The following is a 57,277-nucleotide window of genomic DNA, read 5'->3' as shown; positions in this document are numbered from 1 at the left end:
GCTTTGAAGTCGAGCGCAAGCTGCGCCAGCGCATGAGCATTCCTGTTTTTCATGACGATCAGCATGGCACGGCCATTTGCGTCACCGCTGCCTTTCTGAACGGCTTGAGCGTGGTTGAAAAAGACATCAAGCAAGCCAAGGTGGTGACGTCCGGTGCGGGTGCGGCGGCCCTGGCCTGCCTGGACCTGATGATTGATATGGGGCTGCCACTGGAAAATATCTGGGTTACGGATATTGATGGCGTGCTCTACGAAGGTCGCCCCGGCAATCCTGTGCCCGAACTGGCCCGTTTTGCCAAGCAGACCGATGCCCGTACCCTCAGTGAGGTGATCGAGGGGGCCGATGTATTCCTGGGGCTGTCCGCCGGTGGCGTACTCAAGCCCCAGATGCTGGAGAAGATGGCGGCCCGACCGTTGATTCTGGCTCTGGCCAATCCCAATCCCGAGATCCTGCCGGAAGACGCCCACGCCGTGCGTGATGATGTGGTCATGGCAACCGGCCGGTCGGACTATCCGAATCAGGTCAACAATGTATTGTGCTTCCCCTACATCTTCCGTGGGGCGCTGGACGTGGGGGCCACCACCATTACGCGGGGCATGGAAAAAGCCGCTGTGCAGGCCATTTGCCAGTTGGCACGCGAAGAGCAGGATGAGGGCGTTGCGGCTGCCTATGGGCTGGAAGAGGTCTCTTTCGGTCCGTCCTTCTTCATTCCTCGTCCCTTTGATTCGCGTCTGATTGTGCGTATTGCTCCGGCCGTGGCCAAAGCGGCGATGGAAGAGGGCGTGGCGACCCGTCCCATAGCGGACTTGAACAACTACATTTATCAGCTACGCCAGTTTGTTTATAAATCCGGCTCCTTCATGAAGCCAATTTATTCACTGGCTCGGGGGCTGGTGCAAGATGGTGCCAAATCCCGTGTGGTCTTTAGTGAAGGCGAGGACGAACGCGTCCTGCGCGCCGTACAGATTATTGTGGATGAGGGGTTGGCCAGTCCCATCTTGGTGGGCCGTCCCGCTGTCTTGCAACAGCGCATCGAACGTTATGGTCTGCGTCTGCGTCTGGGCATTGACGTGGAGGTGACCAACCCCGAACAGGACGATCGCTTCCACCGTTACTGGACCAGTTACTGGGAAATCATGTCGCGTCGCGGTATCAGCAAAGAGATGGCTCGCGTGGAAATGCGGCGTCGCCCGACCCTGATCGGGGCCATGATGCTGCATCTGGGCGATGCCGATGGCATGATCTGTGGCACAGTGGGACGTTACGAAAATCACCTGGAACTGGTGGACCAGGTCATTGGCAAAGCACCGGGTGTCAAAACCTATGCTGCCATGAATATTTTATTGCTCAGTGAGCGCAGTGTGGCCCTGACCGATACGCACATTAACCACGATCCCGATTCGGACCAGGTGGCCGAGATCACCCTGGCGGCAGCGCGTAAAATGCGCCAGTTCAATATCGAACCCAAGGTGGCTTTGCTGTCCAGTTCCAATTTCGGGACCAATAATTCGCCCGCAGCGGTCACCATGCGCGGTGCGCTGGAGCGCGTGCGCCAGCTCGACCCCAGCCTGGAAGTGGATGGTGAAATGCACGGCGACTGCGCGCTGGATGAAAAGGCCCGTCATCAGATCCTGCCGACCTCGGCCCTGAGCGGCGAGGCCAATCTGCTGGTCTGCCCGAACGTGGAAGCGGGCAATATTGCCTACAACCTGCTCAAGACGGCTGCGGGTGGTAACGTGGCAATTGGCCCTTTCCTGCTGGGAGCCCGGGCACCGGTTCATATCATGACCTCGACCTCGTCAGTGCGCCGTATCGTCAATATGACGGCCGTCACGGTGGTGGATGCCAACGTCGCTACTGAAGGCTGATACGGATCATGATTCAGCGCTCACCCGCCCCGCTGGCCTTGATCCTGAACGGGGGCGGGGCGCGCGGCGCGTATCAGGCCGGGGTGCTGGCCGGCCTGCTGGAGCTGCTGGACCCGGAGCGCAACCCCCAGTTCAGCAATCCTTTCGATATTATTTGCGGCTCGTCGGCCGGTTCCATCAATGCGGCCGGTCTGGCCTGCCGCGCAGATAAACCGCACGAAGCTGTCGACCATATACAACAGCTGTGGGGGTCCTTGCGCACCAATGACATCTTTCATGCCGACCCCTTGCAGTTGCTGGCCACCAGTGCGCATTGGGTAGCCACGCTAGCCCTGGGCTGGCTGGCCCCCCGTCTACGCGATCATGTGCCGCACTCCATGCTGGACAACTCACCCTTGCGCGAGTTGCTGGAACAGAGCCTGGACTTTGAGCGCCTGCAACGCAATCTGGCCCAGCAGCATGTGGGGGCGCTGGCCATTACCGCTGCCGCCTACACCACGGGCGAGCACCTGACTTTTTACCAGTCGGACGAGCGCATTCGCCCCTGGACACGCAATCTGCGTCGCGCCATTCCCGGCGTCATCGGAGTGGACCATCTGATGGCTTCCAGCGCCATTCCCTTCATGTTTCCGGCGCAGTCCCTGCAAGTGGGCAAGCAAACCCAATGGTGTGGTGACGGCACTATGCGTCAGTTGGCCCCCATCAGTCCGGCCATACATCTGGGCGCCCATAAAGTCTTGATTGTGGGGACGGGATATGCGGACAACACGTACCACGAGCAAGAATGTGCAGACCCGCCATACCCCTCTTTGGCGCAGATCAGTGGCTATGCCTTGTCCAACATATTCCTCGATAGTGTGTCAACGGATATTGAACGTATGGAGCGGATCAATACATTGCTTGCCTATATGCCTGCAAATGTATTACAAAGCCAATCGCTGCGTCCTGTCAGCACGTTTGCCATCACCCCCAGCCGCTCGCTGGATGAAATTGCCACCCGGCATATTCATCAGATGCCAACTGCTGCACGTACCCTATTTCGAGTACTTGGTGTATCTTCAAAGTCCGGTCCGACCACAGGCGGTGCATTAATTTCATATTTGTTATTCGAGTCCGGCTACACCCAAGAGCTGATCGAGTTAGGAAAGACCGATACCATGAGTCGTCGTGAAGAAGTATTAGCGTTTTTTAAGGAAGCGTCCTGATGAGCCAATCCCTGACTTTGCAAGAGGCTTTGCAACAAGGCGGCGTGCTCGACGCAACGGGCCTGACGGCTGCTGATTTTCTGAAGCAGGCACAGGACCAGGGGCTCACTGCCCTGGAAGTAAGTTGCGATCGTGCGCGCAATCGCTCCGCTGTGCTGCGAGCAGTCGCCAAAGCTGTTGATTACCCTGAATTTTTTGGTGGCAATCTGGATGCGCTCTACGATTGCCTGTGCGACACCGTACTGGATCAAAAGGCTGGTTTGGCCTTGTGGCTGGACAACCTGCACAGTGGCGATCCCGCATTGGAAAAAGACGCCCAGGCTATCTTGGGCGTGTGTGAGGATGTGCATGCCTGGGCCTCGAACAACGAGCGCCGTTTTGTCTGTGTTGTTTTACATGCCGGCAAGCATCCTGATCCGGAACCAGGCGAGACCCCTGCCTCCTACTCCAGCCAGGACGAGGAATAAGCCTTATTCCCAGCCTTGCAAGGCGCTGATCGCTGCCGTCAGCGCCAAGGCAGCGGTCTCGGTTCGCAGTACGCGGTGCCCGAAGCGAATGGCCTGCGCCTGGGCAGCCAGCGCCACTTTTTGTTCTTCGGGCGACCAGCCGCCTTCGGGGCCAATCAAAATGGTGACGGCCTGATCCTGCGGCTTTATGGCTTGTGCCAGTTGCTGAGGCGCATCAGGGTCACAAAACAGATGCAGGCCCGTTCGGGCATCCCGAAAGTAGTCGGACAAGCTCAGCGGCGCCGCCAGTTCCATCAGACGATTGCGGCCACACTGCTCGCTGGCTGACTCGATGACCCGCTGCCAGTGGACCATGCGTTTGGCCTGCCGTTCCGCGCTCAGTTGCAGCACGCTGCGTTGCGCGCGAATCGGCACCAGGCAGCTCACTCCCATTTCCACCGCTTTTTCGATAATCCAGTCCATTTTGTCGCTGGAGGCAATGCCTTGCAGGACGGTAATGCGGCCAGCCAGTTCGCGTACGGGTGTTTCGGCCGCCCCCAGGTTGGCAAACCCTTTTTTGCCCTCGATGCGCAAGGTAGCGGGAAATTGGGTGCCCAGTCCGTCAAACAGGACGATGTCCTGCCCATCTTTTAAACGCAGTACCCGGATGGCGTGATGCGCCAGGGCGTCGGGCAGGGCGATCTCGGTGTGGGCCGTCAGGGCAAAGGGATGATAAAAACGGGGAGCTGCCATATCAGGACACCATCAAGGGTAAAAAAACCGCACAAGCATACCGTACCTGGGCTGGGGGAAGAAAGCGCAAGGCCGCAGCGCAAGTGAGGGCGATTTAGCGCCAGCAATGCTAAAATAGCGCGTTTTATAAACTAATCAGGGCCGTGAGCCGTCCGCTAGCCGGAATTGTCGCGCCGCCGCCCCAATGAGCTTCTAATGGATATTGCGTCAGCCTCTGATAAAACCCTAGCCAATGCCATCCGTGCCTTGGCTATGGATGCCGTGCAACAAGCTAATTCGGGCCACCCCGGTGCGCCTATGGGCATGGCCGATATCGCCCAGGTTCTCTGGTCCCGGCACCTGAAACACAACCCCGCCGACCCCGCCTGGTTTGATCGTGATCGTTTTGTGTTGTCAAACGGCCACGGTTCCATGCTGATCTACGCTTTGTTGCACCTCAGCGGTTACGACCTGTCTCTGGACGAGTTGCGCAACTTCCGCCAGATGCATTCGCGTACCCCCGGCCACCCAGAAGTGGGTATTACGGCTGGCGTGGAAACCACGACCGGCCCTTTGGGCCAGGGTCTGGGCAATGCGGTTGGCTTTGCGCTGGCCGAAGCCTTGTTGGCCCGCGAGTTCAACCGTGACGGCCACGAGGTGGTAGATCACCTGACTTGGGTTTTTGCAGGCGATGGCTGTTTGATGGAAGGGATCTCGCACGAGGCCTGCTCCTTGGCCGGCACCTGGAAGCTGTCCAAGCTGGTCGTGCTGTACGACGACAACGGCATCTCTATTGATGGCAAGGTCGAGAACTGGTTCGGTGACGATACGCCCGCCCGCTTTGAAAGCTATGGCTGGAACGTCATCCGTGCTGTTGACGGTCATGACGCCGCCTCGATTCACAACGCGATTGAACAGGCCCGCCGCAACGCCAAAGAAGGCACCGGCCCCACTTTGATTTGCTGTCGCACCGTGATCGGCAAGGGCGCGCCTAACGCGGCCGGCTCCGAGAAGGTCCACGGCGCTCCGCTGGGTGCTGAGGAAATCGCCGCCACCCGTGCTGCGCTGGGCTGGAACCACGGCCCGTTTGAAATTCCTCAAGAAGTCTACCAGGGCTGGGATTGCCGCGAAAAAGGGGGCGTCCAGCAAGCGGAATGGCAAGCGCGTTTTGACGCCTACAGCCAGGCCTATCCTGAACTGGCCGCGGAACTGGCCCGTCGTCTGAAAGGCGAACTGCCTGCCGATTACAGCGCTAAAGTACAGGCCTTTATTGAGGAAACCGCTCAGAAAGCTGAAACCATTGCCTCGCGCAAGGCCTCGCAACTGGCAATCAGCGCGCTGGTCAATGTGCTGCCAGAAATGTTGGGCGGCTCGGCTGATCTGACCGGCTCCAACTTTACCGACTGGAAGGGCGCCGAGGCAGTGCGCGCTCACGCCGACGGTGTACATTTTGGTCGTCACATCAACTACGGTGTGCGGGAATTCGGTATGGCTGCCATCATGAATGGCGTGGCCCTGCATGGGGGCTACCTGCCGTTTGGTGGTACCTTCCTGACTTTCTCGGATTACTCGCGCAACGCCATTCGCATGGCAGCGCTGATGAAGCAGCGCGTGGTGCATGTCTTTACCCACGATTCCATCGGTCTGGGCGAGGATGGCCCGACGCACCAGTCCATTGAACACGCCAATAGTCTGCGACTGATCCCCAACCTGCATGTCTGGCGTCCTTGCGACACCACGGAAACGGCCGTAGCCTGGGCCTGCTCGATCGAGCGTCCCGCCAGCATCGGCATGAATGTGCAGGACGGCGGCCCCAGTGCCTTGCTGTTGTCGCGCCAGAATCTGCCATTCGTGGAGCGCGATGCACAAACCATCCAGAACATCCGCCGTGGTGGCTATGTGCTGCGCGATGCGCCAGATGCGCGCGCCATCATCATGGCAACCGGTTCGGAAGTCGGTCTGGCCTTGCAGGCGCAGGAGCAGTTGGCTCAGCAAGGAATTGCGACCCGCGTGGTATCCATGCCATGTACCAACCTGTTTGATGCCCAGGACAAGCAATGGCGCGATCAGGTTCTGACCCCGGGCATCCCGCGTGTGGCGGTGGAAGCGGGTACGACGGGTCTGTGGTTCAAGTACGTGGGTCTGGAAGGCGCGGTGGTGGGGATTGATACCTACGGCGAATCGGCTCCGGCTGGCGTCCTGTTCAAGCATTTTGGTCTGACAGCAGAGAAAGTCGCTGCGGCCGTTCAAGAAATTTTGTAATTGGAGTCTGACATGACGATTCGCGTCGCAATCAATGGTTATGGTCGTATCGGCCGCATGATCTTGCGTGCCCACTACGAGTACGGCAAAAAACACGATATCGAGATCGTGGCCATCAACGCCTCGGGCGGTGCCGAGATCAATGAACACCTGACTCGCTATGACTCCGTGCATGGCCGCTTTAACGCCGATGTGTCGCTCGACGGCGACTATCTGGTGGTCAATGGTGATCGCATCCGCCTGCTGAGCCAGCGCGATGCCCTGACCTTGCCTTGGGCCGAGCTGGGTGTGGACGTGGTACTGGAATGTACCGGTGCTTTCACCAGCAAAGAAAAGGCCAGCGAGCACATCCAGGCCGGCGCCAAGAAAGTCATTATTTCCGCCCCCGGCGGCAAGGATGTGGACGCCACGATTGTCTATGGCGTGAACCACGATATTTTGAAGAGCACCGACACGGTGATCTCCAACGCCTCGTGTACGACCAACTGTCTGGCTCCTCTGGTTGCCCCCCTGCACAAGGAACTGGGCGTGGTCAGCGGTCTGATGACTACCATCCACGCTTATACCAACGACCAGGTCCTGACGGACGTGCGTCACAAGGACATGCGCCGTGCCCGTTCGGCCACCAGCAGCATGATCCCCACCAAGACCGGCGCAGCCGCTGCCGTAGGTTTGGTGTTGCCAGAACTGAATGGCAAGCTGGACGGTTACGCTGTGCGCGTTCCAACCATCAACGTGTCCATGGTTGACCTGACTTTTGTGGCTAGCCGCAACACGACGGTTGAAGAAGTGAACGGCATTTTGAAGGCTGCTTCCGAAGGCGCCATGAAAGGCATTCTGGACTACTGCACCGAGCCCTTGGTGTCCATCGACTTTAACCACACCACCGCTTCCAGCACGGTTGACTCCCTGCTGACCAAAGTGACCGGTGGCAATATGGTGAAAGTGGCTGCCTGGTACGACAACGAGTGGGCTTTCTCCATTCGCATGCTCGACAGCACCATCGCACTGATGTCGGCCAAATAAGATCTGAATAGCAGGGGCGGGATTTCCCGCCCCTGTCACGTTAATTCCCAGAACAAAAAATCATGTCTACAAGCATCAAGACCTTGTCTGCGCTGGCCGAAACGGATGCGCTTCGAGGCAAGCGGGTATTTATCCGCTCTGATCTGAATGTCCCTTTGCAAGACGGGCGTATTACCGAAGACACGCGAGTCCGTGCTTCGGTGCCTGCCATTCGCATGGCGCTGGATGCCGGCGCTGCGGTGATGGTCACTTCGCACCTGGGGCGGCCCAAAGAAGGCGAGTGCCAGCCCGTGGATTCTCTGGAACCCGTGGTGCAACGTCTGTCCGAATTGCTGGGCATGCCGGTTGAGCTGCGGCGCAATTGGCTGGATGGCGTGCAGGTGTCGCCCGGTCAGCTTGTCTTGTTGGAGAATTGCCGCTGCAACGTCGGTGAAAAGAAGAATGATCCTGAGTTGGCCCGCAAAATGGCCGCTTTGTGTGACGTTTACGTAAACGATGCCTTCGGTACGGCTCACCGTGCCGAGGCCACCACGGAAGGGATCGCCCGTTTTGCGCCGGTGGCTTGCGCTGGTCCCTTGCTGGAAGCCGAGCTGAACGCTCTGGGGCGTGCCTTGAACCAGCCTGCGCGGCCCTTGGTAGCCATTGTGGGGGGGGCCAAGGTCTCCACCAAACTGTCCATCCTGCGCGCTTTGGCTGAAAAAGTTGATCAGCTGGTGGTCGGTGGCGGCATTGCCAACACCTTTATGATGGCTAGCGGCTTGTCCGTGGGCAAGTCACTGGTCGAAGAAAGCCAGTTGGAAGAAGCTCGCGAGGTGATCCGCATCATGAAAGAGCGCGGTGCCGACGTGCCTATCCCCGTCGATGTGGTATGCGCCAAGTCTTTTGCGGCTGATGCTGCCGCTGAAATCAAGGCTGCTGACCAGGTTCAGGATGATGACATGATTCTGGATGTGGGCCCTGAAACGGCGCGCCAGATCGCTGACATCATTGCCAAGGCCGGTACGGTTGTCTGGAATGGCCCTCTGGGCGTGTTCGAATTCCCGGCCTTTGCACAAGGTACGGCAAGCTTGTCGCGCGCGATTGCCGATTCCAAGGCTTTCTCGATTGCCGGGGGGGGCGACACCCTGGCGGCGATTGCCCAATTCAATATTGGTGAAGAGGTGGATTACATCTCCACCGGCGGCGGTGCATTCCTGGAGTTTCTGGAAGGCAAACGTCTGCCCGCTGTGGCTGCCCTGGAAGACAAGGCTTAAGTTTTGCCGCCTATCGCGTGACCCGTCCTCAGACTGGTTCATGCCTCAGAAAGCCAGCCAACGAAAGTTGGCTGGCTTTTGCTTTTGTGTAAAGACCGGACGCGATGGGGTTACGCCCCCTCTTTAATCAGTTGTCCATAGCCCTGCATGGCATCGGGCCATTCCAGCTTGAAGCCGCTATCGAGCAGGCGCTGGTTGCGCAGGCGTTTGCCGCCTTCTGCAGACGGGCGTCGTTCCGGGTGTGGCACACCCAGCAGATCGGCCAGCCCGTCATATAGCTCGGTAATCCGGTAGGGCCGACTGTCGGTGCCGATATAGCACGGGAAGGGCGCAGGAGCGCGTAGCAGATGCCAGCAGGCCGCTGCGGCATCCTCGATATGCAGGCGGTTGGCCCAATGCTCCGGGTCATCCGGTACGGTGGCCCGTCCTTCGCGCAGCCGATCCAGTAGTTGGGTGCGTCCGGGGCCGTACAGACCGCTGGGGCGGATGACCACAGCCTGGGCGGGGATGCGGTGATGAAGCCTTTGCTCGGCTTCCAGCAAGATTTTTCCATTGAACTGGGTGGGCTCCGTGGGGGAGTTTTCGTCCACCCAGTCTGTCGAGGGGCCATATACCGCCGTCGAGGAGACAAAGACAAAACGTTTCAGGGCTTTCAGGTCCAGCTCGTTGAGCAGATTTTCCAGACCTTGTAGAAAAACGCGCTCATAGGCAGCCTGGTTTCGCTGGTCAGGGGAGACCGCGTAAAGGACGTGAGTGATGGGGCGGTGTTTCAGTCGTAATGACGCAGGTTCGCTCAAATCGGCCTGTACCCACTCTATGCCGCTGTGATCGTCCAGGGGGGGGTGACGGCGCAGGCCGATAACCGGCCATTCATGACGACGGGCCAGCATTCCGGTGCGTGTGCCCAGATCGCCAGCGCCCGCCAGGAGCAAAGTACAGTTTTGAGAATCCACAGCAGCAGGTCCTTGAGTAGAATGATCTCGAGCAAAGCTCGATTGGCTGAGACAACAATAGCATTGGAGGCGGTCATGGAGTGTCGCAATTGGATTGACGGACAGCAACTTGGCGCGGAGGGCGGTGGTTTGCTACCGGTGATCGACCCCTCCACAGGCGAAACCTTTGCCCGACTGGCGCAATCATCCGCGGTGGATATTGATTGGGCCGTGCAGGCCGCCAGGCGTGCCAGTCAGGGGACGTGGCGCCGCCTGAGCGCAGCGCAGCGCAGTCAGTTATTGCTGCGTTGTGCCCGAACCCTGTCCGATGCTCGCGAGGAGTTGGCGCGGCTGGAGTCGCGGGATACGGGCAAGCCTTTGCGCCAGGCCCAGTCCGATGCTGACGCCATTGTCCGCTATTTCGAGTTTTATGCGGGTGCGGTGGACAAGCTGCACGGTCAAACCATTCCCTTGGGTTGGGAAATGACGGCCTTTACGTTGCGCGAGCCCTTGGGCGTCACAGCGCATATCATTCCCTGGAATTACCCCCTGCAGATCTTTGGACGCAGTGTGGCGGCCTCCCTGGCCGCAGGTAATACCTGCGTGGTGAAGCCGGCTGAAGATGCCAGTCTTTCTTTGCTGCGCGTGGCGGAGTTGTTGCACGAGGCGGGCTTGCCTGCCGGAGTGCTGAATATTTGTACGGGCCTGGGCAGTGAGGCCGGACAGGCCCTGGCCGCGCATCCTGATATCAACCATATTTCCTTTACGGGCTCTCCTGCCACGGGCCGTCAGGTGGCCTTGCAGGCCGCGCAGAATTTTGTGCCTGTCACGCTGGAGCTGGGCGGCAAATCGCCGCAGATCGTATTTTCAGATGCGGATCTGGACGCGGCCCTGCCGGTTATTGTCAATGCGATTGTGCAGAACGCAGGCCAAACCTGCTCGGCAGGCAGCCGTGTATTGATTCAGCGTGCGATTTATAGTGACTTTACGGAACGTCTGGCTGAAAGCTTCAAGGCCTTGTTGACGGGGGCAGCGAGCGACAATCTGGATTGCGGCCCTCTGATCAGCGCGCAGCAGCAAGCTCGGGTGCGTTCTTATCTGGAGAATCTGGATGAGGATGGCATTGTGGTGCTGGCGAAAGGCAAGCTGGACTCCAAGGCCCCGACGGGTGGTTTCTATCAAGTGCCTGTCTTGCTCGATCACGTGCCTGTCCAACATCGTCTGGCCCAGGAGGAGATTTTCGGACCAGTCCTGATTGCCCAACCTTTCGGTACGGAGCAGGAGGCCATCACCCTGGCCAATGGCACGCCTTACAGCCTGGTGGCGGGGGTCTGGACACGCGATGGTGCGCGTCAGATCCGCATGGCCAGACAACTACGGGCCGGCCAGGTCTTTGTGAACAATTATGGCGCTGCAGGCGGGGTAGAACTGCCGTTTGGCGGTACCGGACAGTCTGGTATTGGCCGAGAGAAGGGGTTTGAAGCGCTGTACGCCCTGACCAGCCTGAAAACGGTTGCGCTACGTCATGCCCCTGCTTGATGCCAGAGAATGTAGGGGTTAGCGCGGCTGTGGTGTTGGGGGTTTTCTGGCAGCATGGCATTTGAACGCTAAAACAGCATTTCTTTAGGGCGGCATCGAGCCGCCCTTTTTATGGAAATAAAAATAACAGAAGGAGACAAACATGCGATTGCAAGACAAGGTGGCCATCGTGACCGGTGGCGCATCGGGCTTTGGCCTGGGTATCGCACAGCGCTTTGCACGTGAAGGTGCGCGCGTGCTGATTGCCGACTTGAATGTGGAGCAGGGGCGGGCGGCAGCGGCCCAGATTCAGGCGACGGGCGGGCAAGTCATTTTTGCCGCTTGCGATGTGTCACAAGGGGACGAGGTTCAGGCCTTGCTCGATATTGCGCTGCGCGAGTGCGGCGGGCTGCATATCGTGGTGAACAATGCGGGCACCACGCATCGCAACAAGCCTTTGCTGGAAGTGAGCGAAAGTGAGTTCGATCTGGTGTATGCCGTCAATGTGAAAAGCATTTACTGGACAGCGAAACATTTTGTGCCCTATCTGCGGGCTCAGGGTTCAGGTTCCTTCATTAATATCGCTTCGACGGCGGCCTTGCGTCCGCGCCCCGGACTGGTCTGGTACAACGGCACCAAAGGCGCGGTGGTTACCATCAGCAAAGGCATGGCGGCCGAGTTGGGGCCAGACAATATCCGCGTGAATTGTGTCAATCCGGTGATTGGGGACACCGCCTTGCTGGAACAGTTCATGGGCATGCCCGATACGCCGGAAAATCGCAGCCGTTTTCTGGCGGGAATTCCACTGGGGCGTTTTTGCACACCCAAGGATGTGGCGGCGGCGGCTCTGTATCTCGCCTCCGACGAGGCTGAGTTCATTACCGGCACCTGCATCGAGGTAGACGGCGGCCGTTGTATTTAAGCCCCACTGTGATTCGTTACAATCGTGCTGTTGGCAGGCCCGTTCAGGGCCTGTAGTTTATTTCGCTTCCAAGGAAAAGCATGACATTCAATCGACAGTCTCCCCGCGAGCATCCGGATCAGTTGCGTATCGGCTTGGTGTCGGTGTCGGACCGCGCCTCCAGCGGACAGTACCAGGATGAAGGCATTCCCGCGCTGCGTCGCTGGCTTGACAGCGCCTTGACGGTAGCGCCGGCCTATCTGGAGCGACTGATTCCCGATGAGCGAGCCCTGATTACCGCTACCTTGGTCGAGCTGGTGGAAGCCGGTTGCGATCTGGTTTTGACTACGGGTGGCACCGGCCCGGCTCGTCGCGACGTGACCCCGGAGGCGACTCTGGATGCAGGAACACGCGAAATGCCCGGATTCGGTGAACAGATGCGCCAAATCAGTTTAAAATTCGTACCAACAGCGATTTTGTCGCGGCAAGTTGCGGTGATCCGAGAAATTCAGGACCACGCTGCTCTGATTATCAATCTGCCTGGGCAGCCCAAAGCCATTCAGGAAACACTGGAAGGATTACGGGATTCAGAAACCGGTCACGTATTGGTTCCCGGTATTTTTGCAGCCGTCCCGTATTGCATCGACCTGATTGGCGGACCTTACGCACAAACGCATGAGCAGGTGGTGCAAGCGTTCCGCCCCAAGTCGGCGCGTCGGAGCGCCCGTTAACAGGCTCAACCAACAATGGGCTGGACACAGACTGTGTCCAGTCAAGTTTTTCACTTATTTTAGTCTTCAGGAGGTCTTCTCATGGCCCTAGTTTCCATGCGCCAGCTGCTCGATCATGCGGCCGAGCACGGTTATGGTATTCCAGCGTTCAACGTCAATAACCTGGAGCAGGTCCAGGCCATTATGGAAGCCGCCTCGGAGACGGATAGCCCCGTCATCATGCAAGCCTCGGCGGGCGCCCGCAAATATGCCGGCGAGGCTTTTTTGCGTCACCTGATCGAAGCGGCTGTCGAGTCCTACCCCCACATCCCCGTGGTGATGCACCAGGACCACGGTCAGTCGCCCGAAATCTGCAAGGGCGCCATTGAACTGGGTTTCTCCAGCGTGATGATGGACGGCTCCTTGCTGCCTGACGGCAAAACCATTGCCGACTTTGAATACAACGTGGAAGTGACCCGCAAAGTGGTCGATATGGCTCACAAGCTGGGCGTGACCGTAGAAGGCGAACTGGGCTGCCTGGGCTCTCTGGAAACCATGCAAGGTGACAAGGAAGACGGTCACGGTGCAGATGGTGTCCTGACCCTGGATCAGTTGCTGACGGACCCCGAGCAGGCGGCTGAGTTTGTGAGCCGCACGCAACTGGACGCGCTGGCGATTGCCATTGGTACCAGCCACGGCGCTTACAAGTTCACCCGCAAGCCTACCGGCGATATTCTGTCCATCGAGCGTGTGAAAGAAATCCACCGTCGTCTGCCCAACACCCACCTGGTGATGCATGGCAGCTCCAGTGTGCCTCAGGAACTGCTGGCTGAAATCCGCCAGTTCGGAGGCAACATGAAAGAGACGTACGGCGTGCCCGTTGAGGAAATTCAGGAAGCCATCAAGTACGGCGTGCGCAAGGTCAATATCGACACCGATATCCGTCTGGCGATGACGGCTGCCATCCGTCGCTTCCTGTTTGAAAACCCAGAAAAATTCGACCCGCGCGAATATCTGAAACCTGCTCGTGAAGCGGCCAAAAAAGTGTGTGTGGCCCGTTACCAGCAGTTCGGCGCCGCGGGTCAGGCATCCAAGATCAAGGCCATTCCTTTGCAGGAAATTGCCCGCCAGTACAGCACCGGCGAGCTGTCTCAGATCGTTCAGTAATTATGTCAGGCGAAGCCGGCGTGGGCAGCACGACTGCCTGCCCCGTTCTTCGCGTCTTTGCCCGGTGCCGCAGGCGCCGGGATTGTCGTCCCGCCTGCATCCATAGTCAGCGGGATGTTTTCGTTTTAAGGATGAAATCGTGCAAGAGCCCTTACATCAATCCAGCCTGAGCTCCCTGCCCTTGCTGGCGCGTGGCAAAGTTCGGGACATGTATGCGGTGGGTGAGGACAAGTTGTTGATTGTGGCCAGTGATCGCATTTCGGCATTCGATGTGATTCTGGACGACCCCATTCCTGGCAAGGGCGCTGTCTTGACGCAGATGACCGAGTTCTGGCTGAACAAGCTGGCACACATCATCCCCAACCATACGACTGGCGTTAACCCGGTCGATGTCGTGGCGCCTGAAGAGCGCGCGCAGGTCGAAGGTCGCTCCATGGTGGTCAAGCGCCTCAAACCCATCATGGTGGAAGCCGTGGCCCGTGGTTATCTGATCGGTTCGGGCTGGAAGGATTACCAGGCAACCGGCGCTGTGTGCGGCATTACCTTGCCTGCTGGCCTGAAGCAGGCCGCCAAGCTGCCTCATGTGCTGTTCACCCCGGCCGCCAAAGCAGAAATGGGCTCGCACGACGAGAACGTGGATTTCGCTCACGTGGTCAAGGAAGTCGGACAGGAGTTGGCCGAGCAAATCCGCGATGTGACCCTGCGTTTGTACACGGAAGCCGCCGATTACGCGGCCAGCCGTGGCATCTTGATTGCCGATACCAAGTTCGAGTTTGGCCTGGACGAGCAGGGCCAGCTGCATTTGATGGACGAAGTGCTGACCCCCGATTCCTCGCGATTCTGGCCTGCTGACAGCTATGCCGAAGGCATCAGCCCCCCATCCTACGACAAGCAATTCGTGCGTGACTGGCTGGAAACCCAGGTTTGGGACAAGACGCCACCCGCTCCTCGTTTGCCTGCTGAAGTAGCCCAGCGTACCGCTGAGAAATACCGCGAAGCACTGGAGCGCCTGACAGCGTGAACGGTGTGCAGCCCGGACAGGTGCTCGCCGTCAGCGAGCCGCCTCATCGTCATCAGCAGGGTGGTGAACGACGACAGCTCGTTGGACGACGCTGCGATGAGGAGCCGGGCTCTGGGGACGGGCCAGGGGCACCGTACAGCCTGCCCCGTCTGAAAACCCATCATTGGATGGGCCCTGCTGTTTTTCCATTTACCAAGGCGCCTGGCAGCATGGCGCCTTCTTCCTTTTAGGGCGTATCTCTGATGAGCGTACAAACTCCTGTAGCCCCTGTGGTGGGCATTGTGATGGGCTCCTCCAGCGACTGGGAGGTCATGAGCCAGGCCGTCGCCATTCTGGACGAATTTGGCGTGTCTCATGAATGCCGCGTGGTCTCTGCCCACCGCATGCCCATCGATATGGTGGATTACGGTGCCCAGGCGCCCGCCCGTGGCCTGAAAGCCATTATTGCGGGTGCTGGTGGCGCGGCCCACTTGCCTGGCATGTTGGCTGCCCTGACACACCTGCCTGTCTTTGGGGTTCCCGTGCCGTCGCGTTACTTGCGCGGCGAGGATTCCCTCTTGTCGATTGTGCAAATGCCCAAAGGCGTGCCGGTTGCCACCTTTGCGATTGGCGAGGCCGGTGCCGCCAATGCCGCCTTGCATGTGATTGCCAATCTGGCCGTCAACGATGCGGTGCTGACTGAAAAACTGATTGCGTACCGTGCCCGCCAGACCGAGGCTGCCCGCGCTATGCGTGTCCCTCCTGTTACTGCCTGATTTTATTTTGTGATGATGACCCCCATGAATGATGCTGCCCTTCTGGTTCCTGGCTCCTGGCTGGGCATGATTGGAGGCGGCCAACTAGGCCGCATGTTCTGCCATAGCGCCCAAAGCCTCGGTTACAAGGTGGCCGTGCTCGACCCGGACACCCATAGCCCGGCCGGTGCGGTCGCGGATCTGCATATTTGCGCAGCCTACGATGATGCGCAAGCATTGGTTCAACTGGGGGAGCTGTGTCAGGCCGTCAGTACCGAATTTGAAAACGTGCCTGCACAGTCCCTGCTGACCCTGGCTCAACATACACGGGTCACGCCTTCGGGTGATGCCGTGGGCATTGTGCAGGATCGCATTCGTGAAAAGGCCTTTATTTCGCAGGCCGGTGTGCCGGTGGCCCCCTATGCCGCCATTGAAAGCCTGGATGATTTGCACGTCGCTGACAGCGCCTTGTTCCCCGGCATTCTGAAGACGGCGCGCTTTGGTTACGACGGCAAGGGGCAGGCACGGGTGGCAGACCGCGATCAGGCCTTGGCCGCCTTCCAGGAATTTGGCTCTCAGGCCTGTGTGCTGGAGGCCCTGCAGCCCCTGAAGTCTGAGATTTCGGTGGTGCTCGCCCGTGGTCTGGACGATCAGGTCAAAACCTTTCCGTGTGCCCGCAATGAGCATCGCGATGGCATTTTGGCCGTGTCCACGATCAGCGCCCAGTTCCAGGACGATGCTCTGTCCGAACAGGCTCGTCAGGCGGCCGCCGCGATTGCCCGCACGCTCAATTACGTGGGCGTGTTGTGCGTGGAGTTCTTTATTCTGGAAGATGGCCGCTTGCTGGCCAATGAAGTGGCCCCTCGTCCGCACAATAGCGGCCACTACACCATGAATGCCTGCGTCACCAGCCAGTTTGAACAGCAGGCCAGGGTGATGGCGGCTCTGCCCCTGGGTGACACGAGCGCCTTGTGTCCGTCCATGATGCTCAATATCCTGGGCGATATCTGGTTTGATGAACACAGTCAGATGCGTGAGCCGGATTGGGCCGCCTTGCTGGCGGTGCCGGGTGTGTCCTTGCACTTGTACGGCAAAGCTGAGGCGCGTGTTGGCCGCAAGATGGGGCACGTCAATATTGTGGGGGCATCGGATGAGCAAGTGCGCGAGCGCACTGCCCGTGCCGCTGCCGCGTTGCGCATTGCATTTGATCATGACTGATACCACCACCCCTGGCCCTTCCGAGCAGCAGATAGAGCAAGCCGCCCATGTACTGGCACAAGGGGGGCTGGTGGCCTTTCCGACCGAGACGGTGTATGGCTTGGGCGCGGACGCGGAGAACCCGGCCGCCGTGCAATTGATCTACAAGGCCAAGGGCCGTCCTGCCAATCATCCTCTGATTGTGCATGTGGCCCCTGGCGCCGATCTGCGTTATTGGGTGAAAGATATCCCCGCGGTTGCGCAACAATTGATCGACGCCTTCTGGCCCGGTCCTTTGACGCTGATCTTGCCGCGTAATCCGGCTATTCCGGATACGGTCAGTGGCGGTCAAAGCAGCATTGGTATTCGTTGTCCTTCCCATCCGGTGGCTCAGGCTCTGCTCAAGCGCATGGCGGAACTCAAGCCCAGCGGTCAGGCCGGTGTGGCGGCGCCTTCGGCCAACAAGTTTGGACAGGTATCGCCCACAGCGGCCAGCCATGTACGCGATGAGTTCGTGGATATGGGGCCAGATCAGTTGCTGATTGTGGAAGCGGGCCCTTCAGAAGTGGGGATTGAATCCACCATCGTGGATGTGTCGCGAACCCACCAAGGCGTAGGTGCCGTGCTGTTGCGTCCAGGTCATATTACCGCCGCCATGATTGCCGAGGTCATTGGCTACGAACCGGCCAGCCCCGATCAACAGGCTCCACAGGTGTCGGGCAGCTTGAAAGCGCATTATGCGCCGCGTACCCCTTTGTCTTTATTTGATGAAGACAGTGTGCCTGCGGTGCAGGCTGCTTTGGTTCAAGGAGGCAAGCAGGCCATTGTGGCTTTTGCCGCTATGCCTCCTTTTCTGGCTGATGTACATGACTGGTATGTCTGCAGTTCGGATGCCCAGGCTTATGCCCAGGACCTCTATGCCATGCTGCGTCGTCTGGACCAAGGCCAGTACCAGCATATCTGGGTGCAGCGTTGCCCGGATACGCCAGACTGGCAGGCAGTCAATGACCGCCTGGGTCGAGCAGCCGCGGCCTTTGAGTAAATCAGCCGCGGATGACTGCAGAGGGTTGTGAGTTCCTCAGGAACTGGGAGAGTCTGCTGTTGAGCGGGCTGTTTGCTGCAAAAACTCCGCAATCGCCTGGTTGACCTGCGTTTCCTTGTCCCGGTAGGGCAGGTGGCCACATTGCTCCAGCTCCAGCAGCTCGGTGTGAGGCACCAGCTGCTTGATGCGCCGGATTTGCTCCAGCGTGCCATATTCATCATCGACCCCCTGAATCGCCAGGACCGGACACGGAATCCGGCTGACCTCCTGTTCAATGTTCCAGTCGCGGAACTCGGGCTCCGTCCAGGTTGCGTTCCAGCCCCAGAAGGCAGATTCCACGTCATCGTGATAGCGTGCCAGACGTTCACGCAAAAATCCTTGTTCATAGGCTTCACGGGCCACCAAAATGCCACGCAAGGAAATATCTTCCACAAACAGGTGGGGGGCCATCACGACGATACCTTGCAGTTTCTCGCCAAAACCACTGGCTGCCAACAGGGCAATTGAGCCTCCGTCACTGTGACCCACCAGTACAATCGGCCGTTTCTGGCCGTCCTCGCCCAGGTGCTGGAGCAGTTGAGGCAGGACATCCAGGGCCTGCTCATGCAGGTAGTCGGGGCTTTTGGGGCGGTTGTCGGGGCGCGGAGTGCTGCGGCCATAGCCATAGCGTGAGTACATCAGGCCACTACAGCCAGTATGCTCACACAACTGCGCTGGCCAGTTCTTCCACATGGCAATGGAGCCCAGCCCTTCATGCAGGAATACCAGTAGCGGGGCAGTTTCCCGTTCTGGGTAAATGCGTTGATATTCCAGTTCAATGGCTTGTGTGCCTTGAGTCAGACTCGCAAATTGCAAAGATGAATCCAGTGTTGTCATAGCCGTGTGATCTTCAGATGCCCTGAACCGACCGGGCGCAAAGGTAATCGGAAAACCCTCTTTATGCCATAGATTGAGGTCGGGCGCACAGGCAGGCCAATGCGGGTCCTTGATGTGGACATTTTGCCGCTGTTTATGGCTGCTTCGGCTGCGATGCTGCAAATTCTGGCAGAGATGGTAGAGTGGCGATCTCGATCTTTTTTTTGTTGCGCCACAACATGAAATTTGCTGAATTTGAAGTGGGCATGCTGATTAAGCATCCACTCGTACCGGTAACGCGCGAAGAGATGCTGGATTTTGCCCGCAAGTACGATCCGCAGTCTTTTCACATTGATGAAAATCAGGCTGAACAAGGCCATTGGGGCGGCCTGATTGCCAGCGGCTGGCTGACCTGTGCTAAAGCCATGCGTATGGCAGTGGATACGAGCCTGCATGACTCTGAATCCTTTGGGTCGCCCGGGGTGGAGCGTCTGCGTTGGGTCTTGCCCGTGCGGGCGGGAGACTCCATTCGTCTGGAAGCCACGGTTGCATCCAAACGGGTGTCCAGCAGCCGTTCGGATCTGGGCATCATCCGCTGGAACTGGAATGTATTTAACCAGCGCGATGAACTGGTGCTGGAGCTGGATGCGACCAGCATGTTTGAACTGAAGCCTTCACAAGAATAATAAATAGCGTCACGGCGGTGACGCGACTCTCTCGCGAGACAAATCTTCACACCTTGTTAGGGATGGACAGCCCCTTGTTGGGGATGCTTTTTGCAGCTGGGCCCCTTGTTCGTCCGTGCAGCGGCGGTTTGTAATGGGGTATGAAATCGCCCGCGCCCAACCTCCCAAAGAGGCAGGGGCAAGCCGTCTTGCCCCTGTTGGCTTCGGTTTAAAAGAAAGCCTGAATTCCGGTTTGTGCGCGACCCAGTATCAGGGCGTGCACGTCGTGCGTGCCTTCGTAGGTATTGACGACCTCCAGATTGACCAGATGGCGGGCGATGCCGAACTCGTCGGAGATGCCGTTGCCGCCCAGCATGTCGCGTGCCAGACGAGCGATGTCCAGCGCCTTGCCGCAGGAGTTGCGCTTCATGATGGAGGTGATCTCGACTGCTGCCGTGCCTTCGTCTTTCATTCGACCCAGACGCAGGCAGCCTTGCAGTGCGAGAGTGATCTCGGTTTGCATATCGGCCAGCTTTTTCTGTATCAGTTGATTGGCAGCCAGTGGACGGCCAAACTGCTTGCGGTCCAAGGTGTACTGACGAGCGGTATGCCAGCAGGATTCGGCGGCGCCCAGAGCGCCCCAGGCAATTCCGTAGCGCGCCGAGTTCAGGCAGGTGAAGGGACCGCGCAAGCCTGAAACATGAGGCAGCATCTGGCTGTCGGAGATTTCCACATCGGCCATGACAATCTCGCCGGTCAGTGAAGCGCGTAAACCTACCTTGCCGTGAATGGCGGGCGTGGACAGGCCTTTCATGCCTTTTTCCAGAATGAAGCCGCGGATCTTGCCGTCGTCTTCACCGCCCACGACTTTGGCCCAGACCACCAGCACATCGGCAATCGGGGAGTTGGTAATCCAGGTTTTGCTGCCGCTCAGGCGATAGCCGCCGTCCACTTTGAGGGCGCGACTTTCCATGGCTCCAGGGTCCGAGCCATGATTGGGCTCGGTCAGCCCAAAGCAACCGATCCATTCACCGCTGGCCAGTCTGGGCAGATATTTCTGTTTCTGCTCCTCGCTGCCAAATTCAAAAATCGGCACCATGACCAAGGAGGACTGCACGCTCATCATGGATCGGTAGCCCGAGTCCACCCGCTCTACTTCGCGGGCAATCAGGCCATAGCTGACATAGTTCAGCCCCGCGCCACCATAGGTATCCGGAATGGTGGCGCCCAGCAGGCCCAGCGACCCCATCTCGGCAAAGATGGCCGGGTCAGTCTGCTCATGGCGGAAGGCCTCCAACACGCGCGGCAGCAGTTTCTCCTGTGCGTAAGCATGGGCCGCATCGCGCACCATACGTTCTTCATCGCTCAACTGCTGGTTCAGCAGCAGGGGGTCGTCCCAATGGAAAGAGGGGTTGGCAGACATAGAGGTACTCCGGGAAAAGCAAATTGGGTCAATCAGGTGGTGCCAGAAAGGCCGCCATCGGTCTGAGAAACAAAAAGAGCGGTTTGAACATCGCTGACCGCAGCCACGAGGAGTCGTGGTGTGCACATTGTTGTGCTCTCAGAAGGCAAGGGGCCGACGATATTCCTGTAAAGTCTCAGCATAGTGTGCATAAAGCGCACAAGGCAATTGATAAAATTGCACAATGTCGTGTGCTGGCGTAACGATGTCGCCGCAGGATAGGTAGCCAGTCAGGAAAAGAGGGGGAGCAAATGAGACAAGGTGTGCCCAGCTTGGGTGCCTTACAGGCCTTTGAGGCCACTGCACGCCTGGGAACCTTTTCCCGTGCCGCGGAAGAACTGTCCTTGACGCATAGCGCTGTGTATCGGCAGGTGAGCGGCCTGGAGCAGCGTCTGGGTGTCACCTTGTTGACGCGGGTGCGGCGGCGTTTGGTCTTGACGGCGGCAGGGCGCGATTATGCGGCGCGCATTCGCCATCATCTGGAGCAGATCGGTAAAGACACATTCAGTCTGATTGCGCGGGCCGGTGTAGGCCGCAACATTCATCTGGCTGTGCTGCCGACCTTGTCCACCGTCTGGCTGATGCCGCGTCTGGCCCGTTTCGCCCAGTGCTACCCCGATATCACGGTCAGCCTGTCGGTTCGTACCACACCGTTTCAGTTCGGGGACCACCCCTTTGATGCTGCTATCTATCATGGGCGGCAGCTCTGGCCGCAAACTGAAGGCATCAAACTGTTTGATGAAGGCGAGCTCGTGCCGGTCTGCTCACCTCATCTTGCAGTCGACGGGAGCTGGCAAAAGTTGGTCCACCTGCATATGTCGACGCGTCCGGATAGCTGGTTACACTGGTATCGGTCTGCGGGTCTGGAGCCTGATCTGCGTGTCAGTTCGGGACCGCGCTACGAGCTGTTCAGCCTGCTTCTGGCTGCCGTGCAGGCTGGGATGGGGATGGCGCTGATGCCACGCTTTCTGATCCAGACCGCGCTGGAGCAGGGCGAATTGCTCATGCCATTCCCCCATGCCATGCCCGTGAGCGAGGCATATTTTTTTAGTTATCCGACCGCCAATCAACCCAGTGAAGCGGTGCTGTTGCTGGAGCAATGGTTGCTGGATCAGGAAAAGGAGAATCCATGAGCGTGTATTGGAAGCCGGCACTGCTGTCGGCGCTTGTAGCTTTGTCGCTGGCCTTGCCCGCGCAGGCCAGTCAAACCGCGAGCCAGCATGCGAACCCGGAAGCCGCCAGCAATGTCATGCAACGTGACAGGCTGGTCACTCAGAAAAGCATGGTGGTGACGGCGCATCCTTTGGCAAGCCGGGCTGGTTTACGTATGCTGGATCAGGGAGGCAGTGCGGTGGATGCGGCTATTGCCGCTCAACTGGTCTTGGGGTTGGTGGAACCCCAGTCGTCCGGTATTGGTGGAGGTGGCTTTGTTTTGCTATTTCAGCCAGAGTCGGGTTTGACGAGTTACGACGGGCGCGAAACCGTGCCTGCCGCCAGCCCTCCGGACCGTTTTGAGCTGGACGGTCAAACCCTGTCTTTCAAGCAGGCAGTCAATAGCGGACGTTCCGTAGGGGTGCCGGGTTTGTTGCGCGCCCTGGAGCTGATGCACAAGGACGGTGGCGTCCTGCCCTGGGCCTCCCTGTTTGAACCGGCCATTGAGCTGGCCGAAGATGGCTTTGAGGTCAGCCCCCGCTTGCACACCTTGATTGCCGACAACCCCGAGCTGGCCGACAAGGCGGCTGCGCGTGCCTATTTTCTGGACGGACAGGGAAGACCATGGCCGGTTGGCCACCGTCTTCGGAACAAGGAGTATGCACAGGTGCTGCGCTTGTTGGCCAGCCAGGGCGCCCAGGCTTTCTATCAAGGGGAACTTGCCCAGGATATGGTGGCTGCTGTTGCCGCCGACCCGATTGCGGGCGACTTGACGGTGTCCGATTTGACGCAATACCGGGCGCTGCGACGTGAGCCCCTCTGTATGGACTGGCAGCAGGTGGCGCTCTGTGGCATGGCACCGCCCAGTTCAGGGGCGATCAGTGTGATGCAGATGCTGGGTATCTTGCAGCACACGCCTATTGCTGACGTGAAGCCGCAATCTGTGGAAGCGATTCATTATTTCTCTGAAGCAGGGCGTCTGGCCTTTGCAGATCGGGATGCCTGGGTTGCTGATCCGGCATTTGTGTCTGTGCCACAGCAGGCTTTGCTGGCACCGGCGTATTTGAAATCCCGTGCCGCCTTGATTCAGCCAGGTCGATCCATGGGTCATGCCCAGCCGGGCAAGCCTTTGGCTGACGCACAAGCCGCCACTGACAACACGCCCGAGTTGCCCTCCACCACGCATCTGTCGGTGGCGGACGCCAAGGGGCAGGTGGTTTCCATGACCACCTCGGTGGAGTCGGCCTTTGGCAGCAAGATCATGGTTCGTGGCTTCTTGCTGAATAATCAGCTGACAGACTTTGCCTTGAACCCCAAGGACGAGATGGGCCGTTTGTCTGTTAATCGGGTTGAACCGGGCAAGCGCCCGCGCAGTTCGATGGCTCCGATGATGGTGATGCAGGATGGGCGTCCTGCGATCGCGCTGGGTTCTCCCGGCGGCAGCGCCATTATTCCCTATGTAGCCCAGGCCCTGACGGGCATGCTGATGTGGAACTTGGATGCTCAAGAAGCCGTCAGCCTGCCGCACTATGGCAGCCGCAATTGGGCGACAGAGCTGGAGGCCGGCACCGCGGTGACGGAACAGGCGCAGGCATTAAGGGCGATGGGGCACGAGGTACGCGAGCAGCCTTTTCCCAGCGGTACGCATGTCATACGCTGGACCCAGGAAGGGCTGGAAGCGGGGGTAGACCCTCGGCGGGAAGGATTGGCGTTAGGGCAGTAGACCGGCGTGGCGGTGCTTGGTCCGAGGTCAATCTGCGGGGAGCCGGGCGAGGCATGGCTCATGATGCATTTGGGGCTGCCGTCCGTCTTGGCGACAGGCCGGTGGTGTTCTGGCACAGAGACTGGTACAGCGAACAGTCTGTCGTTAGCAACGGTCCACAGGACTCATTGACAGAAAGCGAGCAATGTTCTGGCTTTGCCCTCTGAAGCCAATCGGCTGGTCATTAAAAAAGCCCTCAATGCGGTGGATAGAGATCCACGCATTGAGGGCTTTTTATAAGGTTTCTGGCAGGCTTGATCGTGCGGTTTAGCGGAACACGACGGTGCGCTGATCGTTCAACAAAATCCGGTGCTCCACATGGGCGCGTACGGCACGGGCCAGAACCAGAGACTCCACATCGCTACCGATCTGGGTCAGTTCGGCTGGGCTGACAGCGTGGGTTACATGTTCCACGTCCTGCTCAATGATCGGGCCTTCATCCAGATCTGCAGTCACGTAGTGGGCAGTGGCGCCGATAATTTTCACACCACGGGCATGGGCCTGGTGATAAGGACGTGCGCCCTTGAAGCTGGGCAGGAAGCTGTGGTGAATATTGATCGCCCGGCCTGACAGGGACTGACACAGATTGGTGGACAGAATCTGCATATAGCGGGCCAGTACGACCAGATCAATTTTCAGATCACGAGCCAGATCGATGATCTGCTGCTCTTGTTGTGGGCGGGTTTCCGGTGTCACCGGCAGGTGATGGAAAGGAATGCCGTACGAGGAAGCCAGACCGGCGTGGTCCGTGTGGTTGGAGGCCACAGCCGCGATTTCCACAGGCAACTGGCCGCTGTGGGCGCGAAACAGCAGATCGTTCAGGCAGTGGCCCTGGCGGCTGACCAGAATCAGCAGGCGGGCTTTGCGCTGGGCGTCGTAAATATTGGCGTCCATGCTGAATCTTTCAGCAATGGGGGCAAAGCTGGCTTGCAGGGCGCTGACGTCCTGTGTTTCAGGCAGGGAAAACTGGATGCGCAGGAAAAAGCGGTTGGTGGCGGCATCGCCAAACTGCTGTGCTTCAAGAATGTTGCCGTTTTGCTCAAGCAGCCAGCCCGATACGCTGTGGACAATGCCGGTGCGATCCGGGCAGGATAGGGTCAAGATGTAATCGTTCATCGACAGTATTGTAAAGATTTCAGAAAAGTTTTTAAGCTGCCTGGGCCAGAACGTGCTGGCCGTGTTGTGCAATCGCTAAACACGCGGTCAGGCCGGGTGATTCGATGCCGAACAAATTCAGCAAACCCGGGATGCCGTGGGTGGCAGGTCCCGAAAAAACGAAGTCGGCGGCCGCGTGGCCTGCAGGCACAATTTTAGGCCGAATACCGCTGTAGGCGGGGTTCAGGCTGTTATCGGGCAAAGCGGGCCAGTATTCGCGCACGGCGGCATAAAAGGATTGACCGCGTTGCGGGTCCAGGTCGTAGTTTTCATCCTGCACCCACTCCGTGTCAGGGCCAAAGCGGGCCTGACCAGCCAGATCCAGGGTCAGATGCACACCCAGTCCGGCTTTATTGGGCATGGGGTAGATCAGGTGCTTGAAGGGGGAGCGGCCCGCCAATGAAAAATAGCTGCCCTTGCACAGATAGGCCTGGGGAATATGGCTGGGGTCCAGCCCCTCGATATGTCGTGCTGCCATTACCGCGCCCAGTCCGGCCGCATTGATCAGGTGTGTGGTGGTCAGGCTGAAGGGCTCAGCCCCGCCCACGTGAACCTCAAAACCTTGGCCGGGCAGGACCTGCGCACGGATAAAGGGGGTATTGAACACCAATTGTGCGCCGTGGTTCTCTGCATCGCCTTGCAGTGACAGCATGAGGGCATGGGTGTCTACAATGCCGGTCGAGGGCGATAAGAGGGCGGCGCTGCAGCTCAGGGCAGGCTCCAGCGCCTTGGCCTGGGCGGCATCCAGCCACTGCAAGTCGTTTACGCCACAGGCGCTTGCCTGGGCCTGCAGTTTGCGCAAGTCGGCTTCCTGTTCAGCGCTGCCCGCCACAATCAGCTTGCCACAGCGTTGGTGATCGATATGGTGATCCCGGCAATAGTCATACAGCAGGTCTTTGCCTTCGACACACAGCCGGGCCTTCAGGCTGCCCGGGGTGTAGTAAATGCCCGCGTGTATGACTTCCGAATTACGCGAACTGACGCCGTTGCCGATACTGGCGGTTTGCTCGATCAGCAAAACCTCCATGCCTTGCCGGGCCATTTGCCGGGCGCAGGCCAAACCCACGACACCCGCTCCCAGCACTATGCAGTCGACATCGTTTGGCATGATTAATACCTTATTGGCGTAGTAGAGCAAAAGGCGTAGTGTACTCCCGCCCTGAAGCGGCGGGCAGGCGCGTTTTGCAACAGCCCATCACGCCAGGGACGGGGTCAGATCAAAGTCGCCCGCATGGTAGATCAGGGGCTGGTGAGCGCTGCGCTCGCAGTGGGTAACTTCACCGATAAAGATCAGGTGGTCGCCGGCCTCATGGACGGCATAGGGCTTGCATTCGAACCAAGCGCTGCAACGATCGTCGTCCAGCATGGGCAAACCTCGCGGTGAGCGTTTGAGCGGGTGATCCCGAAAGCGCTCAGCGTGCTCTCCCCAGGCAAATCGCTTGGCCAGCGCTAGCTGACTGGCCCCCAAAACGTGAATCACGTAACCGTCACCCTGCACAAAATGCGGCAGGGATTGAGAACGTTTGGCCAATGACCACAAGACCAGAGGCGGGTTCAGAGAGACGGAGTTGAAAGAACTGACGGTCAGGCCAACGGCCTGGCCTGGAACGTCTTTGTTGGCGCCGGTCACGACCGTCACGCCTGTGGCGAAACGGCCGAGTGCCGAACGAAAGAAATCACTATCGAAAGAAGAAGAAAAAACAGTCATTGCATCGAGTCTGACGGGAGGGCACCCCCAAAGGGTACATTACGGAGCCAGTCGGCTCACCTGCCAATCAGATGGGTCCTTGCGGTCGAACACCAGCCTGTCGTGCAGGCGCGAGGCGCGGCCCTGCCAGAATTCGACGTGGTCTGGAGTCAGTCGGAAGCCACCCCAGTGTTCAGGGCGGGCGGGATGTTCACCTAAGCTTTCAGTGTACTGCTTGGCACGTGCATCCAGCTCGGCACGACTGATGGGCTGGCTTTGTGGCGAGGCCCAGGCGCCAATGCGCGAGCCCAGAGGGCGGCTGTGGTAATACTCGTCCGATTCGGCCGCGCTGATACGACTGATACGGCCTTCAAAGCGCACTTGACGCTGCATGGAGGGCCAGAAAAAGGACAGGCTGGCCCATGGGTTGTGGTCCAGCTCCGTACCTTTGCGAGACGTGTAGTTCGTGAAAAACACCAGCCCTTGTTCGTCGTAAGCTTTAAGCAGGACCACACGCGCCGATGGGCGGCCGTCGGCACCTACGGTGGCCAGGGTCATCGCATTGGGTTCAACTTCCTTCAGTTCAATGGCCTGATCCAGCCAGCGTTGGAATTGCTGGCGAGGATCGGCACATAGTTCATCTTCGCTCAGGGAAAAGCGTTCGTACTCGTTACGCAGATCGGCAAGGGACATGGGGCGCTCTTAGGCTTGTTGAGGATTAAGCAGTGCAGTGTGACTCTGTAGCAATTGAACCACTGATTGCAGGCGTTTATCCAGAATTTTAGAGCGTTGCAGCGCCGAGGCGGTTTCCATGACGTATTCAATGCAAGGGCCATTGGTGCCCTGGGCCGAATACACCACTTGTCGCAGTTGCTCGTCGGGCATGCGGGGAACGTAGGCATCGGTCTTGCGATTCATGGTAAAGACCAGTGCACGAATATCGCCCTGGCTGGTGCGGCAGCGCAACCAGCGGGGAATGTATGCCCCGCTGGGCATCTCGCGCAGCCACAGGGCATCGAATACCTTGGGCACGCTTTCAGCAGGAATACGAAACGCCATGCCCCGGCACGATCCGCCCACATCCAGGCCAAACACCAAACCGGGTTGTTCAGGAGTGCCGCGGTTGATCCGTGACCACAGGCACAGCGCCCGGTGATAGCCGCGCAGCAGGGCCTGGCGTTGTTCGGCGAACTCAAAATCGGGACGCCAGATCAGGGAACCGTAGCCATAGACCCATAGGTCCTGCTTTTCACACCACTGCACCTCTTCCAGGGATTGACGCAAAGAGGCGTTGCGCTCTTCGTCGGTCAGGACACGGAAGCTGCACGGTGTGGGTACGGCGGAAGGCGAGGCGGAAATAGAATCGATGTTCACGGCAAAAAAGGGGGAAAGCCAAAATCACAGATGCTTGAAACCTATGACGATTGTAGAACAAGCACAGTCCACTGTAGCGGGCTTTCTCGCTGATAACTAAGGAAAAATACTAATTTGCTTATATGAGTGTTGCTATTTGGCAGGGACCCGTCAAGCCGCCAGGGCATAAGGCCTGTTTCACGGGCTGTGCAGGCGAAATTAGACGTAGAATTATCCATTAGCCTTGGTGCAGACCTTGCTGTTGATGGCCTGGTCGAGCAAGGCAAGAGGGATATGGGGCGCCGCAGGCGCCCCTGCCTTGTGGTGGAGACATGCTGGCCTGCAGGCTGGCGTTCTGCACGGGTTTGGTCGCAACGGCCAGTGATGGACAGAGGGCATGACAGAGCAGCACAACATGGATGCCGAACGCCGTTTCGGCGGTTTGGATCGTTTGTATGGAGCCGGCGCGCGCGAGCGTCTGGCTGCCGCCCATGTGATGGTGGCCGGCATCGGCGGCGTGGGAACATGGGCCGTGGAGGCGTTGGCCCGTTCTGCGGTGGGCCGGATTACCCTGATCGACCTGGACAATATTGCCGAGTCCAATATCAACCGCCAGTTGCCTGCATTGGACAGCACCTTGGGGATGGCCAAGATTGAGGCCATGGCCCAGCGCATCAGGCAGATCAACCCGTACTGTGTTGTGCAGTTGATTGAAGATTTCGTGACCGAGGACAATGCGGCCAGCCTGATGGAGCAGCGTCCTGACGTGTTTCTTGATTGTACGGACCAAGCCAGTGCCAAGATCGCGCTGATCTTGCAGGCCCGTCGTCTCAAGGTGCCCTTGCTCAGTTGTGGCGGTGCCGGGGGCAAGACCGATCCCTTGAGCTTGCGCCGGGGAGATTTATCGGTGGCGCGCCATGACGCCCTACTTGGCAAGCTGCGTCAGATTCTGCGCAAACAGCATGGCTTTGCCCGAGGCAGTGATGCACAGGGACGGGCCTTGAAGCGCGTGCCTCGCATGGGAGTGGATTGCCTGTGGTTCGAGCAGGAAACCCGCCTGCCGCAAAACTGGACTCAGGCTGAGGATGGGGCGTTGCAAGGGTTGGCCTGTGCGGGCTATGGCTCCGGGGTGACCATCACGGCCAGCATGGGCATGCTTGCAGCCGATTACGCCTTAAGCCGGATCTTGAACCAGTAAGGCATCCTGCCAGCCGCGCAGGGCGTTCGAGACCCGGATCGCACGGGCATTGAGCAAGGCGTCCAGGGAAATCTCGGTTTCACGTGCCAGACCGCTGTTAAGCAGGGCCTGCCGTTGTACACCGGGCAAGAGCCAGCCGTGGGCTGGAGGGGTCCACCATAGGCCCTGCTCATCCTGAATATAGATGTTGCTGCGGCTGCCCTCGCATACCCGATTTTGCGTGTCCAGAAAAATGACATCAAAAAGCTGGGGGTTTTGTTCCAGCAGGGCACTCGCTTCCTGATACCAGGGCCGATGCGTGGTCTTGTGCGAGAGCAGCGGGTCCAGTGCGGGTAGTGGGGTGGGGGACAGGCACAACTGCAAGGGCCCCTCCAGTGCAGGCAGGGGTTGGGCCTGGGCATGGGCGCTGGCCTGCGCACTCCAGAGTATGCGCAAGCGCAAGGGAGTATGGGCGGGGGCCTGGCCCAGAGCCTGGTGCATGGCTTGCAGCCAGGTTTGCGCATCCCAGTCGTAGCCCAGCTCTGCACAACTTCGCGCGACACGTTCCAGGTGCAGTTCCAGCAAGGGAATCTGGCCGTCAGCGTCTACTCGCAATGTTTCTATCAGCTCAGGTTTGCTTTGGCTCATGGTGCTGCCTTTAAGTCAGTGTTACAGGGGCTTGTAGGACCCGTGCTTTCCACAGGCACTCCAGCCACTCCTGGTCCGGGTCTGAGTCCAGTACGATCCCTCCGCCCACCCCAAAGACGCCCTGGCCGTGCATGTCCAGCTCCAGGCTGCGGATGCTGACATTCAAGGACAGGTCGCCTGCGGGGCTGAGGTAGCCCACTGACCCACAGTAAATGCCACGGCGCTGTGGTTCCAGCTTGCGTATGCATTGCATGGCGGCCAGCTTGGGGGCGCCCGTAATAGAGCCGCAAGGGAACAGGGCTCGCAGCAAGGTTTCCAGGCGGCAGTCCGGGTCTACTTCAGCCTGAATGCTGGAGGTCATGGTCCAGACCGAGGCGTATTGCTCAACATCGAACAAGCTGGTGGTTTGTACGCTGCCGGTGCGGGCGACTTGTCCCAGATCGTTGCGCAGCAGATCGACAATCATCAGGTTTTCAGCCCGGTCCTTAATGCTGTGCTGCAGCTCCTGGGCGTTTTGCTGGTCTTGAACCGGGTCCGTATCGCGGGGGCGCGTGCCTTTCATGGGCCGGGTACGCACGATATTGCCTCGTTTTTCCAGAAACAGTTCGGGCGAGAGCGACAAAATATGGCGATCCCCGATCTCCAGGTAGGCGGCATAGGCGACAGGGTGACGAGTGGCCAGAGCTGTATACAGATCGCGTGGGACCATCTCCGACTGGATACGCAGGGGCATGGTGTAGTTGATCTGGTAGAAATCCCCGGCTTGCAGGCCTTGCTGGACCTGGGCGAGCGCATCCCGATAGTTCTGCTGGCTGAGCTGCAACTGGACGCTCAGTTCAGGCACGACCTGGCTGTCCCACAAATCGACTTCCTGGGCGCCTTGGAATACCAGGGCATTGAGCGGCGCATGTTGGGTTTGTTCACGGGCGGGCAGACGCGGCTCGAACAGTTCGGCCAGCTCATAATCCAGGGCCAGAGCCACCCAGTGTCCCGCTTGCCGGGCATGTTCTATTTGTTCAAAAGCACGACCTAGCTCTTCAGGGCTACGGGCCTGGATATGGCCCACATAGCCCTGCATTTCCAGCGCATAGCCTTTTAGTCTGTCTTCAAATCGGCCATACATGCGCCGTGTTCCTTTAAAAATTGAGCCAGAGCCATGCCGGTATGCGAGGCACGGTTGGCCTGGACCTGATCGGGGGTGCCTTGCACCACCAGTCTGCCGCCGCCTGAACCCCCCTCGGGTCCCAGATCCACGATCCAATCGGCTTCGGCAATCAAATCCAGATTATGTTCAATCACCAGCACCGTATGGCCTGCATCGACCAGACGGTGCAAGACCACAATCAGCTTTTCCACATCGGCCATGGACAGGCCCACGCTGGGCTCGTCCAGTACATACAGCGTGTGCGGGGCCTTGTAGGCGCGTCCTGTACGCGTGATGCCTTCGTCCAGGCGGGCCTTGACCAGTTCGCTGACCAGCTTGACGCGCTGCGCCTCGCCGCCCGACAGAGTGGGGGAGGGCTGACCCAGAGTCAGATAGCCCAGCCCCACGCTTTGCATCAGTTGCAGGGGGCGCAATATTTTAGGATGGGCAGCAAAGTATTCAACCGCCTCGTCCACATCCATTTGCAACAGCTGGCCGGCGGAAACGTCGCGCCAGGTCACCGCCAGTGTTTCCGGATTGAAGCGCTGGCCGTGACAGGCGTCACAAGGCACCTTCACGTCCGGCAGGAAGCTCATTTCCAAGGTGCGCATGCCCTGGCCTTCGCACAAGGGGCAGCGACCATCGCCGGTGTTAAAGGAGAAGCGTGAAGCGCTCCAGCCGCGCAGGCGGGCATCGTTGGTGTTGGCAAACAGTTTGCGTACTTCATCCCAGAAGCCGATGTATGTGGCCGGGCAGGAGCGGGGTGTTTTGCCAATCGGGGTCTGGTCCACTTCCAGCACGCGGTCCAGGCTTTCCCAGCCGCTGATGCTGGAGCAACCCTGCCACACAGGCTTTTCTTTGCTGCCGACAACGCGCTGCAAATTATCCAGCAGCACATCGCGGGCAAAGGTGGATTTACCGGAACCCGATACACCGGTGACCAGACTGAGCTTGCCCAGCGGAATACCGGCCTGGACCTTGTTCAGGTTATGCAGGCTGGCATCGTGCACCGTCAGCATGGGCGCATCGGCCTGAACGGGACGGCGCGCCTGCATGGGGTGTTTAAGCGGCTCGCGCAAATAGCGGCCAGTCAGCGAATTGGGGTTGGCCTCGATTTCTGCCAGCGTACCCTGGGCGATGACTTCACCGCCACGTTTACCGGCACCGGGGCCCATATCAATAATGTGCTGGGCACGGCGTATGGTGTCCTCATCGTGCTCGACAACCACCAAAGTATTCCCATTGCCTTCCAGACGCGCCATGGCGTTCAGCAGAATCTGGTTGTCGCGCGGGTGCAGACCAATGGTGGGTTCGTCCAGCACATAGCACACGCCTTGCAGGTTCGAGCCCAACTGGGCGGCCAGACGGATACGTTGGGCCTCGCCACCCGACAAGGTGGGGGCGGCACGATCCAGTGCCAGATAACCCAGGCCCACTTCATGCATGAAGTCCAGACGGCTGCGGATCTCGTTCAGGATATCGCGGGCAATGTCCGCTTCACGACCACTCAGGTTCAGGTTGCCGAAAAAGGTTTGTGCCTCATCCACAGGCAGGCCGGCCAGCTTGGCAATAGACTGGTCGCGCCATTTGAACGCCAAGGAAACGGGGTTCAGACGCTGACCGTGGCAGCTCGGGCATTCCACCGCCTCGCCTTCATAACCGTTGTTCCAGCTGTTTTCCTCGCCGGTTTGATCCTGATCGAAGCCGGTCAGTTTCAGGCCGGTACCGAAGCAGTCCTTGCACCAGCCGTGCTTGGAGTTGTAGGAGAACATCCGGGGGTCCGGCTCGGGAAAGCTGGTACCGCAGCAGGGGCAGGCCCGTTTGACGGAGAAGTGCTGCTGACGGGCGTTGGACAGTGGCTTGCCCTGGCGGCGCTCGTCCAGCGACAGGCTGCCCGAAGGCGTCAAAGGGGCCAGCACGCTAAAGGAGCCGTGGCCCAGTTCTAGCGCATCGCGGATAGCCTGACGCAGTTGTAGCTCGTGGCGCGGATCAATAATCAGATCAGCCACCGGCAGTTCCAGCGTGTGCTCGCTGTAGCGATCCAGGCGTGGCCAGGGGGTCACGGGGATGAATTCGCCGTCGACGCGCAAATGAGTATAGCCCTTGCCCTGAGCCCATTTGGCCAGGTCGGTGTAATAGCCTTTGCGGGCGGTCACCAGCGGGGCCAGTAAACCAATATGCTCGCCCTTGTGGTCGCGCAACAGTTGGGCGGCGATCTGCTCGGCCGTTTGTGGTGCGACCGGGACTTGGCAGTCCGGGCAGTATTGGGTGGCCAGTTTCACATACAGCAAGCGCAGAAAGTGGTGGATTTCCGTCATGGTGGCCACCGTGGACTTGCGTCCGCCGCGGCTGGTGCGCTGTTCAATGGCGACCGTAGGCGGAATGCCATAAATCGCATCGACATCAGGCTGGCCAGCTGGCTGAACAATGGCGCGTGCGTAAGCGTTCAGGGATTCCAGATAACGACGCTGACCTTCATTAAACAAAATGTCGAAGGCCAGGGTGGATTTGCCGGAACCGGACACCCCTGTCACCACCGTGAAGGTGTTGTGCGGGATGTGAACCGAGATGTTTTTCAGATTGTGCTCACGGGCATTCAGAATGGCGATCTGGCCATCGTTGCTGCCGCCTGAGCGGGCCTTGTAATTTACCTCGGGTTCCTGAAACAGGGCAGCGCCTGTGCCCAGAATAGCGTGTTCGTACTCTTTGAGGGCCTGGCCAGTGTGCGATTGGGCCAGCGCCATGATGTCGGCCGGTGTTCCTGCTCCCAATAACTGGCCGCCGTGTTCGCCCCCCTCAGGGCCCAGATCAATAATCCAGTCGGCAGCGCGGATCAGGTCCAGATTGTGCTCGATGATCAACAGACTGTGACCGGCGGCCAGCAGTTTGCGGAAGGCGCGCATCAGGCGGGCAATGTCGTCAAAGTGCAGGCCGGTTGTGGGTTCGTCGAACAGGAACAGATTGCCCTTTTTGGCGACCTTTACCTGGCTCAGGCGGGTGCGTGAGGCCTGGGCCAGATAGGCGGCCAGCTTTAGACGCTGTGCTTCACCGCCCGAGAGCGTGGGCACGGGCTGACCCAGTTTCAGGTAGTCCAGACCGACATCGGCCAAGGGAGCCAGGCCCGTTTGCACGTCGCGCAGGCCTTCGAAGAATTCCATGGCCTGATGCACGGTCATGTCCAGTACCTCGTCAATCGAGGCACTGCGTCCGAAGTGTTCAATACGCACTTCCAGCACTTCGGGGCGGAAGCGCTTGCCATCGCAATCCGGGCAGCGCAGGTACACATCGGACAGGAACTGCATTTCGATATGTTCAAAACCGGTGCCACCGCAAGTCGGGCAGCGGCCATCACCACTATTGAAGCTGAAGGTACCCGGCGTGTAGCTGCGTTCTTTGGACAGTGGAGCCTGGGCGAACAGCTTGCGGATCGGGTCAAAAGCGCCCACATAGCTGGCCGGGTTGGAGCGTGCCGTCTTGCCGATAGGTGTCTGGTCCACCATCACCACTTCGGCAATCTGCTCGGCGCCCAGCAGGGCGCCGTAAGAACCAGGGGCTTCTGTCGGTTTGCCTTGTTGTTTCAGGATGGCTGGGTAGAGCACGTCCTGGATCAGTGTGGATTTGCCTGAACCGGAAACGCCGGTCACGCAGACCAGACGGCCCAGCGGAATGGACACGGAGATATGGCGCAGATTGTGCGCACTGACATCTTCCAGCAGCAGGCGCGGGGTATTGTCGGCCACCGGCATGGGGCGGGGCGATTCGATGCTCAGCTCGCCACTCAGGTAGCGGCCTGTCAGCGTTTCCGCGCCGCGCAAGGCTTGGGGCGAACCATCAAACAGAATCTGGCCACCGCGCTCGCCCGGGCCGGGGCCCATATCCAGAATACGGTCGGCAGCCACCATCACTTGTGGGTCGTGCTCGACCACAACCAGCGTGTTGCCATTGCCGCGCAGACGGTGCATCACTTCAATAATGCGGTGCATGTCGCGCGGGTGCAGACCAATCGACGGCTCGTCCAGCACGAACAAGGTGTTCACCAGCGAGGTGCCCAGCGCCGTGGTCAGGTTGATACGCTGTACTTCACCGCCAGACAGGGTGCGGCTTTGGCGGTCCAGGGATAGATAGGACAGGCCCACATCGCACAGATAATCCAGACGGGACAGGGTTTCTTTCAAGAGCAGGTCGATGGCCGCATCGCGTGCGTCGCCAAAGTGCAGGCCACGGAAAAACGTGCGCACGTGCTCGATAGGCAGGCGCATCAGGTCCGGGACGCTCAGGCCGGGCATGGCATCCAGTTGCTCGCGCAGCCAGTTGGAATGCACGGGCATGAAACGTGGGTAGCGGGAATCGGCGGGGGCGGCCTGATCGCCCACACGCCACAAGCTGGCTTCGGGTTTCAGACGAGAGCCGGCGCAGGCCGGACAGGTGGTGTAACTGCGGTATTTGGACAGCAACACACGCACATGCATTTTGTAGGCGCGTGATTCCAGCCAGTCAAAGAAACGCTGGGCGCCGTACCACTGGGTTTTCCAGGCTTGATTGCCACCCTTCCAGTCCGGGGTGCCATTAATCACCCAGTCGCGTTCTTCCTGGCTCAAGTCCTTCCAGGGCACGGACAGGCGCACGCCAGCAGCCGGTGCATAGCGCTCCATTTCCACTTGGCATTCTTTGTAGCTGGCCGTCTGCCACGGGCGGATCGCGCCTTCCAGCAGACTTTTGCTGGGGTCGGGAACCACTAATCCGTAATCAATACCCATCCCCCGACCAAAACCGCGGCAGGTGTCACACGCGCCCAAGGGCGAATTGAACGAGAAGGTACTGGCAACCGGGGTACTGTATTCAATATCGCATTGGGCACAATGCAGGCCCTGGCTGAAACGCCAGGCGGTCTCGGGACCCTCTGCACTGGCGGAGGCATAAACAGTCAGTTTGCCCTGACCATGGCGCAAGGCGGCCTCGATCGCTTCCATGAAACGCTCAGGTTCGACTGTGCTGGCACGGAAGCGGTCCTGAATGACATACAGAAGCTTGTGTTCAGTCGATGTGGCTCTGGCACTCTTGCCTTTCTTGGGGCCATCACCGCTGGCGGTGACCGTATGGGTTTCCTCGTGATGCAGGCGGGTGTAACCCTGCTGATGCAGCAAGGTTTCGATTTCTTCTTGCGTGAAGTTGGCGGGAACCTTGACCGCAAAGGTCAAAACCAGACGAGGGTCGTCATGGTCGGCTGCCAGTTTGCGAATTTGCTTGGCGATGCTGTCGGCATTGTCGCGGCGTACCGGCTGAGCACACTGGCGGCAATACAGCTCGCCCAGGCGGGCATACAAGAGCTTGATGTAATCGTTCAGCTCCGTCATGGTGCCCACCGTGCTGCGTGAATTGCGCACCGGGTTCACCTGATCGATGGCAATGGCGGGCAAAATGCCCTCGATGCGATCGACCTGGGGCTTGTCCATGCGATCCAGAAACTGGCGCGCATAGGGGGAAAATGTTTCCACGTAGCGCCGTTGGCCCTCGGCATACAGGGTGTCGAAAGCCAAAGAACTTTTGCCCGACCCCGATACGCCTGTAATAACCAGTAACTCGCCCGTTTTTATACGTACATTCAGATTTTTCAGAGTGTTCTGGCGGGCGCCAAAAATGCGGATTTCTGAGCTCATGGCAGGGTCGGCTTTCTGGAGATGGCAGGGTAAGGAAGCGGCAGGGGAAAGGCCTGGCAAACAGGCCTCATGCGCCAGTTGGAGCGGTACATGTCAGCAGGGTGTTGCCGGGGATGCACACTCTAGCCTTTGTATCTTAACGCGGATTACGGTAGAATTTCCGGTTAGCTATTGCGCTTTTGTCGGGATCATCCGGCAGGGCTTACATTAAGATCGGAGATCACCATGGCGGAAATCAAACGCACTCGCCGCAACACGCTGGAGCGTCGTTGCCTGGGTAAAGCATTCAAACGTCTGTTTGTGCGCGCACCCAAGGGCGTTTTCAAAATGCTGGAAAAAGTCAAGCGCGTCTAAGTGCCTGACGTAGGCAGTGTGCAGACGAAAACCTGGTTTTCCTTCCTGCATTCACCGCCAGCAGCAAAAAAACCACAGGCGTGCCTGTGGTTTTTTTGTGCGTGACCGGTTTTGCTTCCGGCCAGGGCAGGGCGGTGTGAATACTGCACGGCACCGTGTCCCGCTTGGCTTATGATGGTGTCATTGTGATGCAAAAATAAAACCTTGCCTGCAACCCTAATCAATACAGGTAATGGCATCTTTTGGGGACATCCGCTCATGGAATGGCGTCATTTATTCACCGTCCTGACACCGAGTTATAACCGCGCCCATACGCTGGAGCGGGTATATCGTTCCTTATGTGAACAAACTTGCCAGGATTTTGAGTGGGTGGTGGTTGATGACGGCTCCACTGACGGCACCCGGGAGCTGGTGCAAGGCTGGCAGCAGCAGGCCCCTTTTCCGATTCGCTATGCCTGGCAGGAAAACCGTCACAAGAAAGCCGCTTTCAATCACGGGGTGGCCCTGGCACAAGGCGAGCTGGTCGTGGCGCTGGACAGCGATGACACCTTGCTGGTCAATGCGCTCTACGATATGGCTCAGATCTGGGCTGACATTCCCCTGCAGGAGCGGGCAGGTTATGCCGGCATTACCGGCCTGTGCGTGCGTCCTGACGGTAAGGTCGTGGGCGATATGTTTCCCAAAGATGTATTCGATGCCAGCGCCTTGGATATAAGCTTTCGCTACCACGTGCGGGGCGAAAAGTTCGGCTGCTTGAGTACCGCCGTGCTGCGCAGGTTTCCCTTTCCCGATCAAATTGATGGCTTTGTACCTGAAAGTCTGGTGTGGCGGGCGATTGCCCGTGCGGGCTACAAGAACCGCTTTGTGAATACCGTGTTCCGCGTCTATCACGACAGTCCCGACTCTTTGTCGGTACAAGGCAAGACCAGCCAGCAGCACGCACTGGGTTTGTGGCTGCTGGCGCAGGATACGGTGGTGAAATGCTTGCCCTGGTTTCGCTACGAACCCAAGGCGTTTTTGATGGCCGCTGCGCGTTACACCCGCTTTGGGCTACACCTGCGGGCCAGTGGTCGTACACCACCAGCAGGCTATGGGCTTGAAGGGCTGGCGTCCTATCTGCTGGTGGCCCTGATGTGGCCGGTGGGGGCCGCGCTCTATCTGCGTGACAAGCGACGGACCTGAGCGCAATTAGTGCAGGGTGTGACCATGCACGCCCGGCTCGGTGCTGTCATCATCGTCGTCCTCGTCATCGGTGTCGTCTTCGGGGGCAAAGGCTTCCTCGCCCAGCGCAAAGGGCAAGAGCTCTTCCAGTGTTTCGGTCCAGGCCACTTCTTCGCCCTCTTCGTCCACTTTGATAAAGCGCACCGGCTCAGCATCGCTCAACTGAATGGCCCACAGATAGCGGCAGGCGTAGACGGCTTTGTCTTGTGGGTCCAGCCCACCGCGGTTGCCCACGATACGGGCCTGTTCGCCGCCTATTTGCACGACCGTGAATTCGTTTTCGTCTTCGTCTTTGTCCAGCGGCATGGCAAAGATGACCCATTCAAAACCGGTTTCTTCTGCGCCCACGATCTCGGCCAGCACAGCCCGGCCCAGATAGGCGCTTAGCGCATCGGCCGTGCGACCCAGGGTTTCGATCTCTTCCGTGGTAAATACAAGTTCGGGGGCGTCAGATGTGGGCATGGCGTTTTTGGATTGTCAGCAAAAGTGAGTATATTACCCGAGACAGGCCTGCACTCAGGCCCGGTGTTTGGTTCTGGGTCCGACAGAAGCCTGCCTTTTGGGCGCCAAACGCCTACAATCCCAGTTTTCCGAACACGACCTGTTTTTCCTTTTTAGGTTTATATGGCTCAATACGTTTATTCGATGAACCGCGTGGGCAAGATTGTGCCGCCCAAGCGGCAGATTCTGCGCAATATCTCCTTGTCTTTCTTTCCAGGTGCCAAGATTGGTGTGCTGGGCCTGAACGGCTCGGGTAAATCCACCTTGCTCAAGATCATGGCCGGCGTAGATACCGAGATCGAGGGCGAAGCCGTCCCCATGGCAGGGATCAAAATCGGTTATCTGCCACAAGAACCTCAGCTGAATCCAGAGCACACGGTTCGTGAGGCTGTGCAGGCCGGTCTGGGCCAGGTTTTCGAGGCACGCCAGCGTCTGGAACAGGTCTACGCCGAATACGCCGAGCCCGATGCGGACTTTGACGCTCTGGCCGCCGAGCAGGCCGAGCTGGAATCCATTATTGCGGCCGCCGCGACCAGCGGTGCGGACGATATCGAAACCCAGATGGAAATTGCGGCCGATGCGCTGCGTCTGCCACCTTGGGATGCCTCCATTGCAAACCTGTCCGGTGGTGAAAAGCGTCGCGTGGCCCTGTGTCAGTTGCTGCTGTCCAAGCCCGACATGTTGCTGCTGGACGAGCCAACCAACCACCTGGACGCGGAAAGCGTGGACTGGCTGGAAGTGTTCCTGCGCCAGTTCCCCGGCACCGTTGTGGCAGTAACCCACGATCGTTACTTCCTGGATAACGCCGCCGAGTGGATTCTGGAGCTGGACCGTGGTCACGGCATCCCCTGGAAGGGCAACTACAGCTCCTGGCTGGAGCAGAAGGACGATCGTCTGAAGCAGGAAGAGGCTTCGGAAAGTGCTCGTCAGCGCACCATCAAGAAAGAGCTGGAGTGGGTACGTCAGAACCCCAAGGGGCGTCAGGCCAAAGCCAAGGCGCGTCTGGCCCGCTTCGAGGAACTGTCCTCGCACGAATACCAGAAGCGCAACGAAACCCAGGAAATCTTTATTCCGGTGGCCGAGCGTCTGGGTAATGAAGTGATTGAATTTGAGAACGTCAGCAAGGGCTATGGCGATCGTCTGCTGATTGACAACCTGAGCTTCAAGGTGCCAGCCGGTGCCATCGTTGGGATTATTGGCCCTAACGGTGCCGGTAAATCCACCTTGTTCCGCATGCTGGCTGGTAAAGAGCAGCCGGATTCGGGTACGGTCAAGCTGGGTCAGACGGTCAAGCTGGCGTATGTCGACCAGTCGCGTGATGCGCTGGAAAATGACAAAACTGTTTTCGATGCGATTGCTGACGGGGCAGATCTGCTGACCGTGGGTCGCTTTGAAATGCCATCGCGTGCGTATCTGGGGCGCTTTAACTTCAAGGGTGCGGATCAGAACAAGATTGTGGGCAATCTGTCGGGCGGGGAGCGTGGTCGTTTGCACCTGGCCAAGACGCTGATTGCGGGTGGCAACGTGTTGCTGCTGGACGAACCCTCCAATGACCTGGATGTGGAGACCTTGCGTGCGCTGGAGGATGCTCTGCTGGAGTTTGCCGGCTCGGTCATGGTGATCAGCCACGATCGCTGGTTCCTGGACCGCATCGCTACCCATATCCTGGCGTTCGAGGGCGATTCGCAGGTTGTATTCTTTGACGGCAACTATCAGGAATACGAGGCAGACAAGAAAAAACGCCTGGGCGAGGACGCTGCCAAGCCCCGTCGTATCCGCTACAAATCCCTGAAATAAGGAAGGTGCCATGCCTGTGCTCAATGCCCATCAGTCCGTCGTCTTGATTGTTGATATGCAAACGGGTCTGTTGCCCGCCATTGCAGACCACCAAGCCTTGGTCGAACGTGCCGGGAAGGTGGCACAGGCGGCTCGCCTTTTAGGGGTGCCGGTTCTGGCAACCGAGCATTGGGCTGAGAAAATCGGCCCGACCGACGCCTCCCTGCTACCGCATATTGATAAAGTGCTGCATAAAACGCACTTTGATGCCACGCGTGAGGCCGATTTCCTGCCTGCCTTGCCGGTAGGCCGCCCACGAGTGTTGTTACTGGGTACAGAGTCTCACGTGTGTGTGTTACAAACTGGCCTGGGTTTGAGTGAGCGCGGGTATGAACCCGTGTTGGTCGGCGATTGTGTGGGCTCGCGTCATCCCGAGTCCCGGCAGGCAGCCTGGGATCGCTGGGCGATGCATGGATTGGAGCGCGTTAGCGCCGAAATGGCCCTGTTTGAATGGCTGGAAACACCGGCCAACCCGGCTTTCAAATCAGTTCTGGCCCTGATCAAAAAAATGGATTCCTAGCGAAATTACATCTGTTGCGTTGCCTAACAATAGGATCTGGACTAATTTGCTCCGCAGGGTGAAGATAGACTTTAATGCCGTGTCGAGCACGGATACTTCACGGAGGTTAACGGATGAATATGACGACTATCACTAAAGTGGGTTTGGCCACGGTTCTGGCCGTCGTGATGGCGGGCTGCTCTTCCTGGGATGGGATGAGCAAACGTCAAAAAGGCGCCGTAACGGGCGCGGGTCTGGGCGGTGTGGCCGGTGCGGTCATTACAAATGGTGGTGTGCTGGGCACCGTGGGTGGGGCTGCGATTGGCGGCGTCATCGGCGATCAGATCGGCAAGAACCGCTAAACTCAAATTTGCCGGACGAGCTGAAACGCTCGCCAGCGTCAAAAGCCTCAAGGTACTGGGAATCCATCCCGACCTTGAGGCTTTTTTTATGTGGTACGCAGCAAAAGCTCGAGGCTTTATCGGTAGCCGTCCTCATCCATCATGGATCTATACCACTGGTGAAAATGTTTCATCCCGTCCTCGAGCGGAGACTGGTAGGGGCCCACTTCGCAGACTCCTCGTTCCATCAGGGCGCGACGTCCGGCATCCATGCGCTCCGCAATCTCGTCATCTTCCACGGCTGTTTCCATGTACGCCGCGCGCTGTGCATGCACAAAGTCCCGTTCAAAAGCCACGATCTCTTCGGGATAGTAAAACTCCACCACGTTCAAGGTCTCCTGTGGGCCCTTTGGGTACAGGGTGGACAGTACCAGTACATGGGGATAGATCTCGATCATGTGGGTGGGGAAATAAGTGACCCAGACAGCACCGAAATCTGGCGCTTCGCCTTGGCGGTAGGCCAGCAGACTGTCGTGCCATTGGCGGTAGGTGGGCGAACCGGGATGGGCCAGGGCCTGGTGTATGCCCACACGCTGCAAGCTGTACCAGTCACTGAACTCCCATTCCAGATCGTCACAGGTGACGAACTGGCCCAGGCCGGGATGGAACGGGGCGACGTGATAGTCCTCCAGATAGACCTCGATAAAGGTCTTCCAGTTGTAGTTGCACTGGTGAATTTCGACATGATCGAGCACGTAGTCCTGAAAGTCGAATTCTGGCCGGCTGAACAAGGCCGCCATATCCCGGGCCGGATCCCGTGACCCTTCAAACAAGAGGCCGTGGCAGTCGCGTAAAGGATAGCGTTCCAGGTTCAGACAAGGTTTGTCCTTGAATCGGGGCGCGGCCAGTAAATCACCCTGGGCACTGTAGGTCCAGTTGTGCAGGGGGCAGACAATATGGCCGCCTGTACTGCTCAGGGAGCCGTGGCTGGCCTGATTGGGCTGGCCTGGCATGCCACCCAGCATCAGGGCCTGGCGATGTCTGCAGACGTTCGAGAGCAGTTCTACGCCGTGTTGGCTGCGTATCAGGGTACGGGCAGCATTTTCCTGAATCAGGGTGCGCCAGTCGCCGGGTTCGGGAACGAGCTTTTCATGGCCGACATACAAGGCGGACTGTTGAAAAATGCGCTCTTGTTCACGTTCAAACAAAGCGTGGTCGAAATAGGCGCTAACAGGAAGCTGGGGGTGAGCGGGCACAAGACGTTTCATCTGACCGAGATCGGTCATGATTCCCTCCGCATAGGTCAATAAGCCAGGCCTGGATGGGCGTTTGATGGCCTTAACCACCATCTCTGGCGCGAAGAAAAATCGGAACTGGCCGATTACCAAGGCGAAATTGTACCTTATCTATTAGCCACCTAGCCGCAAGATGGACGGCGTTTGGCGGGTTTTACGCGCGTTGCCGTGCGAAGCAGACAGCCAAGAAAATGGCCATCCCAGGGGATGGCCATTTCAAGCAGCAAGATGGTGTGTGCCGGGTGCGCTTTATTTGTTTTCCATGGCACTGGCATCGATCTGCGGCATTTCGATTTTGACTTCCAGCACTTCCAGCGAGTCCTGGCGATCAAGGTTCACCTTGATGTCATCGGGATTAATCTTCACGTAACGTGAAATGACTTCCACCAGCTCTTTTTGCAAGCGGGGCAAGTAGTCAGGTGCAACCCCACCTTGACCGCGTTCGTTGATGAGGATTAGTTGCAGACGGTCTTTGGCGACCGTTGCCGACGTTTTCTTGTGACCGAGCAGGAAGGACAGGAAAGACATATTACTTTCCTCCGAACAGGCGCTTGAACAGACCTGGCTTTTCGTAATCCACAAAACGCAACGGTTTCTCTTCACCCAGGTAACGATCTACGATGTCCTGATAGGCTTGGGACACATCACTTTCCTTGATATGGATAACAGGTACTCCTTGGTTGGACGCTTGCAGTACGGTTTCCGATTCCGGGGTCACGCCAATCAGTTTGATACGCAAGATATCTTCGACGTCTTGCAGGGACAGCATTTCACCATCCGAGACACGTTTGGGGCTGTAGCGGGTCAACAGCAAGTATTCTTTGATCGGTTCTTTGCCTTGCTCACCACGTCGCGATTTGGCCGCCAAAATCCCCAGAATGCGATCCGAGTCGCGCACCGAGGATACTTCCGGGTTGGTCACTACCAGGGCATCGTCCGCAAAATAGGAGGCCATCAGTGCGCCGGTTTCGATACCGGCAGGCGAGTCGCAGACAATGTATTCAAAACCCATGCCCTTGAGCTCTTCGAGCACCTTTTCCACGCCTTCGCGGGTCAGTGCATCTTTGTCGCGTGTCTGGGAAGCGGGTAGGATGAACAGATTTTCCAGCTGCTTGTCACGGATCAAGGCCTGGTTCAATGTGGCTTCGCCCTGGATCACATTGACGAAGTCGTACACCACGCGTCGTTCGCAACCCATGATCAGATCCAGGTTGCGCAAGCCGACGTCAAAGTCGATGACCACGGTCTTGTGACCGCGCATCGCAAGACCAGATGCAAAACTGGCACTGGTGGTGGTTTTACCCACGCCGCCCTTGCCGGAGGTCACTACAACTATACGCGCCATGACAATCGGATTCCTTTGTTTTTCAAGTCACATAATCGTAAAGCATAACGGGCCTGATGTTGACATCCGTTGTGCCGCTTAGCCTACTGCTTAGAAACAAAACATATCAATTGCTTTGTTCGGTGTCAGCTTACACGTTTGTTTTCACGCTTGCTTGCCTGCCCGTATCTATTTGTCGGGGTTCAGCTCAGCCAGGCAAAAAGCAGCCTGCCCGGTACGGTCACAACCTGACCGGGTAGGGGCGGGTGGGAACGATTCCACCAGGCAGCGCTGCGTGTGTATTGCTCTTTATAAAAAGCGCCGGCAAAAGCCGGCGCCTGTTACTGCTAGGAGCTCAGGGGATCAAACCTGAGCGTGTCTTCTTCCAGTGTCACCATGACCGGCTTGTTGCGCAGTTGCGCGTCCAGCCGGGTCTCGATGATGCGGTACACACCGGCAATCGCAATCAGCTCCGGGTCCAGTTCGGTCGTGAAGATGCGTGCCTTGCTGTCACCCCGGGCGCCTGCCATGGCTTTACCACGCAGTGGACCATACACATGAATATTGCCATCGGCCACGACTTCGGCCCCCTGGCTAACCGCACCAATGACGATCAGGTCTGTGTGACGGGCGTAAATCCGTTGACCGGAACGTAACTGGCGGTGGATGGTCAGGGCTGCCGGGGCAATAGCCGGCGGTGGCGGGGCGGCCGCTGCAGGAGCTTCCTGCGTCGTTGTTTGCGAGAGCACCGGAACTTCCTTGTCCGGGGCCGCCTGTGTTTGTGGGCGCGCCGGAGGATTGGACAGTTCCACCTGGGGCAGACCGCTGTCGATGGCGTTGTCTGCATGATCGGCATGCGCAATGACGCCTACCGGGTGCAGCTTGTGCTGGCGCAGCGCCTCGATCAGGGCTGACCAGTCCACAGGCGCATCAATGCCGCTGGCATCAATCACCACCGGTTCGTCCTCGAAAAAGGAGCCGGCATCTTTCATGCGTTGCGCCAAGGCGGCTAGCTGCTCGGCCGTGTCGGCCGAACGCAACACCACCCGTACGGCATACAAGGTGGCACTTTTGAAATCCAGGGCCTGAGGCCCTTTGGCATACGTCTGATCGTTCACGTCAATAGCCTTAGACCCAGGTGTCTTTCAGAGTCGTGGTGCGGTTAAGAACGGGTTTTTCGGCCGTGGAGTCGACACGATCCGCCACAAAATAGCCCAGGCGTTCAAATTGCCAGCGGGCGTCGGGCGTCGCCCGGGTACCTGGCTCCAGCCAGCCCTGAATCACGCGCAGCGAGTTAGGGTTGATGTGCTCCAGAAAGTCCTGGTCGGCCGCATCGGGCTGAGGATGGGCAAAGAGGCGGTCATAGAGACGAATCTCGGCGGCCACCGCATGTTCGGCACTGATCCAGGTGATATTGCCCTTGACCTTGACCGAGTCTGCGCCAGGGGTGCCACTTTTGGTGTCAGGCAGGTATTCCGCCAGCACCTGGGTGACATTGCCTTGCTCGTCCTTGACGCAGCCGGTACAGCGCACGACGTAGCCGTATTTCAGACGCACGGTATTGCCGGGGAACAGGCGGAAGTACTTTTTGGGCGGCTCTTCCTTGAAGTCCTCGCGCTCGATGTACAGGCGACCCGAAAAGGGGAACTCGCGCTGTCCGGCTTGCGGATTGTGCGGATTGCGCGGTGCATGGCACAGCTCGGTTTGCCCTTCCGGGTAGTTCGTAATGATCAGTTCGATCGGGTCCAGGATCGCCACGCTGCGATCGGCCACTGGGTCCAGATCATCGCGCAGTGCTTGCTCGAGCAGACTGTAATCCACATGCTGGGCGGCTTTGGATACGCCCAGGCGGTCCGTAAACAGACGGATGGCTCCGGGACTGTAGCCGCGGCGACGCAAGCCGGCCAAGGTAGGCATGCGGGGGTCGTCCCAGCCTGAAACATGGTTTTCCTGAACCAACTGACGCAGTTTGCGCTTGCTGGTGACCACATAGGACAGGTTCAGCCGCGAGAACTCGTACTGCTTGGGCAGGGGTTCGGACAACTGGCCCAGCTCGACCAGCCGCTCCAGAATCCAGTTGTAGAACGGACGCTGGTCTTCAAATTCCAGAGTACACAAACTGTGCGTGATTCGCTCGAGCGCATCTTCCACGGGGTGAGCCCAGCTGTACATCGGGTAAATGCACCACTTGTTGCCCGTGCGATGGTGTTCGGCGTGGCGGATGCGGTACATGACCGGGTCACGCATATTGATATTGGGCGAGCCCATGTCAATCTTGGCACGCAAGGCCATGCTGCCATCGGGATGCTTGCCCTCGCGCATCTCGCGCAAGAGCCGGATGGATTCCTCGGCGGGGCGGTCGCGCCAGCGCGAGTTCACTCCCTTTTCGGTCAAGGTGCCCCGGTTGGCACGCATTTCCTCGGCGCTTTGCTCGTCCACGTAGGCATAGCCGGCGTTGACCAGTGCCTCGGCGAATTGGTACATGTAATCAAAGTAGTCGCTGGCAAAGTACAGGTTCTCTTCGTTTTTGAAGGTCCAGTCAAAGCCCAGCCATTTGACCATGTCGATAATGGCGTCCACGTACTCCTGTTCTTCTTTTTCGGGGTTGGTGTCGTCAAAACGCAGGTGGCAGGCCCCCTGGTAGTCGCTGGCCAGTCCGAAGTTCAAACAGATGCTTTTGGCATGCCCAATGTGCAAATAGCCGTTGGGCTCGGGGGGGAAGCGCGTACGAATGCGCGCGGCATCGACAGCGGCCCCTTCCTGGGTGCTGGCCGGGCCCGGCTGGCCGGCCCAGGATTTTTGTGCGTAACGGCCAGCGCTCAGATCCTGGTCGATGATCGTGCGCAGAAAATTGGAGACGGGAGCGGGAGTGGTGTCAGAGGTCATACACGTTTGAAATAAAGAAGCCGACGGACTAATCGGCCATTTTGCCACGTTCTTGTTTTAGAGGGGTATTTGCCCTGAGAATTGCGGCAATAACTTAGGGTAGTATGGTGGCGTTTGCAGGCCAATTCACCCTACACTAGCGCTCATTATGACGCACTCCGCCCTTTCCTTGTCCCACGCCCAGTTCTTCCTCAGCCTGGGATTCATGCTGCTGTTTCTGGCCCTGGAGCTGGGATTGGCCTGGGTGCTGCTGTATTTCAAGCTTAGAACCTTTGGCAGTAAGGCAAGCGCCTGGATGGGAGCCTACCGGTTCTGGGTGCGTCTGTTTGCACTGGCGTTTATTTTAAGCTTTGCCGCCTCCATGCCCGTGCTGATTCAGTTCGGCAGTGTCTGGCCGGGGCTGATGGAACAGGTAGGCGATGTGATTGGCCCGATGCTGGCCGCTTCCATGCTGTCCCTGTTTATCTTCAAATCCTGCTTTCTGGGCGTGATGCTGTTTGCGCAGCGCATGCTCTCCAATCTGGTTCACACGCTGGTTGTGCTGATGGTGGCGTTGGGCGTCACGGTGACGGCGTTCTGGCTGCTGGCGATCGTGGCGTGGATGCAGGTGCCCACGGGGGTGGACGTGATCGACGGTCATTACGTGGTGATGGATTGGCTTGATGTGCTCAGCACGCCTGCCTTGCCCTGGTACGCCGGTCTCTTGCTGGCAGGCAGCTTGCTGACGGTTGCCTTTTTCATGCTGGGTGTGACTTGTGCCCAGACCATGCAAAAGCCGGTCACTGACCAGGAACGTCTGGCATTTCGCAGCGCCCTGTTTTTAGGCGTGGCGGCCTGGCTTGGGCTGTTGTGTTCTGTGGTGGGCAATGGATTCATGACGGCTCAGTATCAGCCTGCCAAAGCGGCGGCGGCGGCCGCATATTGGGAAAGTGGTTCGCAGCCGGACCTGATTTTGATCGCGGCGCCTTCAGCCATGCAGGACAGCGTACTGGGCGTACTGCGCTGGACTCATGCCGGTGGGCGCTGGCTGGGACGCAATGACAGCGGTATTTTGATGGGGCTGGATCAGTTTTCCGAGGCCATGCCGCCGGTCACCTTGACATTCTGGTCCTTTCGTTTGGCTGTGCTGGCAGGAGCCCTGATGCTGGGGGTATTGCTGTGGGTCTTGCTGCGTACTCGGCGCTATGGGCTGGACCCGCACTCGCTGTCTTATCGAGAGCGTCAGGTGATGGTGGTCTCGTCGGTACTGGGCTGGGTCATGTTGCTCGCCGGCGCTGCTTACCTTTTGCTCGGTTTCCTTCCCTATCTGGTGGGCACGGATATTCAGGCGGTGCAGGTGCAGAGCAGTGAAAATGTTCTGACGGTAGCCCTGGGCTTACTGGCGTATGGCGCGGTCTACATCCTGTGCATGATTGGGTTTTTCCAGAAGTTGCGACATGCCGTTCGGTTTGGCGTGGTGCCGATTGCACGTCATCGGGGGCGGGCATGATTGATTCCTTTGCAAATGCGCTGGGGCTAGGGGCGCATGACCCTGCGTTCTGGATGCCGCTGGCGTTTTTAGCCTTGTTCTTTTTGATCATCGTAGCCGGTACGGTTCTGGATGGGTTCGATATCGGGGTGGGGTGCCTGTCCTTGCTGGCACCGGACTCCTTGCGTCCCCGCATGCTGTCTTTGCTCAGCCCTTGGCGCGATGCGAACGAGTTTTGGTTGTTTCTGGGTCTGGGCCTGTTTGTCTGTGCCTTCCCCAAAGCCTGGGGAGCGGTAATGGGCGGATTGTATGGACCGCTGTGTGCTCTGGGCGTGGGCGTATTTGCCCGCTCCGTGTCTTTCGAGTTCCGGCTGCGCGCCCCGGTAGAGCGCCAGTCTCGTTGGCAAATGGGGTTTGCGCTGGGCTCTTGGCTGACAGCTTTTTCCCATGGCGTCCTGCTGGCCCAGGTTGTAGTGGGCTTTCAAAGCGATGCGGGCTACATCTGGTTCTCCGTCTTTATGGGGTTTTGCGCCATTGCCGCCTACTGCCTGTTGGGGGCGAGCTGGCTGATCATGCGCGAGGCCGGTGAGCTACGCGCGCGTGCCGTGAACTGGGGGCGCCGTTCCGTGCGCTGGTTCGCCGCGGGCGCCGTCGGAGTGTCCGTGGTGCTGGCCTTTGTGAATGCCGGCGTGCTGCTCAAATGGAGCGATGGCCCATACTGGGGCCTGGTGCTGTTCTTGTGGGCGCTGATTCTGAGCTGCTTTGTGTCGATTGAAATGAGCTTGCAGCGCATGATTAACAGCAGCTATCGCACCACTGCCTTGCCTTTCTTGCTGACCTTGTTCGTGATGGTCTGCGTCATGGCGGGCCTGGCGTTCAGCTTTTTTCCTTATCTGATCCTGGACGAGATGACCATTTGGGATGCTGCTGCTGGAGTTCCGGCACTGGGTCTGATCCTGTCGGCCATTGTGATTGCCCTGCCCATTGTGTTGATATTCAACGTGTGGGTGTACTGGCGCATGTTTGGTTTGTCCCGCCCGCCTTTGCCGCCCAGCTTTAAAGGCTGACCTTTTTTATGATTGCCCATTCTGTACTGTCGATGCGCAAGCGTTTGCAGGGATTCAAGTGGTTGTCCGACATGCCTGCCATGCTGGCCTGGGCGGTTCTGGCCGGTATTCTGGGAGCCTTGGCCACTTTGGCCTTCCATCAGGGTATGCGCTTCGTTCAGCAAGTGGTTGCCGGACAGCATGGCGGCATCGTGGCCGTGACCGAAAGTTTGAGCTGGTACATGCGCCTGCTCTTTCCCACGGTGGGTGGCCTTTGTGCAGGCGTGTTGCTGTGGCTGGCCGGACGGCTGCCCTCGGGCAGTAATTCGGACTATATGGAAGCGGTAGCCATTGGCGATGGTCGCTTGTCGATCCGGCAGGGTTTGCTGCGCTCCCTGTCCTCCCTGATGACGGTCGCGTCGGGCGGCTCGATTGGCCGGGAAGGGGCCATGGTGCATTTGGCATCCTTGTCCGCGTCAGCCATTGGTCGTTTCACCCTGTTCAGCGAGGCTCGCCTGCGCTTGCTGGTGGCCTGTGGCGCGGCGGCCGGTGTGGCCGCTGCGTACGGTGCGCCGATTGCCGGGGCGGTATTTGTGGCCGAGATTGTGCTGGGTACCATGACCATGAGCAGTTTTGGTCCGTTGCTGATGGCAGCCGTCAGTGCCCACCTGACCATGCGCATGCTCGGTGGTTACCATGCTCCGTATGAAATGGTGAATGTGCAGGCAGTGGCAGGCTGGGACATCCTGCCGTTTCTGCTGCTGGGCGTATTGATCGGTCTGGCAGCCCCGGCCTTCCTGAAGCTGCTGAATCTGTTTCGCACGCTCTTCAAACGTACTGGGCTGGGTTTGCCGCTACGCCTGGCCCTGGGCGGTCTGTTGCTGGGGTTCTTGCTAATAGCCATACCGCGCGTGGCTGGCAACGGTTTCAGCGTTGTGTCCTCCATGCTGCACACCGACTGGGCCTGGTATAGCGTTTTGCTTATCCTGGTGTTCAAGGTGCTGGCGACGGGGCTGACCGTCGGCTCCGGGGCGGTGGGCGGGGTCTTTACACCCGCCATCTTTGTAGGGGCCGCCTTTGGCACTTTGTTCGGGCAGGTGATCTTGCTGGTATTGCCCGGTCTGGACTTGCCTTTGTACCTCTTCACCCTGGTGGGAATGGGTGCATTTCTGGGCGCAGCAACCAGTGCCCCGTTCATGGCCATTCTGATGCTGTTTGAAATGACGCTGAGCTATCAGTTGGTGCTGCCCTTGATTGTGGCTTGTGTCATGGCCTATTTTGTGTCGCGCGGCGTGGCTGAGGTGGCCATGTATGAAGTGACGCTGGTGCGCGAACGAGATGCCCTGCTGCGGCACAAACTGCGTCATACGACCCTGGCTGAGCTGGTGCGTCCGGCCGATACCGTGGTCAGCACCACGACCCAGATGCGTGATGCCTTGCAGATGTTTCTCGATTACCCGGTGCGTTATTTGTACGTGGTCAACGAGGAGCAGGTTTATCAAGGGGTGATTGCACAGCCTGACCTGACCCGGATGTTGCTGGACGACAACGCTGCGCAGGATCGCGTGGTCGGTGATATTTTGCGTATGGATTTCGTCAAGACGCTGTACCCGAATATGAGTCTGGACGAGGCTCAGGAGCACTTTGTGAACTTTGCCGGAGAGCGCTTGCCTGTATTGAATGGTGACGGCTCGGGACGGCTGATTGGTGTAGTCTATAAATCTGCTGTGCTGGAAAAGTACTCTGCCATCAAACGCTCGCTGGATGCGAGCGGCGAAGTGATGTTGGATGCCCGGCGCTAAACTCTTTTTGTGACATTCATCATGCGTATAAAAGCTTGCCAGCGAGGTTTGGCAGGCGGGCTGGTTGTTGGTCTTGCCATGCTGTTCGCTGTTCCATTGGCCACGGCGCAAGCTCGTGTCGGGCTGGAAAATCTGTCCGCAACCCGTGTGTACGGGGTGGACGATGCGCCGGCGATTCAGGCTCAGGAGCTTCCGCCCGTGGAGCCGTTTTTTGATGCCTCCCTATGGCATCGTCAGGGCGACCAGGATCTGCTCAGTCCTGCCTCGTCCATGGATTTTTCTTTTGCCGACTTCAGCCTGAGCGGCTCCCAGACCGCCAGTCTGGCCCGGTCCATTCAATATAGCCAGCAGTCCTCGCCCATCTGGAGCGCACGCTGGCTAAGCAGTGCGCCGGATCAGGTCTGGCAGTTTGGCGAGCGCAATTGGCGTTATGTGAATGGAGAGGGCCTGCAGCTGACGCTGGGCAATGATACGGTGACGGCTCCGGACTGGGCGCGACCCGTGGAGCTGGGTGGTGTCAATATCAGCCAGCAGTTCGAGCAGGGCCCCGCGGGGCCCTGGCGCTACGCGCTGGCGATCGGTGCGCTGGATATGAGCGGCAAGCAGGATAATGGCGATCTTGTGTATGGGTCTACGGCCAGCAGTCTCATGGTCAGTACTGATCTGACCAGCCGAACCAGTCTTGACACCCAAATGGAAAGCGCGCGAGATTTCGGCCTGACAGGTTTGGGGGCGACCTATCGCTCGCCGGATTTTGGGGTGTGGCAGGCCAGTGTCGCCAAGGCCTCCCATTCGGTAGGGCAGGGCTGGCGCTATCAAGCGGCCTATGGTTTGGACGTGCTGGGCGATTTGCACCTGCAATGGCAGGGTGAGCGCTACCAGGATAACTTTCTGGATTTGAGTCGTTATCAAGGCATGAAGGTGGCGGCGGCCAGTAGTCGGCAAATGCTGGGCCTGTCCGTGCCCTTGCGCGGCTGGGGCGAGGTCAAGACCCAGTACGAGGTACAGCAGGTCGTAGCCGGTGGGGAGAATCGCTACCTTGGGGTCACGCAGCAGTTCTGGTACAGTCCCCACCTTAGGGTGGGTTTGCAGGCCCGCCGTCATCTGGAAAGTCGTCAGTCGAACATCGCGCTGCGTTTTTCTATTCCGATTTTTTAAGCAGGCGGCATGGCCCAGTCAGCACTTGAGGTTCTTCAGGAAGTTTTTGGTTATGACAGTTTTCGTGGTTCTCAGCACGAGATTATCGAGACCCTGATCCAGGGCGGTGATGCCCTGGTCCTGATGCCTACCGGTGGCGGCAAGTCCTTGTGCTATCAGATCCCCGCCTTGGTGCGCCCCGGCACTGGCGTGGTTGTCTCTCCACTGATTGCGCTGATGCAGGATCAGGTGGATGCGCTCACTGAACTCGGTGTGAATGCCGCCTATCTGAATTCCACCCAGGATTGGCAGACTGCCCGTGAGGTCGAGCGCGAGTTCCTGACCGGGCAGCTGGATCTATTGTATGTGGCGCCAGAGCGCCTGCTCACCGATCGTTGTTTGGACTTGCTGGCTCGGGGCCAGATTTCCCTGTTTGCCATTGATGAGGCCCACTGCGTGTCCCAGTGGGGGCACGACTTTCGCCCCGAGTACCTGGGACTGGATTTGCTGGCCCAGCGTTGGCCTGGCGTGCCGCGCGTTGCCTTGACCGCGACGGCTACCCAGTTGACACGGGTGGAGATTGCCCAGCGCCTGAAGCTGGAACAGGCACGGCATTTTGTCGCCAGTTTTGATCGCCCCAATATCTGTTATCGCATCATTGAAAAAAACGAGGTGCGCAAACAGCTTTTAAGCTTTATCCAGGAAGAGCACGCAGGAGACGCAGGCATTGTGTACTGTCTGTCGCGCTCACGGGTGGAAGATACGGCGGAATTTCTGTGTAAAAACGGTATCCATGCCTTGCCCTATCATGCCGGGCTGGATGCGCAGCAACGGGCTATCAACCAGGCTCGCTTTCTGCGTGAGGAAGGGGTCGTCATGGTGGCGACCATTGCATTCGGGATGGGTGTCAATAAACCCGATGTGCGCTTCGTGGCCCATATTGATCTGCCCAAATCGGTGGAAGGGTATTACCAGGAAACCGGGCGGGCAGGGCGCGATGGGGAAGCGGCAACCGCCTGGCTGGCGTATGGCCTGCAAGACGTGGTGCAACTGCATCGCATGATCAACCAGTCACAGGGCGATGCAGCCCACCGCCGCCAGCAAGGGCAGGCGCTCGATGCCATGCTCGGTCTGTGCGAAACCATTTCCTGCCGCCGCCAGCGCTTACTGGCTTATTTTGATCAGCACATCGAGCCTTGCGGCAATTGCGACACATGCCTGGAAGCGCCGCAGGCCTGGGACGGCACCGTGGCGGCTCAGAAAATGTTGTCCACGATCTACAGGCTGTGGCGCGAGCGAGGTCAGCGTTTCGGCGCAGGGCATTTGATCGATATTTTGCTGGGCAAGCTGACCGATCGGGTCAAGGAGCACGAGCATGACAAGCTGACGGTCTTCGGGGTGGGCAAAGACCTGACCGATCAGGCCTGGCGAGGCGTGTTGCGTCAGCTGCTGGCCCACAGTCTGGTCACGGTTGATCCGGAAGGTTATGGCACTTTGCTGCTGACCGAAGCCAGCCGCGAGGTGCTCAAGGGGGAACGCACCCTGATGCTGCGGCGCGAAACCGTAACACGGGGACCGGCGGCGCATCGAGTCAAGGGCCAGGCACCTGCCGGTCCGGCGCTGGACCCGGATCAACAAAGGCGTTTCGAGGCTTTGCGTACCTGGCGGGCTGCCATCGCGCGCGAGCATGGGGTGCCGGCTTACGTTATTTTCCACGATGCGACCTTGCGAGAGGTGGCGATCCGCTGCCCAGGCTCAGAAGCTGATCTGGAGCCGATTACAGGCATCGGGGTGCGCAAAAGAGAGGCCTATGGCGAGGCCTTGCTGCGCTGCGTCCAAGAGTTCCAAACGCAGTAAAATTTGTTAATCGCGCAAAGTTTGGTTGCATGTTCCTGCCCCAAAATCTGCCGTGCGATGATAAAACCACTATTCGCTCAATCCGCTATATGTAGTAGAATGGCGGCAATATCACACTATATATGGTGTGCATCACATGACGCTGGCGGCTGCAAAAGCCGCGTCTTGCGTCACTCACCATCGATTTCCGAGACTGAAATGCAATCAACCGAACAGTTAATGGTCACCAAGCGAGATGGCCGTACCGAACCTATTAACCTCGACAAGATTCACCGGGTGGTTGATTGGGCCGCTGAAGGTTTGAACAATGTGTCAGTCTCTCAAGTGGAACTGCGTTCCCATATCCAGTTCTACAATGGTATTCGCACCAGCGATATCCACGAAACCATCATCAAGTCGGCTGCGGATCTGATTTCTGAAGAAACACCCGACTATCAGTACCTGGCTGCGCGCCTGGCGATCTTTCACCTGCGCAAGATCGCTTTTGGCCAGTTCGAGCCACCAAGCCTGTTTGATCACGTCACCCTTCAAACCAAGGAAGGTCGCTACGATCCGCATCTGCTGCAAGATTACACGCGCGCCGAATTCGACGAGCTGGACGCTCATCTGGATCACTGGCGTGACATGAATTTCTCGTACGGTGCCGTCAAGCAACTGGAAGGCAAGTACCTGATCCAGAACCGCGTGACCAAGCGCATCTACGAAAGCCCCCAGTTTCTTTACATGCTGGTGGCCATGTGCCTGTTTGCCCGCTATCCCGCTGAAACCCGCCTGAGCTATATCAAGCGTTTTTACGATGCGGTATCGCAGTTCAAAATTTCCCTGCCCACGCCCATTATGGCGGGGGTGCGCACCCCCACCCGTCAGTTCAGCTCCTGCGTGCTGATCGAGTGTGATGACAGTCTGGACAGCATCAATGCCACGACCAGCGCCATTGTGCGCTACGTTTCCCAGCGTGCCGGCATTGGTATCAACGGCGGCCGCATTCGTGCCGTAGGCAGTGAGATTCGGGGGGGCGAAGCCCAGCACACGGGCTGCCTGCCTTTCTTCAAAATGTTCCAGGCTGCCGTGAAGTCCTGCTCGCAGGGCGGCGTGCGTGGTGGCGCGGCAACCTTGTTCTACCCCATGTGGCACCTGGAAGTGGAAACCCTGCTGGTTCTGAAGAACAACCGGGGTGTGGAAGAAAATCGCATCCGCCATCTGGATTACGGCGTGCAGATCAACCGTCTGCTGTATCAGCGCCTGATCAAGGGCAGCCACATTACGCTGTTCTCGCCTCATGATGTTCCCGGGCTGTATGACGCCTTTTTTGCCGATCAGGACGAGTTCGAGCGTCTGTACGAAAAGTACGAGCAGGACCCCGCCATCCGTAAGCGCAGTTTACCGGCCATCGAGTTGTTCTCTCTGCTGATGCAAGAGCGGGCCAGCACCGGCCGCATCTACATTCAGAACGTAGACCACTGCAATACCCACAGCCCGTTCCAGGCAGATCGCGCACCGGTGCGCCAGTCCAACCTGTGCATGGAAATCGCGCTGCCGACCAAGCCCTTGAACGATCTGAACGATCCCGAGGGTGAGATCGCACTGTGTACCCTGTCTGCGTTTAACCTGGGCGCCCTGGAGTCGCTGGACGAGCTCGATGGTCTGTCCGAGCTGATCGTGCGCGCGCTCGATGCGCTGCTGGACTACCAGGATTACCCGGTCAAGGCAGCCCTCAATGCGACCAACAAGCGCCGCTCCCTGGGAGTTGGCGTGATCAACTACGCCTACTACCTGGCCAAGAACGGGACCCGCTATTCTGATCCCGCCGCGCTGGGTCTGACCCATCGCACTTTCGAAGCCATCCAGTACTACCTGTTGAAGGCTTCGGTACAGTTGTCGCGTGAGTATGGTCCTTGCGCGGCCTTTGATGAAACGACGTACGCCGCCGGTTTGCTGCCAACCGATACCTACAAGAAAGATGTGGATGGTATCTGCAACGAGCCGCTGCACTTGGATTGGGAGGCCTTGCGTGCGGACATCGTCAAGCATGGCCTGCGCAACTCGACCCTGACCGCCTTGATGCCGTCGGAAACTTCCAGCCAGATCGCCAATGCCACCAACGGTATTGAGCCTCCACGTGGTCTGGTCTCGGTCAAGCAGTCCAAGGACGGGATCTTGCGCCAGGTCGTGCCCGAGTTTGAAAAATATAAGGATCAGTATGAGTTGCTGTGGCAAATGCCCGGTAACGAGGACTACCTTAAGTTAGTTGGCGTGATGCAGAAGTTTGTCGACCAGTCGATCTCTGCGAACACCAACTATGACCCACAGCGGTTCGAGGGTGGCCGTGTGCCGATGAAGCAACTGCTCAAGGACTTGCTGCTGGCCTACAAATATGGTGTGAAGACCTTGTACTACCACAACACGCGCGACGGTGCCGATGATTCGCATGGCGAAGTCGAGGACGACGGTTGCGCAGGTGGTGCGTGCAAGATCTAAGCAAGGGTAAAGAGCATCATGACTACCTATAGTACTTTTTCGAAAACGGATAACGATCAGCTCAAGGAACCCATGTTCTTTGGACAGCCGGTGAACGTGGCTCGCTACGACCAGCAAAAGTATCCGATTTTTGAAAAGCTGATTGAAAAACAGCTGTCCTTCTTCTGGCGTCCAGAGGAAGTGGACATCACTCAGGACCGGATCGACTACCAGAACCTGCCCGACCACGAAAAGCACATTTTCATCAGCAATCTGAAGTACCAGACCTTGCTGGACTCCATCCAGGGCCGCAGCCCCAACGTGGCGTTTCTGCCGCTGGTCTCGATTCCTGAGCTGGAAACCTGGATTGAAACCTGGGCTTTTTCCGAGACCATCCACTCGCGCTCGTACACGCACATCATTCGCAATATTGCCAATGACCCGTCTGTTATTTTTGATGACATCGTGCGCAACGAGAACATTCAGCTGCGTGCCGCCGATATTTCCTCGTACTACGACGAT

General features: G+C 58.5%; 49 protein-coding genes (2 of these 49 running past the window's edge). 30 read left to right on the top strand and 19 right to left on the bottom strand.

Annotated elements, in window-relative coordinates:
- The 3 genes in view from V6936_RS10030 to V6936_RS10020 are tightly spaced (at most 8 nt apart) and all read left to right on the top strand, a layout consistent with a single transcriptional unit that may run on beyond the window.
- Positions 1-1,868: the 3' portion of an NADP-dependent malic enzyme gene (locus V6936_RS10030; RefSeq protein WP_336579807.1), read on the top strand. It extends 427 nt beyond the left edge of the window; the window shows 1,868 of its 2,295 coding nt (coding positions 428-2,295); its start codon lies off the left edge, out of view; its stop codon occupies positions 1,866-1,868.
- A gap of 8 nt (positions 1,869-1,876) precedes the next feature.
- Entirely contained in the window at positions 1,877-3,073 is a 1,197-nt protein-coding gene (locus V6936_RS10025) for a patatin-like phospholipase family protein (protein WP_003803648.1), read from the top strand.
- Positions 3,073-3,540, top strand: coding sequence for a barstar family protein (locus V6936_RS10020; protein WP_003803646.1), 468 nt, complete (start codon positions 3,073-3,075; stop codon positions 3,538-3,540). Before V6936_RS10025 ends, V6936_RS10020 begins: the two co-directional genes overlap by 1 nt.
- 3 nt (positions 3,541-3,543) lie before the next feature.
- Here the strand turns inward: V6936_RS10020 and V6936_RS10015 are convergent, their stop codons facing one another.
- Positions 3,544-4,272, bottom strand: a complete 729-nt coding sequence (locus V6936_RS10015) for a 16S rRNA (uracil(1498)-N(3))-methyltransferase (protein WP_003803644.1) — start codon at positions 4,270-4,272, stop codon at positions 3,544-3,546.
- A 195-nt stretch (positions 4,273-4,467) separates the two neighbouring features.
- On the opposite strand from V6936_RS10015, the gene tkt reads away from it, so the two are divergent.
- The 3 genes from tkt to V6936_RS10000 all read left to right on the top strand — a co-directional run bounded on the left by tkt (position 4,468) and on the right by V6936_RS10000 (position 8,792).
- Positions 4,468-6,513 carry a transketolase gene (tkt, locus tag V6936_RS10010; RefSeq protein WP_003803642.1) on the top strand — a complete coding sequence of 682 codons (2,046 nt, stop codon included), beginning with the start codon at positions 4,468-4,470 and terminating at the stop codon, positions 6,511-6,513.
- Between the two features lie 12 nt (positions 6,514-6,525).
- Positions 6,526-7,539 carry a type I glyceraldehyde-3-phosphate dehydrogenase gene (gene gap / locus V6936_RS10005; RefSeq protein ID WP_003803641.1) on the top strand — a complete coding sequence of 338 codons (1,014 nt, stop codon included), beginning with the start codon at positions 6,526-6,528 and terminating at the stop codon, positions 7,537-7,539.
- A 62-nt stretch (positions 7,540-7,601) separates the two neighbouring features.
- Positions 7,602-8,792 (top strand): phosphoglycerate kinase, encoded by a 1,191-nt coding sequence (locus V6936_RS10000; RefSeq protein ID WP_051010456.1) that lies wholly within the window; start codon positions 7,602-7,604, stop codon positions 8,790-8,792.
- A 110-nt stretch (positions 8,793-8,902) separates the two neighbouring features.
- On the opposite strand, the gene V6936_RS09995 is transcribed toward V6936_RS10000, so the two are convergent.
- The gene (locus V6936_RS09995) at positions 8,903-9,745 is read right to left on the bottom strand and encodes an NAD-dependent epimerase/dehydratase family protein (protein WP_003803639.1); all 843 of its coding nucleotides are present in this window, start codon (positions 9,743-9,745) and stop codon (positions 8,903-8,905) included.
- A 75-nt stretch (positions 9,746-9,820) separates the two neighbouring features.
- On the opposite strand from V6936_RS09995, the gene V6936_RS09990 reads away from it, so the two are divergent.
- The 5 genes from V6936_RS09990 to V6936_RS09970 all read left to right on the top strand — a co-directional run bounded on the left by V6936_RS09990 (position 9,821) and on the right by V6936_RS09970 (position 15,041).
- A complete protein-coding gene (locus V6936_RS09990; protein WP_003803636.1) occupies positions 9,821-11,263 on the top strand; it encodes an aldehyde dehydrogenase family protein in 1,443 nt (480 codons plus the stop codon).
- 142 nt (positions 11,264-11,405) lie between these two features.
- Complete coding sequence (locus tag V6936_RS09985) at positions 11,406-12,164, top strand: SDR family oxidoreductase (RefSeq protein WP_336579806.1); 759 nt, start codon at positions 11,406-11,408, stop codon at positions 12,162-12,164.
- 80 nt (positions 12,165-12,244) lie between these two features.
- On the top strand, positions 12,245-12,874 hold the full coding sequence (gene mog / locus V6936_RS09980; RefSeq protein WP_003803632.1) for a molybdopterin adenylyltransferase: 630 nt from the start codon (positions 12,245-12,247) through the stop codon (positions 12,872-12,874).
- 81 nt (positions 12,875-12,955) lie between these two features.
- Positions 12,956-14,020 carry a class II fructose-bisphosphate aldolase gene (fba, locus tag V6936_RS09975; RefSeq protein WP_003803631.1) on the top strand — a complete coding sequence of 355 codons (1,065 nt, stop codon included), beginning with the start codon at positions 12,956-12,958 and terminating at the stop codon, positions 14,018-14,020.
- Between the two features lie 139 nt (positions 14,021-14,159).
- On the top strand, positions 14,160-15,041 hold the full coding sequence (locus tag V6936_RS09970) for a phosphoribosylaminoimidazolesuccinocarboxamide synthase (RefSeq protein ID WP_003803629.1): 882 nt from the start codon (positions 14,160-14,162) through the stop codon (positions 15,039-15,041).
- Positions 15,042-15,071: 30 nt separating this feature from the next.
- On the opposite strand, the gene V6936_RS09965 is transcribed toward V6936_RS09970, so the two are convergent.
- Positions 15,072-15,230 carry a hypothetical protein gene (locus tag V6936_RS09965; protein ID WP_157784356.1) on the bottom strand — a complete coding sequence of 53 codons (159 nt, stop codon included), beginning with the start codon at positions 15,228-15,230 and terminating at the stop codon, positions 15,072-15,074.
- A 53-nt stretch (positions 15,231-15,283) separates the two neighbouring features.
- Between V6936_RS09965 and purE the strand changes: the two genes are divergently transcribed.
- The 3 genes from purE to V6936_RS09950 are packed head-to-tail and all read left to right on the top strand — an operon-like array spanning position 15,284 to position 18,014.
- The gene (gene purE, locus V6936_RS09960) at positions 15,284-15,796 is read left to right on the top strand and encodes a 5-(carboxyamino)imidazole ribonucleotide mutase (protein ID WP_003803624.1); all 513 of its coding nucleotides are present in this window, start codon (positions 15,284-15,286) and stop codon (positions 15,794-15,796) included.
- Between the two features lie 15 nt (positions 15,797-15,811).
- A complete protein-coding gene (locus tag V6936_RS09955) occupies positions 15,812-16,993 on the top strand; it encodes a 5-(carboxyamino)imidazole ribonucleotide synthase (RefSeq protein ID WP_426345830.1) in 1,182 nt (393 codons plus the stop codon).
- Positions 16,986-18,014, top strand: coding sequence for an L-threonylcarbamoyladenylate synthase (locus V6936_RS09950; protein ID WP_240208989.1), 1,029 nt, complete (start codon positions 16,986-16,988; stop codon positions 18,012-18,014). The genes V6936_RS09955 and V6936_RS09950 overlap by 8 nt, the downstream gene beginning before the upstream one ends.
- A gap of 36 nt (positions 18,015-18,050) precedes the next feature.
- On the opposite strand, the gene V6936_RS09945 is transcribed toward V6936_RS09950, so the two are convergent.
- Positions 18,051-18,890 carry an alpha/beta fold hydrolase gene (locus tag V6936_RS09945; protein WP_240208990.1) on the bottom strand — a complete coding sequence of 280 codons (840 nt, stop codon included), beginning with the start codon at positions 18,888-18,890 and terminating at the stop codon, positions 18,051-18,053.
- Between the two features lie 218 nt (positions 18,891-19,108).
- Here V6936_RS09945 and V6936_RS09940 point away from each other — a divergent pair, with 218 nt between their 5' ends.
- Complete coding sequence (locus tag V6936_RS09940; protein WP_039943847.1) at positions 19,109-19,555, top strand: MaoC family dehydratase; 447 nt, start codon at positions 19,109-19,111, stop codon at positions 19,553-19,555.
- Positions 19,556-19,763: 208 nt separating this feature from the next.
- On the opposite strand, the gene V6936_RS09935 is transcribed toward V6936_RS09940, so the two are convergent.
- Positions 19,764-20,957 (bottom strand): acyl-CoA dehydrogenase, encoded by a 1,194-nt coding sequence (locus tag V6936_RS09935; protein ID WP_003803610.1) that lies wholly within the window; start codon positions 20,955-20,957, stop codon positions 19,764-19,766.
- Positions 20,958-21,247: 290 nt separating this feature from the next.
- On the opposite strand from V6936_RS09935, the gene V6936_RS09930 reads away from it, so the two are divergent.
- Positions 21,248-22,129, top strand: a complete 882-nt coding sequence (locus tag V6936_RS09930; RefSeq protein WP_003803608.1) for a LysR substrate-binding domain-containing protein — start codon at positions 21,248-21,250, stop codon at positions 22,127-22,129.
- On the top strand, positions 22,126-23,871 hold the full coding sequence (ggt, locus tag V6936_RS09925) for a gamma-glutamyltransferase (RefSeq protein ID WP_336579804.1): 1,746 nt from the start codon (positions 22,126-22,128) through the stop codon (positions 23,869-23,871). The genes V6936_RS09930 and ggt overlap by 4 nt, the downstream gene beginning before the upstream one ends.
- Positions 23,872-24,177: 306 nt before the next feature.
- Here ggt and purU read toward each other — a convergent pair whose 3' ends face one another.
- From purU to V6936_RS09900, 5 genes are all read right to left on the bottom strand, one after another.
- Entirely contained in the window at positions 24,178-25,032 is an 855-nt protein-coding gene (gene purU, locus V6936_RS09920; RefSeq protein ID WP_201024875.1) for a formyltetrahydrofolate deformylase, read from the bottom strand.
- Between the two features lie 25 nt (positions 25,033-25,057).
- A complete protein-coding gene (locus tag V6936_RS09915) occupies positions 25,058-26,173 on the bottom strand; it encodes an NAD(P)/FAD-dependent oxidoreductase (protein WP_336579803.1) in 1,116 nt (371 codons plus the stop codon).
- Between the two features lie 87 nt (positions 26,174-26,260).
- The gene (locus V6936_RS09910; protein WP_336579802.1) at positions 26,261-26,773 is read right to left on the bottom strand and encodes a flavin reductase family protein; all 513 of its coding nucleotides are present in this window, start codon (positions 26,771-26,773) and stop codon (positions 26,261-26,263) included.
- A gap of 39 nt (positions 26,774-26,812) precedes the next feature.
- Positions 26,813-27,445, bottom strand: coding sequence for a pyridoxamine 5'-phosphate oxidase (pdxH, locus tag V6936_RS09905; protein ID WP_003803601.1), 633 nt, complete (start codon positions 27,443-27,445; stop codon positions 26,813-26,815).
- A 9-nt stretch (positions 27,446-27,454) separates the two neighbouring features.
- The gene (locus V6936_RS09900) at positions 27,455-28,126 is read right to left on the bottom strand and encodes a gamma-glutamylcyclotransferase (RefSeq protein WP_003803600.1); all 672 of its coding nucleotides are present in this window, start codon (positions 28,124-28,126) and stop codon (positions 27,455-27,457) included.
- 376 nt (positions 28,127-28,502) lie between these two features.
- Between V6936_RS09900 and V6936_RS09895 the strand changes: the two genes are divergently transcribed.
- Positions 28,503-29,303, top strand: a complete 801-nt coding sequence (locus V6936_RS09895; RefSeq protein ID WP_336579800.1) for a tRNA threonylcarbamoyladenosine dehydratase — start codon at positions 28,503-28,505, stop codon at positions 29,301-29,303.
- Here V6936_RS09895 and V6936_RS09890 read toward each other — a convergent pair.
- Genes V6936_RS09890 through uvrA form a run of 3 tightly spaced genes read right to left on the bottom strand, consistent with a single transcriptional unit; the run spans position 29,280 to position 36,731 of the window.
- Complete coding sequence (locus tag V6936_RS09890) at positions 29,280-29,930, bottom strand: aminotransferase class IV (protein WP_003803598.1); 651 nt, start codon at positions 29,928-29,930, stop codon at positions 29,280-29,282. The genes V6936_RS09895 and V6936_RS09890 overlap by 24 nt on opposite strands.
- 10 nt (positions 29,931-29,940) lie before the next feature.
- The gene (gene pabB / locus V6936_RS09885; RefSeq protein WP_003803597.1) at positions 29,941-31,053 is read right to left on the bottom strand and encodes an aminodeoxychorismate synthase component I; all 1,113 of its coding nucleotides are present in this window, start codon (positions 31,051-31,053) and stop codon (positions 29,941-29,943) included.
- Positions 31,026-36,731: an excinuclease ABC subunit UvrA gene (gene uvrA / locus V6936_RS09880; RefSeq protein ID WP_336579799.1), complete on the bottom strand. Its 5,706-nt coding sequence runs from the start codon at positions 36,729-36,731 to the stop codon at positions 31,026-31,028. The genes pabB and uvrA overlap by 28 nt, the downstream gene beginning before the upstream one ends.
- A gap of 225 nt (positions 36,732-36,956) precedes the next feature.
- Here uvrA and V6936_RS09875 point away from each other — a divergent pair, with 225 nt between their 5' ends.
- A complete protein-coding gene (locus tag V6936_RS09875; protein WP_003803595.1) occupies positions 36,957-37,085 on the top strand; it encodes a hypothetical protein in 129 nt (42 codons plus the stop codon).
- 258 nt (positions 37,086-37,343) lie between these two features.
- A complete protein-coding gene (locus tag V6936_RS09870) occupies positions 37,344-38,267 on the top strand; it encodes a glycosyltransferase family 2 protein (protein ID WP_003803593.1) in 924 nt (307 codons plus the stop codon).
- A gap of 6 nt (positions 38,268-38,273) precedes the next feature.
- On the opposite strand, the gene V6936_RS09865 is transcribed toward V6936_RS09870, so the two are convergent.
- A complete protein-coding gene (locus V6936_RS09865; protein ID WP_219235696.1) occupies positions 38,274-38,768 on the bottom strand; it encodes a hypothetical protein in 495 nt (164 codons plus the stop codon).
- A 162-nt stretch (positions 38,769-38,930) separates the two neighbouring features.
- Here V6936_RS09865 and ettA point away from each other — a divergent pair, with 162 nt between their 5' ends.
- The 3 genes from ettA to V6936_RS09850 all read left to right on the top strand — a co-directional run bounded on the left by ettA (position 38,931) and on the right by V6936_RS09850 (position 41,504).
- A complete protein-coding gene (ettA, locus tag V6936_RS09860; protein ID WP_003803590.1) occupies positions 38,931-40,604 on the top strand; it encodes an energy-dependent translational throttle protein EttA in 1,674 nt (557 codons plus the stop codon).
- Positions 40,605-40,614: 10 nt separating this feature from the next.
- Positions 40,615-41,163, top strand: a complete 549-nt coding sequence (locus V6936_RS09855; RefSeq protein WP_003803589.1) for an isochorismatase family protein — start codon at positions 40,615-40,617, stop codon at positions 41,161-41,163.
- Positions 41,164-41,276: 113 nt separating this feature from the next.
- Positions 41,277-41,504, top strand: coding sequence for a glycine zipper 2TM domain-containing protein (locus V6936_RS09850; protein WP_003803588.1), 228 nt, complete (start codon positions 41,277-41,279; stop codon positions 41,502-41,504).
- 116 nt (positions 41,505-41,620) lie between these two features.
- On the opposite strand, the gene V6936_RS09845 is transcribed toward V6936_RS09850, so the two are convergent.
- From V6936_RS09845 to V6936_RS09825, 5 genes are all read right to left on the bottom strand, one after another.
- The gene (locus V6936_RS09845; RefSeq protein WP_003803587.1) at positions 41,621-42,769 is read right to left on the bottom strand and encodes an aromatic ring-hydroxylating oxygenase subunit alpha; all 1,149 of its coding nucleotides are present in this window, start codon (positions 42,767-42,769) and stop codon (positions 41,621-41,623) included.
- A gap of 258 nt (positions 42,770-43,027) precedes the next feature.
- Positions 43,028-43,306 carry a cell division topological specificity factor MinE gene (minE, locus tag V6936_RS09840; RefSeq protein WP_003803586.1) on the bottom strand — a complete coding sequence of 93 codons (279 nt, stop codon included), beginning with the start codon at positions 43,304-43,306 and terminating at the stop codon, positions 43,028-43,030.
- Between the two features lies 1 nt (position 43,307).
- Positions 43,308-44,123: a septum site-determining protein MinD gene (minD, locus tag V6936_RS09835; protein WP_003803585.1), complete on the bottom strand. Its 816-nt coding sequence runs from the start codon at positions 44,121-44,123 to the stop codon at positions 43,308-43,310.
- A gap of 326 nt (positions 44,124-44,449) precedes the next feature.
- Complete coding sequence (minC, locus tag V6936_RS09830; RefSeq protein ID WP_003803584.1) at positions 44,450-45,220, bottom strand: septum site-determining protein MinC; 771 nt, start codon at positions 45,218-45,220, stop codon at positions 44,450-44,452.
- Between the two features lie 10 nt (positions 45,221-45,230).
- Entirely contained in the window at positions 45,231-46,988 is a 1,758-nt protein-coding gene (locus V6936_RS09825; RefSeq protein ID WP_219235698.1) for a glutamine--tRNA ligase/YqeY domain fusion protein, read from the bottom strand.
- Between the two features lie 148 nt (positions 46,989-47,136).
- Here V6936_RS09825 and V6936_RS09820 point away from each other — a divergent pair, with 148 nt between their 5' ends.
- The 7 genes from V6936_RS09820 to nrdB all read left to right on the top strand — a co-directional run.
- A complete protein-coding gene (locus V6936_RS09820) occupies positions 47,137-48,477 on the top strand; it encodes a cytochrome ubiquinol oxidase subunit I (protein ID WP_039943741.1) in 1,341 nt (446 codons plus the stop codon).
- Positions 48,474-49,523, top strand: a complete 1,050-nt coding sequence (locus V6936_RS09815; protein ID WP_003803579.1) for a cytochrome d ubiquinol oxidase subunit II — start codon at positions 48,474-48,476, stop codon at positions 49,521-49,523. Before V6936_RS09820 ends, V6936_RS09815 begins: the two co-directional genes overlap by 4 nt.
- A gap of 8 nt (positions 49,524-49,531) precedes the next feature.
- Positions 49,532-51,304, top strand: a complete 1,773-nt coding sequence (locus tag V6936_RS09810; RefSeq protein WP_003803577.1) for a ClcB-like voltage-gated chloride channel protein — start codon at positions 49,532-49,534, stop codon at positions 51,302-51,304.
- Between the two features lie 21 nt (positions 51,305-51,325).
- Positions 51,326-52,462, top strand: coding sequence for a hypothetical protein (locus V6936_RS09805; RefSeq protein WP_059318685.1), 1,137 nt, complete (start codon positions 51,326-51,328; stop codon positions 52,460-52,462).
- 9 nt (positions 52,463-52,471) lie between these two features.
- Entirely contained in the window at positions 52,472-54,298 is a 1,827-nt protein-coding gene (recQ, locus tag V6936_RS09800; protein WP_003803573.1) for a DNA helicase RecQ, read from the top strand.
- 198 nt (positions 54,299-54,496) lie between these two features.
- Positions 54,497-56,776 carry a class 1a ribonucleoside-diphosphate reductase subunit alpha gene (gene nrdA / locus V6936_RS09795; RefSeq protein WP_003803571.1) on the top strand — a complete coding sequence of 760 codons (2,280 nt, stop codon included), beginning with the start codon at positions 54,497-54,499 and terminating at the stop codon, positions 56,774-56,776.
- A gap of 18 nt (positions 56,777-56,794) precedes the next feature.
- Positions 56,795-57,277, top strand: the beginning of a protein-coding gene (nrdB, locus tag V6936_RS09790) for a class Ia ribonucleoside-diphosphate reductase subunit beta (protein WP_219235703.1). Its footprint extends 654 nt past the window's final position; only the first 483 of its 1,137 coding nucleotides appear in the window; it begins with the start codon at positions 56,795-56,797; its stop codon lies beyond the right edge, outside the window.

Source organism: Alcaligenes sp. CHO6, assembly GCF_037120595.1.
In the GTDB taxonomy this organism is placed as follows: domain Bacteria; phylum Pseudomonadota; class Gammaproteobacteria; order Burkholderiales; family Burkholderiaceae_B; genus Alcaligenes; species Alcaligenes ammonioxydans.
This window is presented reverse-complemented; position numbering and strand designations above follow the sequence as displayed.

What these genes read in the sequence shown, in the direction of transcription:
- V6936_RS10025 (WP_003803648.1), top strand. Translation starts at nt 1,877, where the DNA reads ATGATTCAGCGCTCACCCGCCCCGCTGGCCTTGATCCTGAACGGGGGC.
- V6936_RS10020 (WP_003803646.1), top strand. Translation starts at nt 3,073, where the DNA reads ATGAGCCAATCCCTGACTTTGCAAGAGGCTTTGCAACAAGGCGGCGTG.
- V6936_RS10015 (WP_003803644.1), bottom strand. Translation starts at nt 4,272, where the DNA reads ATGGCAGCTCCCCGTTTTTATCATCCCTTTGCCCTGACGGCCCACACC.
- tkt (WP_003803642.1), top strand. Translation starts at nt 4,468, where the DNA reads ATGGATATTGCGTCAGCCTCTGATAAAACCCTAGCCAATGCCATCCGT.
- gap (WP_003803641.1), top strand. Translation starts at nt 6,526, where the DNA reads ATGACGATTCGCGTCGCAATCAATGGTTATGGTCGTATCGGCCGCATG.
- V6936_RS10000 (WP_051010456.1), top strand. Translation starts at nt 7,602, where the DNA reads ATGTCTACAAGCATCAAGACCTTGTCTGCGCTGGCCGAAACGGATGCG.
- V6936_RS09990 (WP_003803636.1), top strand. Translation starts at nt 9,821, where the DNA reads ATGGAGTGTCGCAATTGGATTGACGGACAGCAACTTGGCGCGGAGGGC.
- V6936_RS09985 (WP_336579806.1), top strand. Translation starts at nt 11,406, where the DNA reads ATGCGATTGCAAGACAAGGTGGCCATCGTGACCGGTGGCGCATCGGGC.
- mog (WP_003803632.1), top strand. Translation starts at nt 12,245, where the DNA reads ATGACATTCAATCGACAGTCTCCCCGCGAGCATCCGGATCAGTTGCGT.
- fba (WP_003803631.1), top strand. Translation starts at nt 12,956, where the DNA reads ATGGCCCTAGTTTCCATGCGCCAGCTGCTCGATCATGCGGCCGAGCAC.
- V6936_RS09965 (WP_157784356.1), bottom strand. Translation starts at nt 15,230, where the DNA reads ATGGAAAAACAGCAGGGCCCATCCAATGATGGGTTTTCAGACGGGGCA.
- purE (WP_003803624.1), top strand. Translation starts at nt 15,284, where the DNA reads ATGAGCGTACAAACTCCTGTAGCCCCTGTGGTGGGCATTGTGATGGGC.
- V6936_RS09955 (WP_426345830.1), top strand. Translation starts at nt 15,812, where the DNA reads ATGACCCCCATGAATGATGCTGCCCTTCTGGTTCCTGGCTCCTGGCTG.
- V6936_RS09950 (WP_240208989.1), top strand. Translation starts at nt 16,986, where the DNA reads ATGACTGATACCACCACCCCTGGCCCTTCCGAGCAGCAGATAGAGCAA.
- V6936_RS09945 (WP_240208990.1), bottom strand. Translation starts at nt 18,890, where the DNA reads ATGACAACACTGGATTCATCTTTGCAATTTGCGAGTCTGACTCAAGGC.
- V6936_RS09940 (WP_039943847.1), top strand. Translation starts at nt 19,109, where the DNA reads ATGAAATTTGCTGAATTTGAAGTGGGCATGCTGATTAAGCATCCACTC.
- V6936_RS09935 (WP_003803610.1), bottom strand. Translation starts at nt 20,957, where the DNA reads ATGTCTGCCAACCCCTCTTTCCATTGGGACGACCCCCTGCTGCTGAAC.
- V6936_RS09930 (WP_003803608.1), top strand. Translation starts at nt 21,248, where the DNA reads ATGAGACAAGGTGTGCCCAGCTTGGGTGCCTTACAGGCCTTTGAGGCC.
- ggt (WP_336579804.1), top strand. Translation starts at nt 22,126, where the DNA reads ATGAGCGTGTATTGGAAGCCGGCACTGCTGTCGGCGCTTGTAGCTTTG.
- V6936_RS09915 (WP_336579803.1), bottom strand. Translation starts at nt 26,173, where the DNA reads ATGCCAAACGATGTCGACTGCATAGTGCTGGGAGCGGGTGTCGTGGGT.
- V6936_RS09910 (WP_336579802.1), bottom strand. Translation starts at nt 26,773, where the DNA reads ATGACTGTTTTTTCTTCTTCTTTCGATAGTGATTTCTTTCGTTCGGCA.
- pdxH (WP_003803601.1), bottom strand. Translation starts at nt 27,445, where the DNA reads ATGTCCCTTGCCGATCTGCGTAACGAGTACGAACGCTTTTCCCTGAGC.
- V6936_RS09895 (WP_336579800.1), top strand. Translation starts at nt 28,503, where the DNA reads ATGACAGAGCAGCACAACATGGATGCCGAACGCCGTTTCGGCGGTTTG.
- V6936_RS09890 (WP_003803598.1), bottom strand. Translation starts at nt 29,930, where the DNA reads ATGAGCCAAAGCAAACCTGAGCTGATAGAAACATTGCGAGTAGACGCT.
- pabB (WP_003803597.1), bottom strand. Translation starts at nt 31,053, where the DNA reads ATGTATGGCCGATTTGAAGACAGACTAAAAGGCTATGCGCTGGAAATG.
- uvrA (WP_336579799.1), bottom strand. Translation starts at nt 36,731, where the DNA reads ATGAGCTCAGAAATCCGCATTTTTGGCGCCCGCCAGAACACTCTGAAA.
- V6936_RS09875 (WP_003803595.1), top strand. Translation starts at nt 36,957, where the DNA reads ATGGCGGAAATCAAACGCACTCGCCGCAACACGCTGGAGCGTCGTTGC.
- V6936_RS09870 (WP_003803593.1), top strand. Translation starts at nt 37,344, where the DNA reads ATGGAATGGCGTCATTTATTCACCGTCCTGACACCGAGTTATAACCGC.
- V6936_RS09865 (WP_219235696.1), bottom strand. Translation starts at nt 38,768, where the DNA reads ATGCCCACATCTGACGCCCCCGAACTTGTATTTACCACGGAAGAGATC.
- ettA (WP_003803590.1), top strand. Translation starts at nt 38,931, where the DNA reads ATGGCTCAATACGTTTATTCGATGAACCGCGTGGGCAAGATTGTGCCG.
- V6936_RS09855 (WP_003803589.1), top strand. Translation starts at nt 40,615, where the DNA reads ATGCCTGTGCTCAATGCCCATCAGTCCGTCGTCTTGATTGTTGATATG.
- V6936_RS09850 (WP_003803588.1), top strand. Translation starts at nt 41,277, where the DNA reads ATGAATATGACGACTATCACTAAAGTGGGTTTGGCCACGGTTCTGGCC.
- V6936_RS09845 (WP_003803587.1), bottom strand. Translation starts at nt 42,769, where the DNA reads ATGACCGATCTCGGTCAGATGAAACGTCTTGTGCCCGCTCACCCCCAG.
- minE (WP_003803586.1), bottom strand. Translation starts at nt 43,306, where the DNA reads ATGTCTTTCCTGTCCTTCCTGCTCGGTCACAAGAAAACGTCGGCAACG.
- minD (WP_003803585.1), bottom strand. Translation starts at nt 44,123, where the DNA reads ATGGCGCGTATAGTTGTAGTGACCTCCGGCAAGGGCGGCGTGGGTAAA.
- V6936_RS09825 (WP_219235698.1), bottom strand. Translation starts at nt 46,988, where the DNA reads ATGACCTCTGACACCACTCCCGCTCCCGTCTCCAATTTTCTGCGCACG.
- V6936_RS09820 (WP_039943741.1), top strand. Translation starts at nt 47,137, where the DNA reads ATGACGCACTCCGCCCTTTCCTTGTCCCACGCCCAGTTCTTCCTCAGC.
- V6936_RS09815 (WP_003803579.1), top strand. Translation starts at nt 48,474, where the DNA reads ATGATTGATTCCTTTGCAAATGCGCTGGGGCTAGGGGCGCATGACCCT.
- V6936_RS09810 (WP_003803577.1), top strand. Translation starts at nt 49,532, where the DNA reads ATGATTGCCCATTCTGTACTGTCGATGCGCAAGCGTTTGCAGGGATTC.
- V6936_RS09805 (WP_059318685.1), top strand. Translation starts at nt 51,326, where the DNA reads ATGCGTATAAAAGCTTGCCAGCGAGGTTTGGCAGGCGGGCTGGTTGTT.
- recQ (WP_003803573.1), top strand. Translation starts at nt 52,472, where the DNA reads ATGGCCCAGTCAGCACTTGAGGTTCTTCAGGAAGTTTTTGGTTATGAC.
- nrdA (WP_003803571.1), top strand. Translation starts at nt 54,497, where the DNA reads ATGCAATCAACCGAACAGTTAATGGTCACCAAGCGAGATGGCCGTACC.